Genomic DNA, 55,819 nt, shown 5'->3' with positions numbered 1-55,819 from the left:
CACAAGACAACCGACTTCACCGTGGCCGCCGCCGACAGCCCAGCGACCGACACCAGCTGCGTACCGGCCCCTTGCAAGTCCAGCGGCATGGCTTCCTTCCTGTGGCAGCTGGACTCACCCCCGACCGCCACCACACCCAACGACGTCTCGGTCAGCGGCACCGACAGCCAGGGCAACTCCACCGCCACCATCCACGTTCCGGTCGACCACTGGGGCGTGCACACGCTCTACGTCGCCGCGGTCGACAAGGCCGGCAACATCTCCACCAGCCCCTCCAGCTACACCTTCGCCGCCCCGTGGGATACCGCCACCAAGATCAAGGACGGCGACATCACCGGCGACGGAGTCCCTGACCTCCTCGCCACCACGAAAACCGGCGATCTGAACCTCATCCCAGGCGACCAGGACCCGGCCCAGGCACCCGCCCCGGTCCAGAGCGGTCCGATCACCGACCCCCAAGCCACGCCCTCGGTCACCGGTCCCGTCACGGTGTCCACCAAGGAAGAGTCACCTGGAGGTGCAGGGTGGAACAACTTCCTGATCGCTCACCGGGGCAACCTTCACGGCTCGGCCGGAGACGACCTCTTCGCCTACAACAACAGCAGCAAGAAGCTCTATATCGTCAAGAACGACCTTGACCCGGTCAATGACTCCGCCTTCCCCAGAAAGCCCTACTCCACCCTCGGTGGCTTCATCAACAATGCGACGCCCGTCGATGTGCTCAAGGAAGGCTGCCAGCCGGCCGACGTCATCGCGGACGACACCCGCTGTCGCAGTACTGACTACGACAGCAAAACCTGGAACATCGCCCAGCTCATCGCACCTGGCAACGTCAACGAAAACCCCGATGGCTACCCCGCCGTCATCACCGTCGAGAACAACGAACTGTGGCTCTACCAGTCCGACGACGGCAAACACCTGAAGAACCCGCTCCTGCTCGGTGACGGTGACTGGTCCGGATTGACCCTCATGGCCCCTGGCACCGTAGGCGGAACTCTCACCACAGGTGACGACGGAACCGGCACCGTCAAGAACGGCACCTTCACCCTCTGGGCCCGCGACGACAACTCGGGCACGGTTTACACCTTCCCGATCAGCGTCGACCAGACCACTACGCTCCCGACGCTCCTGCACGCCCCCGTGCGCAGTGCGCTGACGTCTGTACTCACCACCTCGACCGGCGGCGCTCTGTGTCTTGATGACGCGGGGGCTGACACCGCGGACGGAACCAAGATCCAGGTACACACGTGCAACGGGACTCCTGCGCAGCAATGGGCGCTTCTCAGTGACAGTTCTCTGCGTGTCCTTGGCAAATGCCTCGACATCACCGGAGGAGTCATGACCCAGGGCACCCTACTGCAGCTGCACACCTGCAACGGAACGGCCGCTGAGAAGTGGACCCGCGGACCGAACGGAAGTCTGCAGAACCCACAGTCCGGCCTGTGCCTGGACGACCCGCAGGCCAGCACCGCCAACGGCACCCAGGTCCGCCTGTACACCTGCAACAGCACCCCGGCCCAGAACTGGGCCGGCAGCACGCCCAGCAGTTGGAGCACCCACGCGGCCGACGCCCTTGCACCCGTTCTCCGCAAGAGTGAATACCCCAGAGTGGCATCCCCCGGCGACGTCAACTCCGACGCCGGAAACCCGGACGGGAACCCCGACCTGTATGCCATCGACACATCGGGCCAGCTGACCGAATTTCCCGGAACCACACCGACCGGCACCACAGCCACCTTCACCGCTCCTGTAGTGCTGGGCACCGCCGTCAACACCGCAGCCCATACGTGGAAACTCGGCGAAGGAACCGGCACGACAGCGGCCGACTGCGCGATGCCGACCCCCGACGACTGCAGCGCCGGCCTCTCCGCCTCGCTCAGCGGCGCCTACGCCTGGAGCAGCGACTCGACTCGAAGCAAGTACATGAACCTCAACGGCACGACCGGCCATGCCAATACGGTCGGGCCCGCCGTCGACACCTCGCAGGGCTTCACCGTCTCCGCCTGGATCAAGCTCAATTCGCCATCCGCCAACTCGACATTCGTCTCGCAGGACGGCGCCGTCAACAACGGCTTCCAGCTGTACTACTCCTCCGGCGCCCAGGCGTGGGCCTTCGGCAGACACAGCACCGACGCCAGCGGAGCCGTCTGGCACGCCACCTACGGCAGCAAACCCGTCATCGGCCAATGGACACACCTGGTAGGCGTCTATGACGCCTCCAACCAGGAGATCCGCCTCTACGTCAACGGCAAGCTCACCGCCACCAACGACTGGACCTACACCCCCTGGCCCGCGACCGGGCCCCTCCAGATCGGCCGCAAACTCTCCTCCGGCACCTACGGCGAATACGCCAACGCGGGCATCAGCGACGTCCGCCTCTACCCCACCGCCCTCTCGACCGCCGCCGCAGCGGCTGTCGGCGACATCCCCGAGGTCACACAGCTCAACTGACCAACACCGCAGAGGGGCGTCCCCGGAATCTCCGGCGACGCCCCCTGCCATGAGAAATCAGCTGGTCGAATCTGACTCCGAACAGCAGAGCCAGACAGGCCCCCTGGGTATCCGCCCTCGAAAGAACCCTCTACGCAGGGTGACCCTGTAGCCATCCAGCCAGCACGGGTACGGCGCCGCTCCCTCCCGGAACCAGGACCTCCTCCGGAGAGAATCTCCTGTTCGCCCCGACTCTCGTCGGCACGATCTACGGCATGAACTTCCGGGAGATGCCGGAGTTGCACTGGGTGTGGGGATACCCCTTCGCTATCGTCCTGATGGCGATCGTATGCACCAGTCTGTACTTCATCTTCAAGCGGAAAGACTGGCTCTGAGTAACTGACGACCCAGGGCCCGCGCCAGGGCGTCACCGGGGCACGTCACCGGGGCGTACCCGAACGCCAGAAGCCTCTTGCAGACCCGCTGGAGAGAATGCGGGGAGAACGGCGCGCGCATCGCTTCGGTCGGCCCTCCCCGGACTCGGAGTCACTACGAGGTCGGAGTGCCGGGGCGTCCCGATCTGGAGTGGCGCCACCGCGGAGCCGAACACACTGGGCGCGTCGCTCGCTGGAATGCCAGGACCGCGGGTTCGGCGTCCCCCTGACGGGAACCTCACGGCCGCACCCTGCTCTCGAACAAACCCGGCCCCATGAGGGGGACGGCTACGAGTCCGTGTCCGTGAACCCCCACGCCACAGCCGCCCGAGGCCACCGCCCGATCGACGACGAGCGAGGGGCGGGGCCGGGCGGGGCCGGGCGGTGACAACCTCGGCCGGCGGCTCGTTGCGGTCAGCCTCAAGGCCGAGAGCGCGATCTTTGTGGAGCACGGGCCGCCGGGCGGGCTGCAGTTCGTGACCGGAGCGTCAGGAAGTGATGCAGACGGTCTGTCGAGATGTCACACGGTCAGCAGTGCGGGTTTCGCGGCGCGGTCCATCTGAAGAAACGCGTCCGGGACTGGATACTGGCCCAGCACGAAGCGCAGGATGGCGGCGTGCATCGCCTCGACCGGGGCGATGCTCGCGGCGGTGGTGATTCCCGCGTGGCTGCTGACGTGGCCGGCTGCGAAGAGGTAGGTCTGTGCGGCCTGGTCCTCCAGCGAGAGAGCGAGACGTGCGACCTCGCCGACGTTCCTGGCCCGGCCGAGCGCCTTGAGCGTGGCGGGCTGGTTGGACAGCGGCACTCCTTGCACCGCGGGGCGCCCCGCGCCGGTCAGCGCCGCGTTCCACGCCCTGGCGTGCGCGGCGTGCTGTTTCATCGCGACCGTCGCGAACGTTGCCACTGCGGGTGGCACCGCGCCGAGCCTGCCCGCCCGGGCCGCTTTCAGGGCCGAGTCGTAGGCTCCGACCGCCTGGTGCTCCAAGGCCACCGCGAGAGCGACGACGCGCAGGTCTCCGCTGTAGGGGCTGCTCTTCGCGGCCGGCGTGTACGACCCCTCGGCCGCGGCGGCGGACCCCGCCCCGGCGCCCGCCGCGACCGCAACCGAGGCTACGGCGACGGCTGCTCCGGCTCCCGCGAGGAAACGGCGGCGGTCGACGTCACTGGCCCGCACCTCCTCGGTGAGCGCCTCGACGCCTGCGCGCATCGCGGGCATGGACTCCTGGTGTGCCTCCTCCATTTCACGGGTGAGGCGCCCGAGTTGCTCCTCGCTGATTCCCAGCTCCCAGCCCTGCTCGGTGATGTTCACCTGACGGCTCCCTCGGTGATCGGAGAAGCGTTCTTGACGGAGTAGAAGGCACTCGGGAACCCGACGGAGCCCGCCGCCGCGGGCAGCGCGGAGACGCGGGTCGGCACGGCGACCAACTGCGGCTTCCCGGCTTTGAGAAGCGCTTGTACTGCCAGCAGGACTGCACGGTGCTGGGCTTCGACCGGCGCGATGGAAGCGAACAGCGTCCGCAGCCGGGCGTCGTGCACCTGCCCGGTGTTCTTGGTGTACGTCTGCGCGGCGACGTCCTCGAGGGTGATCGCCAGCGCGACCACATCGGCCGGCCCCTTGATCTTGGGCAATGCCTGCTTGACGACGGCGGCGTACCTGGGGTCGGGCGAGTGCTGTGCCTGCCCGCCCGCGCGGGTGACCGCCGAGTTGAACGCGCGTGCGTGCGCGGAGTGCTGGCTGATGGTGGTGCCGATGAACGCGGCCACGGTCTTGTTGCCGTGCCGGATGAAAGGCAGGCCCGCTGCCTTCCGGTATACGTCGACGGCCAGATTCTCCAGTGATGCCGCCGTCTGCAGCGCCATGATGTCGTTGCGGGAGGTCCGCCCGTCCAGCTGGCCGAACTCCGTTCCGGCCCATCGCACAGCACTGCTGTTGAGGTCTTGCGACTCCTCGGTCAGCTGCCTCAACAGCCGGTCGTCGATTCGGTTTACGCCCATCACGCCCCATTCCTCATTTTCACGGCGTCCGCGCTCGATCGCGGTCGCCTTCCAGGAGGGGATCCGGAGCCGACTACGGGGCAGATTGGCCGTTTCGGCATGCTTCACCCTGATGGGTGAGTAAATGTCTCCCGCCTGGGCGGGGGCGTATGCGCGACCGATCCGCAGGGGCGGGCGGTTTCGGATCGGGGGTGAGCCGGCCGGGAAGGGCGACATTCACCCCGGAGGCTGCATCGCGTGATCACCTTGGTGCTGACCGGTTTGCCGGGCGGGCTGATCACGGCCGTGTCGCCATGCCGCCTCAGACCGCTTCAGGCCCCTGGGACGGTTCCGTGCCCCGACTCAAGGGGAGAGCCCGGACCATGCCTGCCAGGCGGTGCGGAGTTCGGTGTGCCAGTGCAGACGTGGGTCGTCGGCCGTGCGGGAGGCCAGCGACTCCGAGGCCAGAACATGGATCGTGCGGGGGCCGTCCGGCCAAGGTGCGGGCCGCGGAATCCCGGCTGAGGTGCAGGTGAGTTGGCGCAGGTCGAGGGCGACCACCGTCGCGCCCGCGCACCGGTCGGTCAGTTCGGCGCGCAGGGCGTGCGTGGTGCCCGCGGTCAGCGGACCGGCGACCGCGCACCACAGGCGCGTGCCACTGACGGCGAGGGCGCGGACACGGAAGAGCGCCGACATGTGCTGTGCTCCGTCATCTCTTTTCACCCGCCTGGCGGGGCCGGTTCGGGTACAGCGGTGAGGGGCGGGGCGCATGCCCCGCCCCTCACTCTTCTCCCCGTCACAGGAGCCTGGGGCCGGGTGGTGTGACAGTGCGCACCCGGCTGTGCTGATGATGCGTCAGCTGGACGGCATCAGGACGGTGTCGATGATGTAGACGTTGGCGTTGGCGGTCTTGACGTTGCCGCAGACCACCTTGGCGGAATCGTTGACGGTGTAGGACTCGCCGGAGCCGGACGTGGTCAGCTTGTCCTTCTCCAGCGTGTCGAAGGAACCCTTGTCCAGGTCCTTGGGCGCCAGCTGCCGGCCCACGACGTGGTAGGTCAGGATCTTGGTCAGCTGGGCCTTGTCGGCCAGGACCTTGTCCAGGGTCGCCTTCGGGATCTTGGCGAAGGCGTCGTTGGTCGGCGCGAACACCGTGATGCCCTGCGCGTTGTTGAGAGTGTCGACCAGACCGGCCTTCTTCACCGCGGTCACCAGGGTGGACAGCGCCGGGTTGTTGGAAGCGGCCGTGGCGACCGGGTCCTTGGACATGCCGTCGAAGGAACCGGCACCGGTCTTCGGCACACCGGAACAGGCCGGACCGAACGGCTCGTCAGCCGTGGTCGCACCGCCGCCGCTCATGCTGCCGTCGGAGGCCGACGCCTTGTCCGACGCGCTGGACTTCGCCGAGTCACCGCTGCTGTCGGAGCAGGCACTCAGGGCCAGCGGCAGCACGGCGGCGGCGGCAAGGACGACCGCGGTACGACGGATACGAGTCTTCATGATAATTCTCCAGTTGTTCGCACGGCACGTGCCGTCTGCAGACGGGGAAAGAAAAGTCGTTCGAAGTTATCCGGGTCGGCTGGGAGTTCGCGCGCATCGCCTGAATTCCGGACTGCGGAATCCGTTGTCTTCGACGGCGTCGTCGAACTCTTCGTCGGCCACGTGGGTAATCCGGATCCGCGGACTCCCCGGATTGGCCGTCCGCCCGATCTGATGAATTTTTTTCTCGGACCCATCCGCAGCCGGACCTGCTACGGATATGTACCCGCGGGAATCAACCACGACCGGCGGGAATCCCGCCGCGCCGGCTACCGCATCGCTGCGGCAGCCACGGATCATCACCGCGAGAAGTCGCTGGACACGGATTTCCGGGAGACGGGCGCCCTGCACATGCCGGGCACGGCGGTCGGCGGGGTGCCGCCGCCGGCGCACCCGGATCCCGGGAGGCGCCGGCGGCCGGCGGGGTCAGCCGGTCACATGCCCCGGCCGAGGTTGGCGCAGGTGTTCCCGAAAGCCGGGTTGAGCAGAGCGATCACGTTGACCGAGTTGCCGCAGGCGTTGACGGGGATGTGCACCGGGATCTGGATCACGTTGCCGGACAGCACGCCCGGAGATCCCACAGCGACCCCCTGGGCGCCCGCGTCGGCGGACGCCACGGCGGCGCCGCCCAGCACCACGGCGCTGGACGCGACCAGCAGGGCAGCACCGCGCATCACACGAGACATCATGTTCTTCTCCTTCACAGAGCCGGCATCGGCGGATTCGACCGCCGTCCGACGCGCTGTTCGCCTCGGACGGCGGTAATCCGAGCCCGCGTCGCCCAGAGACTGGTCTCCCGGCTCGCTTTCACCCGAACGGCGCAGCAGGCGATCCGCGCGCGGGGTGGTCGGGCACGGCCGTGGTGAACGCAGGCCGCGTCCGTGTCCGCACGCCCGTCCGTCGCTCCCGGAAGGCGGGCCGGTGCGGGACTCACTAACGTCGTGCGCGGCCGTTGCGGCCATGAGAGGAATTCACGACCACGGGGAGCGTGTGTGTGACCACCGCCGGATCACCGGAGGCCGACTTCCCGGACCCCTGGGCAGGCCCCGACTACGGAAAGGCGGTCAATGCGAGAGCGGGCGACCTGTCGCTGCGGGACAGGGAGGGCTGGAGTCTGCCTCTCGACGTCAGGCGGTGGACAGGGCGGGCGGATGCCGGGGACCGGTCGGTCGTACAACGGTGTGTGGGCCGGGTGCTGGACATCGGCTGCGGTGGCGGCCGGCTCGTCGAGGCGCTGGCCTCGTGCGGGAGAGAGGTGCTCGGGATCGATGTGTCGCCCTCAGCGGTGGCCTCGACGCTGCTGCGGGGCGGCGCGGCACGCAGCGGGTCGGTGTTCGATCCCCTGCCGAGGGAAGGCTCGTGGGACACGGCGCTGCTGATCGACGGGAACATCGGGATCGGCGGCGCGCCCCGCATGCTTCTGCGCCGGATCAGAGGCCTCGTCCATGGTCACGGACTGCTGATCGTGGAGTGCGTCGAGGGTGACGTGGACGAGTGCCGCCGTGTCCGCCTACACGCCGGGCAGCGGCCCGTCGGGGCCTTCTTCCCGTGGGCGACCGTCGGCTCTCCCGCCCTGATCCGCTACGCCCTGACGACGGGCTGGTCCGTCGCCGAGCAGTGGACCACCCCGTCGGCGGAACGTCACTTCGTCGCTCTGCGCGCCCGACCGTGAACCCGCCCCGCCTTGCGCCGGGGATGCGGGCCCGAGGCTGAGCACACGGCAGCGGTGATCAGCAGCCACCGAGCCGGGAGCGCCAGGCCGCACCGCGCTGTTCATGGCGCTGCGTGCCGCTCGCGCCCACGACGCCCGGCTGGTGGTCACGCACGGCGACGAGCGGGCCCGCTCGGGCCCGGAGCGGGTCCGGCTGCCCGCGTGCTGACGATCCGGCCGGGTGGTGATCCTGACCGGCGCGTTCAGGCCGTTCCGGCGGGGCGGTCCTCCGTGTTCCGATCGCGGCGGGCCCGGGGCTCGCCGCCCATCTCCAGGGTGAAAGGCACCGGATCGCTGTCGGATCCCCGGACCATCTCGCGCATCTCCCACTCCCCCGAGCCGTCTCTGACGAACTCGGCCACGGTCGTGGCCGTGGAGTCGGCGACGCCCGAGAAGTCGTCGGCGAGCAGTTCGGTGTAACGCTGGACGACCAGTACCCCGGCGTTGTGGATGTCGCGGAAGGTCCGGCGTCCGCCGTCCTGGTGGATGACCACCCCCACCACGACCCGTCCGTAGGCCGGCGCTAGGCGGTCCGGCTCCAGCACCATCACCTCGACGTAGCCGAATCCCTGGCCTGTCTGGCTGTGCCGGGTCATGTTGATCGTGCCGTCAGGTGACCGGCTGTCGTAGTGGACGACGTAGACAGGCCGTCCGTAGGGGTCGTCCACGGAGTACGTCGCCGCGACGATGTCGAGGTGTCGGGCCGCTTCCCCCAGGGGACTCGGATCCCATTTCAGCCGTACCTCGACCTTTCCCAGCCCCTCGCCGACACTGCCCACCGAATGTCCCCTCCCACACCGAACCACGGAGGACCCCACGGTCCCCACCGGTGAAGTATGGCCCGTGACCAGCGAATTGATGCTTCCTTGACGCCCTCGCCTTCTCCCGGCCCGACAGCCGGCACGGGCCCAAGGTCACCACCGTGACGGACACCACCCGCTACGGCAAGGCCGAGGCGAGGGCACAGGACCGGACGCACCCGCGCCTCACGCACCGCCGCCCCTGCCTCGACCTGGCCGAAGATCGTCCCCCGTGCCGGGAAACGCGGTCGGCGTCGACTGCCGGCCGCCCGGGGCGCGCTGCCTGCTCCTGATGACCCAGCCTCGCGATCATGCACGGGCCGCCCTCGCCGAGCGCCTTCGGTGATCCGTCAATCGTTTGCTCAGGCGGTGAGTTCGGTGATGCCGAGGGCGAAGTCCAGGTTGCCCACCCCGTGGTTGGCGAGGCCCACCGTGACCACGCCCGCTCCTTCCAGCCAGTGCGCCATCCTCAGGCCGCCGACGTCCAGCGGGCGCATCCCGAGGGTCTTGACGAACGCCTCCACACGGGCCTTGGCCTGCGCGTCGTCGCCCGCGATGAAGACGTCGGGCCGGCCCTTCTCCAGGACATGACGGAAGACGGTGTTGAACGCCTTCACCACGGTGGCGCCGGCCGGGGCCGCCTTGGCGATCTCCTGCGCGATCGAGGTCTCCTCGCGGTGGGCCAGCCCGTCGAACGTGCTGTTGAAGGGATTGCTGATGTCGACGATGACCTTGCCCGCGAGAGCGTCTCCGTACTGGGCGACGACCGGTACGACACCGTCGTACAACAGGGCCACGATGACGATGTCCCCGGCCGGGGCGGTGCCCCATTCTCCCGTCGTGGCGCCGCCGCCGAGAGCCTTGGCCACATGCGCGGCCTTGGACTGATCGCGGCCCATGACCTCGACGGTGTTGCCGCCCGCTATCGCCCGCGCGCCGATGGTGCGGGCCATGTTCCCGGTGCCGATGATGCTGATGCCGCTCATGAGATGTCCTGTCCTGTGCTGGTGGTGGGTTGTTCGGTTCAGATGGCGGTGGTGCCGCCGTCGGCGACCAGTTCCATGCCGTTGACGTAGCTGGAGTCGTCGGACGCGAGGAAGAGGGCGGCGCTGGCGATTTCGTCGGGACTGCCCATCTGGCCGCGGGGGATGAGGGACTCGAACTGGCGCTTGGTGGCCTCGTCGAAGAGTTCCGCCTGCTTGGCGGTGGCGACCTGGCCGGGGGTAAGGACGTTGACACGGATCCGGCGGTCCTTGAGCTCGTTGAGCCAGACGCGGGCCCATGCCTGCTGGACGGCCTTGCTGCCGGCGTAGACGCTCCAGCCGGGGAAGGCGCCGAGCGAGGCGTTGGAGCCGGTCATGAGGATGGAGCCGCCGTCATTGAAGAGCGGGAGGGCCTTTTGGACGGTGAAGAGGGTGCCCCGGGCGTTGAGCCCGAACCAGGTGTCGAACTGGGCCTCGGTGATCTCGCCGAGCGGGGCGGGCTCGCCCCCGCCGGCGCTGGCCCACAGCACGTCGAGGCTGCCCTTCTCCCGCTTGACGGTGTCGTAGAGGCGGTCCAGGTCGTCCAGGTCGGCGGCGTCGCCCTGGACGCCGGTGACGTTGCGGCCGATCTGCCTCACGGCCTCGTCCAGGGCGTCCTGGCGGCGGCCGGTGATGAAGACGTGCGCTCCCTCTTCGACGAAGAGCTTCGCGCCGGCCAGCGCCATGCCGGTGGTGCCGCCGGTGATGACCGCGACCTTGCCGTCGAGCTTTCCCATGGTCGTTCCCTTGGATCGGTGGTGCCGTGTGTACGGGGGGAGACGGCGTTATGTACACCGCCCTGTGTGGTTAAGGTACGGGGCGGGCGGCCGGAGCGCAAACTATGTACACCGGTCGTTACCCAGCTCGGGTACCATGGACCCATGACGGAGTTGGAGAAGGGCCCCACGGGCCGCCGCCGTGGCCGGGGCGCCCGCGAGCGCATCCTGGGCGCGTCCCAGAAGCTGTTCCGCGAGCAGGGCATCAACCGCACCGGCATGGACCAGCTCTGCGCGGCGGCCGAGGTGTCCAAGCGCACGGCCTACCAGCACTTCGGCGGCAAGGACGAACTCGTCGCCGAGTACCTGCGCCGGTTCGACCCCGACGTTCTGTCCAACGTGTTCGACCGCACCGACCTCACACCCCGTGAACGGCTCCTCGCCGCCTTCGACATCCCAGCCACCACGCCCCTGTGCCCCTACATCGGTGCTGCCGTCGAACTCCACGACCCCCAGCACCCCGCGTCCCGGTACGCGCGCGATTACAAGAAAGCCGTCGCCGTCCGGCTCGCCGATACCGCCCGCGAAGCCGGCGCCGCCGACCCCGAACAGCTCGGCGAACAGCTCGCGCTGCTCCTCGACGGCGCCGCAGCCCGCACCCGGGTCCTCAATACCGACGCCTTCCCCACCGCCGCCGCCATCGCCGCCGTCCTCATCGACAACGCCATCGCCGGCACAGCCGCCGACGACCGGCGACCGGAGGAATTGCCAAGCTGACTCGGTACTCCGCGGCCGCGCTGAACGCGCTGACCGTCGGAGTCCGGGACGGTCGGTGTGCGGCGCTCGGCCAGGCTCTCGAAACCGTGTCCGCGGCGCGTCGACCCCCTGAACGCCGGTCCGGGCCGATGGCGCTGTCCGATCTGATGCGGTGGCAACCGCGGTAGGAGAAGAGGCGATCGGCCCGACCCGAGCCTCATCGTCGCGGATACCCGGAGCATCCGCGTGGCCGTCGGCGTCCCGTCCGCTACCACCGGCGAGGACGCGGCGAATCGGGTGCCGGGGCGCAAGAGATGCGTGGTCGCGGGTATCGGGTCTCGTCGTAGAGACCCTCGTCCTGCCGGCGTCCGCGCATGACGACGCCGCCGGTATCGCCCTGCTGGACGGGGTGGCCGCCCGGACGGCAGTCCGACCCGTCGGCCAGGACCCCTCGCCCTACCCCGACCGTCAAACCGACACCAGGCCGCGTACCGCACTCTCACGCGAGCGCCGCACGGCGATCAGTGGTCGGGTCCCTGCCCGGGCGCCCCCGCGACGCGGTGCGTCAGCTCGGACCGAGTCCGGCGGTTTCGAGTTTGCCCCATATGCGGATGAGGGCGGCGATGTCCTCGTTGTCGAGAGGATCGACGAAGTACTTCTTGACCGTTCCCTCGAAGGTTCGCTTGATCGTCTCGGCGAAGTGCCGTCCGCTCTCCGTGAAGCTGATGAGCGATACCCGTCCGTCTCCCTGATCGGCGCCGCGCTGCAGGTGCCCGGCGTCGATGAGGTCCTGGACCAGCCGTGACGCTCTGGTGGGGCTGACGCTGACGAGCCGGCCGGACAGGGCTCGGACCGACTGGGGCTCGGTCTCCAGGAGCCAGCACAGGATCTCGACGGTACTGAAGGAGATCTTGTGCCGTTCCATCAGCACCGCATGGATCCGCCCGGTGACCGTGGCATGGGTGAGCAGGAGGGCAAACCATCCCCTGACCTGGTCCGGGGAGATGAGTTGCGGGTTCGATGCGGGAGCCTTCACAGCCGTCAGCATACCACCAACAGAGTACTCACAACTAAGTGCAGACACAATTGCGTGCGCGCGCACCTACATGTTAGCGTCGCTTTATGGCTTGAAGAGTTCCCCTAGGGGAGTTCGAGCCCACGGAGGAGTGCGCTTCCGGCCACTGGCGTTGTCCCGCCGGCCGCGCATGCCCCCCGGAGTCCCGCTTCAGCGGCTCCTGGCTTCGGGCTGAAGTGTCCTCACGGCCGGAGCCCGCGTCCCCGATCGACCCCGGGTCGACAGAAAGGCAAGTTCACCATGTCCAAGTTGGATGGCAAGATCGCAGTAATCACCGGAGCCACGTCCGGGATGGCGCTGGCAACGGCCCAGCTGTTCGTGGCCGAAGGCGCGCACGTGTTCATCACCGGGCGGAACAAGGACCGACTGGACGAGGCGGTCGCCGCCATCGGCCACGACGTGACGGGTGTGCAGGCGGACTCAGGAAATCTGGACGACCTCGCCCGCCTGGCCCAGACCGTGCGAGAGCAGCACGGACGCGTCGACGTCCTGTTCGCCAGTGCCGGCCTCGGCTCGGTGTCCGACCCACTGGGCAGCATCACCCCGGAGTCGTTCGACGCGATCGTGGGCGTCAACTTCCGGGGCACCGTGTTCACCGTTCAGTCCTTGCTGCCGCTGATGAGCGACGGTGCGTCGATCATCCTGAACGGCTCGACCAGCGCGACCAAGGGCGTCCCCGGCGCCGGCGTGTACTCGGCCAGCAAAGCGGCCGTGCGCTCACTCGCGCGCACCTGGGCCGCGGAGCTGAAGGACCGGGGCATACGGGTGAACGTCGTCAGTCCCGGCTCGATCGACACCGCGCTCTTCAGCACCGTCACTCCCGAATTCCGAGAGCAGATCACCTCCCTCATCCCTCTGGGGCGGCTGGGAACCAGCGAGGAGATCGCGGCTGCCGCGCTGTACTTCGCCTCCCCGGACGCCGGCTTCATCACCGGCGCGAACCTGGTCGTCGACGGCGGGTTCAGCCAGATCTGACGCCCAGCGGCTGAACGATCGGCCCCGGCCCGCCCCGACAACGGATAACCGAACCCAGAAGCACCGAAAGAGGATTCGTCCATGAGCAACGTCAGCTTGATCGGACTCGGAAGCATGGCCCGCGCCATCGCCGCCCGCGCGGTTGAGGGCGGCAACGCCGTCGAGGTCATCGGCCGCGACGCGGCCAAGGCCAAGGAACTGGCCGCCACGCTCGGCGGCGGCGCAACGGCCGGGACATTCGCAGCGGCCCCGGCCGGCGACCTCGTCATCCTCGCCGTGCCCTACGCCGGCGCCGTGCAAGTCGTCACCCAGTACGGGCAGTCGCTGGCCGGTAAAGTCGTCATCGACATCTCGAACACCTTCAACGCCGACGCCACCGCGCTGGTCACCCCGGACGGCACATCCGGTGCGCAGGAGATCGCCAAGGCCGCCCCGGCAGACGCGCACGTCGTGAAGGCGTTCAACACCGTCTTCGGCCACGTCCTGGCAAAGGGCGGACCGCTGGACGTACTCATCGCCGGCGACGACCCGCACGCCAAGGCGAGCGTGTCGGCATTCATCGAAAGCCTCGGACTGCGCCCGCTGGACACCGGCGGCCTCGCGATGGCGCACTGGCTGGAGGCCGCAGGTCCACTCCTGATGGGAGTGGCCGGCCATGGCGCGGGATTCGACATCAGCCTCAGCATCAAGGCCTCGGGCTGAAGGCACACCGGCCTGCGGGGCAAGCCCCGCGCACCGGCAACCGGCGACCCTCTCGGGCAGGCGCGGGTTCGGCCTGCCCGAGACGCCGGGCAGCCCCCGCGCCGTCCGACATGCAGGCAGGCAGGCAGGCAATCGGCCCTGAACCGCTGCGGCCCGCGCGCCGCGCTGAAGACGGTGGCCGAGAAGCTGACATGGGTTCGGCCTGGACGCGGCTCAGGAGGGTGCGGAGAGTCAGGCACGTTCCGTCGAGGTCGCCCGGCTCAGGGTCCACACCCCGAGGCCGCTCAGCACGGCCGGCAGGACCAGGGCACGGCTCACACTCACCGGCAGCCGGCGGCGCGTGGCCCGGTGCGCCGTGGTGCCCGGCCGCACCACCGGCTCCGGATGTGCCTGACCTGCGGTCATCTCGTGTGCCCCTCACTCGGATGTCCGCCTGGTGTGCGCGCTGTGTGCACACTTTAGCCTGACGACAACGATTGTTGTCACGCGCTCGGAACAGGCCCTAAGGTGTGCCCATGCCAGGCATCCACTTCTCCTTGCGGATGACCGACGCCGAGATCGGCGACCTCGCAGCCATCGAGATCGACGAACTCGTCACGCGGCTTGTCCCGGAGGTATTCGCACTCGTACAGGGCTCCGCCGACCACACCTCCGAACAGGCGAGGGCCCTGGCACAGCTGCATCTGCTCACCTATCTCCGCCAGGCCGTGGACACGCTGGAGGTAAGGGCCGCTCACGCCGCCGCCGACGCCGGCGCCGGCTACCCCCAGATCGGCCGGGCCTCCAACATGACCCGGCAGGGCGCCCGGCGCCGCTGGCCCGGCCTCCTCCACCAGTCGACCGACGCACCACTTCGCCCCACCAGCCCCAAACCCGGGAGTCCGTGATGATGACCGCCCCTGCCCGCCCCTTCGACGTCCTGCTCGTCGAGGACGACGAGGCCGACGCACTGCTCATCCAGGACGCCCTCCAGGCGCGTGGAGCCCGTCGTCTCACCCAGGTCCAGGACGGCGTCGCCGGCCTCGAATACCTCCGCGACCGGGCGAACCCCCGCCCCGACCTGATCGTCCTGGACCTCAACATGCCGCGTATGAACGGCCGTGAGCTCCTCGCCGTCATCAAGGAGGACGACGACCTGCGCACCATCCCGGTCGTCGTCCTCACCACCTCCGCGGCCCCCGAGGACGTCAGCGGCGCCTACCGCAAGCACGCCAACGCGTACGTCACCAAGCCGGTCAACCTCGACGACTTCGAGCGCGCCGTCCAGAGCATCGACACGTTCTACCTGGAGACCGTCACCCCGCTGCCGCGCTCCTGAGACGACGTCCCCCGATACGCGGCATCGCGAGTGTGAGGAGGCTGCCATGAGCGGTCCGACGAAACCCAGGGTCGACGTCCCGGAGGGCGACGCTCCCACCGAGCTGACCGTGCGGGATCTGGTCGTCGGGGACGGGGCCGAGGCGAAGCCGGGCATGGTGGTCAGGGTCCACTACGTCGGGGTGACCTTCGCGACCGGGAAGGAGTTCGACGCCTCCTGGGACCGGGGCGAGCCGTTCAAGTTCGCCCTGGGCGGCGGCAAGGTCATCAAGGGGTGGGACCGCGGGGTGCGGGGGATGCGGGTCGGCGGCCGGCGCGAGATCGTCGTTCCGCCGCGTCTCGGCTACGGCAGGGAGTCGCCCTCGCCGTCGATCCCGGCGGGCTCGACCCTGGTCTTCGTGGTCGACCTGCTGGACTCGTACTCCGGGCCGACCGGGTGGAGCAACTCCTAAACGCCCGGCGGCCTTCCCCGAGGCGTGGTCACGCGCTCGGCGGGCCGGCCGGTCCTGCCGGGTCGGTTCGAGCCGCCAGACGGAACAGCAGGACCAGGGACGGCAGGATCAGCAGGCCCGCGACGCAGGCGACGCCGACGAGCACCGCGAGGGTGGCGTCCGGGGCCGCCGCGTCCGCGAGCGTGACATGGGTGCCCAGAAGATACGGGAACTGGGCCACACCCCATCCGAGGACGATCAGCGCGACCGCTGCCGCCGCCGTGGCGCGCAGTGCGCGCGTCCTGCGGGTGTACAGGAGCAGGAGTCCGGCCAGGCCTCCGAGCGCGGCCAGGAGGACCAGGGGAAGCGCCCGGTGGCTGAGGTCGTGGAACAGCCGGGGGACGTCCGCGCGCAGCACGAAGATGCCGACGACGCTGGCGGCGCCGGTGGCAGCGCCCGCCACGATGCCGCGGTGCCGGAAGTACCGGGACAGGTGCGGGTCCTCGCGCTGGTGGGCGGCCGCGGTGAGGTAGACGGCCGCGAGGTAGGCGCAGGCCAGCACGGCGAGCACACCGCCGAGGACGCTGGTGGGGTTGAGCCAGCTGGTGACCGCGTCTCCGTCGCCCTCCGCCGGGACGCGGCCCGACGCGAGGGCTCCGGCGATGGCGCCGAAGCAGAACGGCGTCAGCACCGAGGAGAGGGCGAACACGGCACCGTACAGGCGCTGTTCGGGAGTGCGGATGGACGCCTTGCGGAAGGCGAAGCCGGCCCCGCGCAGGACGATCCCGAGCACGGCGAGCCCGAGCGGGACGTACAGGGTGGTGGTCATGGCGGCGAAGGCCGTCGGGAACCCGCTCCAGAGGAACACCAGGCAGTAGATGAGCCAGGTGTGGTTCGCCTCCCACACGGGTGCCAGCGAGGAGTCGATCAGGGCGCGCGGTGCCCGGCCGCGCGCTGCTCCGCCCGCGAGGAGGTCCCACAGTCCGGCTCCGAAGTCGGCGCCGCCGAGCACGGCGTAGGCGATGACGCCGATGAACAGGAACACCGCTACCAGGTCGACCATTCAGGACACCGCTCCCCCGACGCCCTGGGGGTGCGGGCCGGCCGGGTGTTCCGGGCCGTAGGGGACGGACACGGCCTCGTCGCCCTGCCGTCGCCAGCGGTTCTTCATGGACCGCAGGACCCACACCGCGGCGGTGCCGACGGCGAGGTAGATCGCCAGCACGCCGGCGAAGAACGGCCACAGGTCGCCGTGCGTGGCCACGGCGTCGCGCGTCAGCAGGTGCCCCACCACGATCCAGGGCTGCCGGCCCACCTCGGTGACCACCCAGCCGCTCTCCAGGCAGACGATCGCGGTGAGCGCGCACAGGGAGGCCGCGCCGAGGAACCAGCGGCTGGTGGCGAGCCGTTCGCGGCGGCGCCACCACAGCCACGCGAACCAGAGCGCCACGGCGAACATGAAGGAGGCGGTCCCGACCATGATGTCGAAGGCCCAGTGGACGATGTTGGTCTGCGCGACGGTCGGCCGCACCTCCACCGGCACGGCGTCCAGGCCCTGGATGGTGGTGGAGGGCCGGAAGCCCGCGAGCACGGACGCGAGGTCCGGGATCCTGAGGCCGCCGACGACCTTGCCGTCGATCAGCAGGCCGCCCAGGGTCTCGGGCACGTGGGCGCCGGTCCGCGGCAGCATCTCGATGACCGCGAACTTCGCGGGCTCCTTGTCGAAGACGTACCGGGCGATCGTGTCACCGACCACCATCTGCGCCGGCAGGGCGCAGGCGGCGACGGCGAAGCCGGTGAGGAAGCCCAGCCGGTGGTAGCGGTCCCCGCGTCCGCGGAGCATGCCCACCGCGTAGACGGCCGCCACGGCGAAGCCGGCGACGATGTACGCGGCCAGGAACATGTGCAGGAACTCCCACCAGAACGCGTCGTTGAAGAACACCTCGGCGGGCCGTACGGCGCTCACCTGGCCGTTGGTGAGCGTGAATCCGCCGGGCTTGTTCATCCAGCTGTTGGCCGCGACGACGGCGGCGGTGCCGCCGAGGCTGGCGAGCGGCACGGGGACGCCGGACCAGAAGTGGGCCCAGGGCGGCATCCGGTCCCATCCGTAGATGTACACGGCCACGAAGATGGCCTCAAGGAAGAAGAACAGGCCCTCGATCGCGAAGGGGAACCCGAAGGCGGCTCCGTAGTTCTTCATCAGGTCGGGCCACAGGATGCCGAGTTCGAAGGAGAGCACGGTGCCGGTGATCGCCCCGACGGCGAACAGGACGGCGGCGACCTTCGACCATCTGCGCGCGAGGAGAAGGGCTTCGGCGTCGTTCTTGCGCAGGCCCCGTAGATGCACGATCAGCATGAATGTGGTCAGGGCGACGCCGAAGGGCACCAGAATGATGTGGAAGCCCAGCGTGAACGCCATCTGCTCGCGCGCCGGGAGCAATTGCCCGGGTTCCGCGAGCGCGAGCGCGGGAGACATGTGGAGCGGGCCGGGTGTGGTCATGAGAACAGGTCCCGCCTGGGGATCGAGGCTCGACTCGACGCTTTCGGGAAACGTCGTTTCGTCGAACGGGTCGTGAAAAGGACCGGCTCGGGAAATTGCGGCGCTTTCCCGGCGTCGCGCCCGCCGTGGTCGCGGGCGCGTCCGCCGGGTGGGGGCCGTGGACCTCGTGTCAGGCCATGCCGGCCATGCCGGACGCCCAGTCGTCCACGATCTTCGACGGGTCGAGGACGATGGGCAGTTCGGTCAGGCCGCGGAAGGCGGGGAAGGGCACCTGGAGCCACTTGGCCTCGTCCGCCGGCATCGCGAGGGAGAGGTCGGGGAAGCGGCGGAAGAGCGTGGCGAGGGCGATCTGCATCTCCATGCGCGCCAGCGGTGCGCCGAGGCAGAAGTGCGGGCCGGTGCCGAAGGAGAGGTGTTTGCTCTGCACGCCCGGCCGGGCGATGTCGAAGGTGTCGGGGTCCTCGAAGGCGGCGGCGTCCCGGTTGGCTGAGGTGACCGCGATCTGCACCAGCGACCCCTTGGGGATGAGGGTCCCCGCGATGGTGATGTCCTCCAGGGCGTGCCGGAAGGTCGCGTTCTCGACCGAGCCCTCGAAGCGGATGATCTCCTCGATCGCGTTCGGGAGCAGGTCGGGCGCCTCGATCACCCGCTTGAGCTGCTCGGGGTGGGTGAGCAGCGTGTAGACGGCGTTGCCGATGAGGTAGGCGGTCGTCTTGTGGCCCGCGAACAGCAGCACCCACAGCGTGGACAGCAGTTCGCCGTCCGTCAGCGACTCCTGCTCGTCGCTCGTCTGGATGAGGACGCTGAGCAGGTCGTCCTCGGGGGCCTTGCGCTTACGGGCGATCAGGACCTCGAAGTACTCGCGGAGCGTGTTCTCCGCCTCGGCCAGACGGTCCTTGTCCTTCTTGCTGAAGCCGGTCCGCGCGACGACGCTGCACCACTGCTGGACCTCCTGCCGCTCCTCCTCGGGGACGCCGATGAGCTCGCAGATCACCTGCAGCGGCAGCGGGAAGGCGAACGCCGACAGCAGGTCGAAGGGCTGCCGGGTGGAGCAGTTGTCGAGCAGCGTGTCGGTCAGCTCCTGGACCCGCGGGCGCAGCGCCTCGATGCGGCGGGGCACGAAGGCACGGCTGACGATCCGGCGCAGCCGCGTGTGCTTCGGCGGGTCGGCGAACAGCATGTTGTCGTCCAGGGCGATCGAGGAGTCGCCGAAGATGGACCGGTAGGCGTCGATGGCCGCGTACATGTCCTTGCTGATCCGCGGGTCGGCGAGGGCGGTCTTCGCGTCCTCGAACCGGGTGATCAGGTACGAGTGCACCCCGTGCGGCGGGGTGATGCGGACGACCGGCGCGTTCTCCCGCAGGTGCCGGTAGAGGGGGTGCGGGTCGGCACGGTACGCCGGGCAGCCGCGTGATGCCGCGTCCACCGCGCGGGCTGTCTCGTCCGCGGTCTCCTGCTCCTGCGTCTGGGTCATCGACGGCCCTCTCCTCTTCCCACGGTTTCCCACGGTGGCACCGGTCGGCTGCACGCCTGCCATTCATAGACGCCACGCGGAAAGGGAAAACGCGATTCACCCTGACGCGGGCCCGAACCACAAGTGCGGTACGGCTGCGGAGAAACGGAGTGTGCCGTCCGGGGGAATGCTCGATTGCCGACCCCGTGGGCCTGTGCGAGGTTCGGACCGAGGGCCGCCATGAATGCGCATCGCTGCCCGAACTACCGCTGGGTCGCTGGAGGAGGACGGGCCGTGGAAACGCGCGAAAAGGAAATGGTGCCGGTACTGATCGTGGGCGGTTCGCTGGTCGGACTGTCCGCGTCGGTGTTCCTGGGCAGGCTGGGCGTCGGCCATGTGGTCGCCGAGCGCCGGGCCGCCACGTCCGAACATCCCCGAGGCCGGGGCAACAACATGCGGACGATGGAACTGTTCCGCACCGCGGGGCTGGAGCCGGACATCAGGGAGGCCGCGGCCGTCCTGTCCGGCAATCACGGCATCATGCAGACGGACAGGCTCGCGGGCGGCAACAGCCGCTGGCTCTCGGCCCGTCTCACCGGCCGGTCCCAGCCGCCCGAGACGAACGTCTGCTCCACCCGGCGGTGTGCGTGCAGCCAGAACGACCTGGAGCCGGTCCTGCTCTCGCACGCCCGCGCGCTGGGCGGGGACGTGCGCTTCGGTACGGAGCTGATCTCCTTCGCCGAGGACGGCGACGGCGTGACGTGCGAACTGCGGGAGCGGGAGAGCGGCCGGACGTACTCGGTCCGCACGGCCTACCTGCTGGCGGCCGACGGGCCGCGCAGCCCCGTCCGCGAGCGGCTGGGCATCGGGCAGAGCGGCGGCGGCGACCTGTTCCACAACGTGAGCGTCACCTTCCGCAGCAAGCTCCTGCGCCAGGTGGTGGAGGACCAGCGGTTCCTCGTGTGCTACCTGAACGGCGCCGAGGGCGAAGGGGTGCTGCTGCCCGTCGACAACGAGGAGAAGTGGGTCTTCCACGTCCCGTGGTTCCCCGAGCGCGGCCAGACGCTGGAGTCCTTCACCGACACGCGGATCGCCGACCACATCAGGGCCGCGGCCGGCGTACGGGACCTGGACGTCGAGGTCACGGGGCGCGCCCCGTGGCACGCGGCGGACCGGGTCGCCGACAGCTACCGGCAGGGGCGTGTCTTCCTCATGGGCGACTCGGCCCACGAGATGCCTCCCACCGGGGCCTTCGGATCCAACACGGGCATCCAGGACGCGCACAACCTCGCGTGGAAGATCACGGCCGTACTGAACGGCTGGGCGGGCGAGGGCCTGCTGGACACCTACGAGAACGAGCGGCGCCCGGTCGCCCTGGCCACCAGTGCCCGCGCCATCGAGCAGGCCGCACGCGAGCAGCACCCCGGATACGCGGCCGCCCAGGGCGGGGGCCAGAGCACGGACCTGATGACCGTGTCGCTCGGCTACCGCTACGTCTCCACGGCCGTGTCCGGCGCCGACACCGACGCGCCGATCATCCCGCAGACGCTCCGCCTGCAGGCTGACCCCGGCACCCGGGCCCCGCACATGGCCGTCGTGCACGACGGTGCCGACAGGTCGACCGTCGACCTGTACGAGCGGGACTTCGTCCTCCTGTGCGGCCTCACGGACGGACCGTGGCCGTCGGCGGCCCGGGCCGCGGCGGCCCGGCTCGACGTCCCGCTGGTGTCCTACCGCGCGGGCGCGGGACCGGACTTCGACCTCGACACCTCGCCGGCGGTGGCCGCCGGCGAGGACTGGGCCGCCGCGCACGGCGTCACCCCGCAGGGCGCGGTGCTGGTACGCCCCGACGGCATGGTCGCGTGGCGCTCCGCCGGCCTGCCCGCGAACCCCGAGGACGAACTGACGCGCGTGCTGCAGGGCCTCCTCAGCCGCTGACCCGCTCTCCGAGCCCCCGAACCGTCCCACCACAGGGAGCACCTTCATGTCTCAAGCCGCCGAGACCACCGACACACAGGCCCCGGGCGACATAGGCCTGCGCGCCGCGCCGGGCGACGACGACGCCCGGCACGAGCGCATAGACGTCCACCATCACTACACCGCGCCCGAATGGGTGAACTGGGCCGAGAGGAACGGGATCGCGGACCGCGACAACCTGCCGCCGTGGACGCGGTGGGACGAGACCGCGGCCCTGGACCTGATGGACAGGACCGGCACCCGCACCAGCGTCCTCACCGTCGCCATGCTGGGGCGCTTCCAGGACGCGGCGACACGCAAGGAGAGCACGCGTGTCGCCCTGGAGGCCGCGGGCGATCTGACGGTCCGGCACGCGGGCCGCTTCGCCTTCTTCACCCCGGTCTTCCTCGACGACGCCGAACTCTCCCGCTGGTCCGTCGCCCACGGCATGGACCGGCTGGGCGCGGTGGGCGTCAGCGCGCGCACCAGTACGGGCGGTACGTACCTGGGCGACCCGAAGCTCGACCCGATCATGGCGGAACTCGACGAGCGTTCCGCCGTGATCAGCACGCACCCCATGCAGGTGAACTCCTGCGGCGGCCCCGAGGGCGTACCGCCGTTCGTGTGCGACTTCCTGATGGACACGACCGCGGCCGCTCTGAGCCTGATCATGAACGGCACGCTGGACCGTTTCCCGCGGCTCACGTTCGTCCTGCCGCACGGCGGCGGGTACCTCCCCTACATCGCGGGCCGGATCGAGGTCTTCGGACGCCAGCTCGTCCCCGCCGTCGACCCCGGTCGCGTCCGCGACTACCTGCACCGCTTCTACTACGACACGGCCGCCCCCATGTCCCCGTCGGCCACCCCCACCCTGCTGGCCGCCGCGGGCTCCTCCCGCATCCTGTACGGAAGCGACTGGCCGCCCACCCCCACCCGGGTGGTCACCGACGTGACGACTCCCGCGCTGGACGCGGATCCCGCCCTCGGCGAGCGGGAGCGCCGGCACATCAACCGCGGGAACGCCCTGCGTCTGCTGCCCGCCCTGGCGCGCGCCTGACCACACCCCGCCCGACCCCGGCCGTGCGGCTCGACCCCCGAGCCGCACGGCCGACGCGTGTGCGGGGGTGCACGGAGTAGCAGCGGTGGCAGCCCGAACCGGCCGTACCTAGGCTCGCTAGCGAGAACGAGCCCGCGGGAAGGACAGAGGATGCCTCAGGCAGACGAGGAAGAGATCCGCGTCAGCGCGACCGGTGCGGCGGAGCGGCCCGGCGGGCTGCGGAGTGCGCTGCGGTCCGCGGTCAGGGAGACCATGCTGCTGCCGGTGTTCCTGGTCCTCACCGTCATGATGGTCGCGCTGTGGCTCATGGGAATGCCCTTCACGCAGGCCCTGACCATCTCGACGGCGGTGAAGATCTCCATGGTCCTCTTCGAGCGGCGCCGACGGCCGCACGCGTCCAAGACCTGACACCTGCGCGGGGACGGTACGACGCCCGTGCGCCGAGGGTGAGATGCCCGCTGTCGCGCGTCCCGGGCACGGCGCCCGCGCGTGGACGTCGAAACGCCCGCGTCCCGGAGGCCGGATGCTCGCGCACCGGCCGCGTGACGCGGGCTTCGTTCTGCCGTCTCCGGCCGCTGTCAGGCCCCGCGTCCGGCCATCTCGCCGGCGCCGTTCTCGTCGTGGCCGCGCGGTGCCGCCGCGAGGTCGTCGCGTCCGGGACGGACCCGGCGCTCCCGCAGGTCGGCCACCGCCAGGACGAGTGCGACGAGGATGATCCCCACGGCGGTGAGCAGCCCCAGCTGAAGGGCCGTCGTGGGACGATCGTGGTTGGCGACGTGCGCGAAGTAGACGGAGCCGACGACGGCGATGCCGACGGCCGAGCCGATGCGCTGGCCGGTCTGCAGTACGCCGCCCGCCGCACCGGCACGCCGTACCGGCACCAGCGTGAGCGTGAGGGTCGTGTTGGGCGAGACCGTGAGCCCCGACCCGATGCCGGCGACGACCAGCGGCAGCGCCATCGCCCACCCCACGCCGTCCCCCGGCACCAGCTGGACGGCGGCGACGACACCGAGCAGCCCGACGGCCACCCCGCTCAGGCCGATGACGACCAGGCTGCGACCGTGGCGCATCACCAGCCGGCCTCCCACCGCCGCGCCGACCGCGGAGGCGGCCGCGAACGGCAGGATCGTCACGCCCGTGGCGAGCGCGCTGTATCCCACGGTGTTCTGCAGGAACAGGGACAGCACGAAGAAGATGGTGGTCAGCCCGGCGAAGAACATGAGGCTGATGAGCGCGCCGAGCGTGAAGGAGCGCAGCGAGAAAAGCCCGAGGTCGACCAGCGGCGCCCGCCCGAGGCGGGCCTGCGTCCTCTCCCAGGTCCAGAAGGCGCCGAGCAGCAGCGCGGCCAGGGGGATGAGCAGCCACTTGGCCCGGCCCTGCCACTGCTGCTCCTGCACCAGGGGCAGCAGCAGGGCGAGTACGCCCGCGCCGAGCAGCAGTACGCCGATCGGGTCGAACTTCTCCCGCCGGTCGTTCGGCACCGGCAGACGCGGCAGCACGCGGTGTCCCGCGACGAGGGCGGCGACACCGATCGGCACGTTGACGAAGAACACCCAGCGCCAGCCGTCGGCCGTGCCGAACGCCTGGATCAGCACTCCGCCGACCAGCGGGCCCACCGCGGTGGACACGGCGACGACGCTGCCGTGGAAGCCGAACGCCCGGGCCCGTTCGGCGCCCTGGAACATCTGCTGGATCAGCCCGGAGGTCTGCGGGGCGACCACGCCGGCGGCCGCGCCCTGGATCAGCCGGCACACCACCAGCCAGGTCGGGCCGGTGGCGAACCCGCACGCCACCGACGCGGCCGTGAACACGGCGAGGCCGAACAGCAGCGCCTGGCGTCGGCCGCGCAGGTCACCGAGTCGTCCCGCCGGTGCCAGCGCGAGCCCGAAGGCCAGGGCGTAGCCGGACACCACCCAGGACTGGGTGGCGTCGGAGGCACCGAGGCCGCGTTCCATGGAAGGCAGCGCCACGTTCACGATCGAGACGTCGAGCAGTGAGATGAACCCCGCGGTCAGGCAGACCCCGAGCGCTTTCCACCGCCGGTCGTCGAGAGCGGGCCGGGCCGTTTCTGTGGTCATGTGATCACGCTATGCAGCCGCGACCGGTCCCACCAGCCGGGCGGCGGCCGCCCGGCGGCCCTCGGTTTCCCGGACGGGGCCGCGCCGCGTCCGCGCGTCGGACGCGCGCTCCTGCCGTCCGCTCCCCCGCGCGCCGGTGCCCCCTCTCCCCTTTCCTATCCGTAGCCGAAGGGTCCGCGGATGGGCGCGGACCCTACATTCATCCGATCAGGTGAGCGACCCATCCGCGCCGTCCGCGGCACCGGATTCCCCCCGTGACCGACGACGACAGGACATCGCACGGGCCCGGCGGCCGGCTCCGCCTCGTGGCCGCCGCCTTCGCGGGAGCCGTGGCCGGGTTCGCCGCGCTCGCCGTCGCCGAACTCGCGTCGGCGGCGGTCCGGCCGGAGGCGGGACCCGTGATCGCCGTGGGCGGCGCGGCGATCGACCGGACGCCGACGGCCGTGAAGGACTGGGCGGTACGGCGCTTCGGCACCGACGACAAGCTGGTGCTGGAACTCGGGATCCTGGCGGTGCTGGCCGTCTTCGCCGTCGCCCTCGGCATGGCGGCGCTGCGCTTCCGGCGTGCGGGAGCCGCCGGGGTGGTGCTGTTCGGTGTGGTCGGCGCGGTCGCGGCGACCGGCCGGCCCGACTCGCGGGGGCTCGCCGACGCGGTGCCGTCGCTGGTGGGGGCGGGCGCCGGAGCGGTCCTGCTGTACGTCCTTGCGGGCCGGCTGGCGCGGCGGGACCCTGCGGCGGGCGCGCCGGACGGACCGGACGGACCGAACGCCGGAGCCGGTACGGGCCGGCCCGCGGCCGGGGACGGGGACTGGGACCGGCGCGGGTTCGTGGTGACGGCGTCCGCCGCCGCGGTGGCGTCCGCGGGGGCCGGGGTGCTGGGCCGGGCCCTGAACGGCGCGAGCGGGCGCGGCGCGGTCGCCTCCCGGGACCGGGTGGTGCTGCCCGCGCCGGGCTCGCCCGCCGCCGCGGTGCCACGGGGCGCCGGTCCGCGGATCGCCGGGATCAGCCCGTTCATCACCCCGAACGACGCCTTCTACCGGGTCGACACCGCGCTGGTGGTGCCCAAGGTGGACGCCACGGCCTGGCGGCTGCGGATCCACGGCCGGGGCGTCGTCCGTCCGGTCACGCTCTCCTTCGCGGACCTGCTGGGACGCGAGCTGGTCGAACGCGACATCACGCTCACCTGCGTCTCCAACGAGGTCGGCGGCCCGTACGTGGGCAACGCCCGCTGGATCGGCGTACGTCTGGCCGCCCTGCTGGCCGAGTGCGGGGTGCGGGCGCCCTCGCGGGGCGGACCGGCCGATCAGCTGGTGGCGCGCTCGGTGGACGGCATGACCATCGGCAGCCCGGTCGAGGAGATCATGGACGGCCGGGACGCCCTGCTCGCCGTCGGGATGAACGGCCGGCCGCTCCCCTTCGAGCACGGCTTTCCCGTCCGTATGGTCGTGCCAGGCCTGTACGGGTTCGTCTCGGCCTGCAAGTGGATCGAGGACATCGAGCTCACCACGTTCGACGCCTACGACCCCTACTGGGTCAAGCGCGGCTGGGCCCGGAGGGCGCCGGTGAAGACGCAGTCGCGGATCGACACCCCGAAGCCCTTCGCCCGCCCGAAGGCCGGCACCGTCATGGTCGCCGGGGTCGCCTGGGCCCAGCACCGCGGCATCGACCGCGTCGAGGTCCGCGTCGACGACGGCCCCTGGCAGCAGGCCACGCTGGCCGCCGAGGACAGCCGTGACACCTGGCGCCAGTGGTCCTTCCCCTGGCAGGCCACCCGCGGCGGGCACACGCTCACCGTGCGGGCCACCGACCGCACCGGCCGGGTCCAGACCGAGGAGCGCACCCGCACGGTCCCCGACGGCGCCAGCGGCTGGCACTCGGTCGTGGTCACCGTCGAGTGACCCCGCGAGCCGCCTGCCGCTCGCGGATCTGTACGGCGGCGGCGACCGGGACCGGGAGACACGTCATGGCCGTGGCTCCCGGGCGGCGGCCCGGTCGATCGCCGTCTCCACCGCCGTGAGCCGGTCGGCGAGCAGGCCGAGGGCCGCGACCGCCCGGCCGAGCGGGTCGTCCGCCGGGCCGTCCAGGGTGCGGGTCCGGACGTACCCGGCCTTCACCTCCTCCCAGCGGTGGGCCTGTTCGGGCGTCAGCGTGCCGCGCAGTTCGGCGAGTTTCAGCAGGTTGGCCTCGGCGCCGGTGGTGAGGGTCTGGGCCTCGGCCGTGTAGTGGTCGTGGACGAGGGCGGCGAGTTCGGCGTCGTCCATGACCGGCTGGATGCGCTGGGCGATCCGGTTCATGCTGCGGTAGGAGCCCTGGAGCCGGAACGGGGGTTCGGTGCGGGTGGCGTCGGACCGGGCGGCGGAGGCGATGTAGGCGGCGTTGACCGCGAGGACCGTCTTCCGGGCGGTCAGCAGGTGCCGCAGTACCGCGAGGATCCGGTCCCGTTCGGCGGGCGGACACGGGTGGACGAGGCGGTCCGCGCGGGCCGTGCCGTCGCCCTCCGCCATGCGGACCAGCAGCCGGAGGTCGGCGCGGTCACGGCCCGCGAGCGGGGCGAGGACGGCGTTCGCGGTCAGGGCGTTCTCGACGAAACTGAGCGCGAACGCCTCCTCCTTGCCGGTCAGGACGTCGCCGAGGTTCCACACGTCGGCCCGGTTGGCGAGCATGTCGGGGATCCGGAAGCGGGCGCCGGTGGCGGTGTAGGGGTTTCCCGCCATGCACACGGCGAACCGCTTGCCCCGGAGGTCGTAGGTGCGCGGTTCGCCGTCGTGGACGCCCTCGATGCGCCGGGTGGCGTCGCACAGCGGGATGAACCGCTGGAGCAGTTCGGGCGAGGTGTGCTGGATGTCGTCCAGGTACAGGAGGGTGTTGGAGCCGGCCGCCAGCGCGAAGTTGATCTTCTCGACCTCCCGGCGGGCCGCGGCGTCCGGGGCCTCGGCCGGATCCAGCGAGGTGACGGCATCGCCGAGCGCCGGGCCGTCGGCCTTGACCAGGAGCAGGCCGAGGCGTTCGGCGACGTACTCCACGAGGGTCGTCTTGCCGTAGCCGGGCGGTGAGACGAGCAGGAGGAGGCCGCCGGTCCCGGTGCGGTCCGCGCCGCCGGCGGTGCCGAGCTGTCCGGCCAGGCCGTCCCCGATCAACGGCAGGTAGACCTCGTCGACGAGCCGGTTGCGGACGAATGCCGGTGTCACCCGGGGCCGGTGCTCGTCGAGCCGGATCCGGGCCCGTTCGGCGGCCACCAGTGCCGTGCGGCGTCGCTGGTGGGCGCGGTGCGCGGGGACCTCGTGGGCCCGGAACCGGGCAGTGCGGGCGAGGAGTTCGTCGATGCGGACGGTGAGCGTGCGGCGGCGGATGCGCGGGTGGGTGCCGAGCAGCCCTTCGACGGTCTCGGTCAGCGGCGCGTCGGACGCGTGGCGCGGCAGCTGAGGGCAGAGCTCGGCGGCCACCGCCTCCGCGAGGTCGCCCGCGGTGAGTTCGGCGCCGGTCGCCGTGGCGTACGACGTCAGCCACGCCTCGGCGAGCTGCCGGCGGGCGGCGGGGTCGGGCAGGGCGGCCAGGTCGTCGTCGTAGGCCGGTGTGCCGACCGTGCGGCGGAATTTGTCGAGCAGGGTGCGGGTGCCGGAGCCGATGACGAAGCCGTCGGGTCCGGTGGTGAGTTCCTCGAAGAGGTAGCCGGCCGCGGCGGCCGCCTCCGGACCGCCGATGGCGGTCGCCAGTTCCCGCTCCAGGTCGGCGACGGCCGGGACGCGGCCGAAGGCCGAGCGGGCGCGGGCCAGGGACCGGGCCCTGCGGGTCCAGGCGGCGCGCTCCTCGGCGGTGGTGGCGTGCGCCCAGAACAGCTGGGCCTCGGCGCGGGCGGCCGGTTCGTGGCGGAGCGGTCCGGCGCCGTCGTACAGGCGGAGCAGGGCGGTGAGGATGAGGACGGCGTCGTGGTCGTGGACGCCGCGCTCGTAGCCCTCGTCGTAGGCGGCCTCGGCGGCCTGCCGGACCAGGTCGGGCAGGTCGGCCGCCGCCAGGGCCGCGGGGCCGTGCGCGTCGAGCAGCCGGGCCGCCAGGTGTTCGGCGCGGTAGACCTGCGGGGACTCCGAGGGCAGCGGACGGTCCAGGAGGGCGCGGTCGGCGGTGAACTCCGGGTCGGTGACCGGGGCGCGGTAGTCGGTGCCGGTGACGGCGAAGGCGAGGCCGTCGCCGTGCGGGACCAGGGTCAGGTCCAGGGGCTGGGTGTTGACGGCGAAGCGGTGGGCGCCGAGGCGGAGGGTGCGGCCGTCGTCGGTGTACAGCTCGCCGCGGTCGCGCAGGGCGCGCAGGGCCTCCAGCCGGGTGGCCGCGAGCCGCCCCTCCAGTTCCTCGGCCCGGCTACGGTCGCCGAGTTCACGCAGGTCGGCAATGGTGCGGCGGAGTCCTGCGGGCAGCGGATCGGAGGTGAAGAAGGTGGCGACGGCGTCCGCGTCGGCGAGGGCGGTGGCGCGCCGGGCCAGGGTGGCGAGAAGGCGGGCGGCGGAGTCCGCGAGGCGTTCGGCGCGGCGGGCGCGGGCGTCGGCGAGGGTCTGCTTGCGGGCGGCGAACGCCTCGTGCACCTCGTCGCGCCGGTCGGCGAGGGCGCCGAGGAAGGTGTCGTGGTCGGCGAACCGGGACTCCAGGTCCTCGATCCGGACGAGCACCCTGACCAGGTGGTCGTCGCAGGCCTCGGGGCTGTCGGCGGCGGCGAGCGCTCCGGTGACGGTCTGCCCCAGCAGCGTGGACTCGGCGGCGAACGCAGCGCGTTGCTCGCGGTCGAGGAGGTCGCGGCGGCGGCCGTCGAGGGTGGCGCGGGCGCGGTTGAGGGCGCCGAGGACCTCGGCGATCCGTTCCAGGACGGCGGTGCGGACCGTGGCGTCGCCGACGTCGAGGCCGCCGACGACCTCGGCGACCGTGCGCAGCCCGGCGGCGAGTTCGTCCAGGCGTGCGGAGACCGGACCGGCCTCGGTGGCCGTGCGGATCGCCGCGGCGTCGGCGGCGAGGGATTCGGCGTCGGCCAGGTGTCCGGCGAAGGCGTCCTCGCGGGCGAGGTGGGCGACGGCGCGTTGCGCGAACGCGGCAAGGTCGGCGCCGGCGGCCGCGGCCAGTGCGTCGACGCGGCCGGTGTCCGCGTACCGCAGGTCCTTGAGGGTGAGCAGGTGGCCCTGGGCGCGGCGCAGTTCGGTCAGGCCGTCGACCCAGGCGGCGGCCTGACGCGGGGCCTCGCCGCGCAGCCGCCGGACGACCGCGGCGATCCGGGTCTCCGCGTCGGCGAGCGCGTCGGCGGCCTGCCGGGTGAGGTCCCGTACGGTCCTGAACTCGGCCAGCACCTGTTCGGCCGTCGTCCGGACCTGGGCCAACGGCGCCGCGAGGTCGCCGAGTTCGGGCTCGCCCAGCCAGTGGTGGGCGTCGGCCGCGCGGACGCAGGCGGCGGCCAGCGCCTCGTACACCTCGGCGGTCGGCGTCGGCAGCGACTCGTCGACGGCGCGGGCGACGGAGAGGCAGTCGGAGACGCCGCGGACCAGGGCGGCGTTGCCGACGCGGGCGAGCGGTCCGGTGCCGAGCGGCCGGGCCGCCGCGTGGGTGTCGGAGACGTACGGGGAGGTCCACCACTGGAGCGGGTGGACCCGGCGGGGTTCGTCGTCGTCCGGGTGCAGGACCGCCAGGGTGCCGTCGTCGAACAGGGTCCAGCCGTGGCAGGGCAGCGGCGCGGCGACCTCCTTGCGGATCATGTTGTAGGGCAGCAGCAGGCCGCGGCCCGCCGCGCGGGCGTGGAAGGCGTACAGCACGTCCTCGCCGTTCGGGGAGCGCACCTCGCGCTCGAACTCCAGGTCCGCGATGTCGAGGTCGTACGTCTTGTGGCTGCCGGTGGCCAGGCAGTAGCCGCCGGGGAAGACCACGCCCTGGTCCTCGGGCAGCCGGCGGCAGGCCCGGCCGATGCCGTCGAGACGGACGACGGTCCTGGTCAGGGTGTTGAAGACCAGGTGGCGGTCGGAGTCCTCCTGGTAGGGGCGGATCCGGAGCAGGAGCAGCGCGCCGACCCGGGCGTAGGCGACGTCCGCGTCGGCGAGGGACTGCAGCGGTTCGTCGACCGGCTCGGAGTGGATGCCAAGGCCCGTCCCGGTGTCGTTCTCGGTCTTGACGGTCAGCGTGCCGCCGACCGTCGCGACGAAGACCTCGCCCTGGACGCTGATGTGCGGGTGCCGGCCCAGGACGTGGTCCTCCCGGCTCGTCGCCGTCCACTGGACGTCGTGGGCGGGCGGCAGGACGTGGTCGCGGTCGCCGCGCGCGTCCAGGAACCCGGCACGGCCGTCGTCGGTGAGCGTCCAGCGCAGGACGCGGGTGTCGTCGGCCTTCTCACCGGTCTGGAAGACGGCCAGCAGCCTGCCGTCCGCCCGGTGCAGCCGCAGCAGGCGCGCCTGGCGGTAGTAGCGGTACAGGCCGGCGATCTCGCGGACGAACGCGGGGTCGTCGAGCAGGCCGGGGACGGCGCTGTCGGGCAGCCGGTTCAGCTCGCGGTCGTAGAGCGCGAGGACGTCGCCGGCCGGGCCCGCGGGTCCGGGGTTGTGGCCGAGGAGGAGGACGTCGCCGACGGCGACGACGTCGCGGGGGACGCCGGCGTGCTCGGTGCGCAGCCGGCCGGTGCCGGCCGCTTCGAGGCGCGTCGAGCCGAACTCCTCGACGCGCAGGGCGTTCAGCGCCTCGGCCCGGCGGGCGAGTTCGGCGGCCTGCGCGGTGAGCCGGTCGCGCAGCACCTCGTAGGCGCCGGTTCCCGCGGTGTCGGTGTGCGGTGCCGCGGGCGGGCCGGCGTCCGGTACGCCGGCCGCCGCCGTGTCGTGGGTGCCGGTGTCCTGGCCGGTGCTCATGGGTCCCTCTCAGCGGGTCGAAGGAGGTGGGGTCCGGAGCCGCCGTCCCCTGCGCGGCGGCTCCGGACCACGGCCGGGTCAGCCTCTGGCGCTGCCGTTGAGAGCGGCGAGGGAGGTGTCGGCGAGTCCCAGCTCGCCCGCCCTGTCCAGCAGTTGCTGCAGCTGCCCGGGGTTCGCGGCGCCCGATGTCATGAGCTTGGTCAGCAGCGCGGAGACGGTCAGGTCCCGGATGCCGGACGCGGAGACGGCGCCGAGGGCGCGGCCGAGGTCGCCGGGGAGGCTCGCGGTGCCGTCCAGCCAGGGACCGGCGAGCGCCCGGGCGGTGTCGGAGTTCTGGACGAAGCCGTCGACGCTCTTGCCGAACGAGACCGCGGAGACGAGCCGGTCGAAGAAGACGGACTCGCCGCCGACGATGTCGATGTCGGCGTTCTCCAGCCCGGTGGCGAGCACGGTGGCCTGCGCCTCGGCGATCTGCCGCTGTGCGTCCAGCCCGGCGAGCCGGATGTCCTTCTCCGCCGCCAGGCGCAGCCGGTACTCCTCGTGGCCGCGGGAGGCGTCGTCGAGGGCGGCCATCGCCGCGGCCTTCTCGGTGAGGCCGGCCGCCTCCGCCTTGAGCTTCTCCCCGATCCCCTCGGCCTCGGCGAGCACCTTGGCGCGGGCGCCCTCGGCCTCGGCGAGCGCCTTGGCACGGGTGCCCTCCGCGTCGGCGCGCAGCCGTGCCTCGGACGCGGCGGCCTCCGCCCGGCCGGTCTTCTCCACGACCTCGGCCTCCTTGTCACGGACCTGGACGGCGGCCAGCCCCTGGGCGGCGGCCTCGGCCCGGACGCCCTCGGCCAGCCGCAGCTTCGTCTGGGCGTCCAGGTCGGCGGTCTTCAACCGGGCCTCGGCGAGGGTGAGTTCCTGTGCGGCGCGGTGCACGGCGGCCTGTTCGGCGGCCTCGGCGGCCTTGATGTCCTTGACCAGTTTCTCCTGCGCCTCGGCCTCGGCGGCGATGACGACGGCCTGCCGCTCGCGCTCGGCCTCCTCCACGGCCCGCAGCTTCTTGATGGCCTCCTCCTGCTCGGCGACCGTGCGGTCCACCGCGACCCGTTCGCGGACGACCTCGGCGATCTCCCGCTTCTCCGCCTCGACCTCCTTGTCGGCGGCGATCCGGGTCAGTTGGGTCTCCCGCTCGCGGGCGATGACCTCCAGCAGGCGGTCCTTCTCGATGCGCTCGTTCTCGACGGCGATGACCCGTTCGCGGTTCTTCGCGGCGACCGCGACCTCGCGGGCCTGGTTCTCGCGCTGGATGCCGAGCAGTTCCTCGGTCTTCAGGAAGGCTCCCTGCGACCGCAGCCGCTCCTCCTCCACGACCCGGGCCGTCTCGGCCTCCTCGCGAGCCCGTACGGTGTCGATCTCCCGCCGCTGCTTGATCTCGGCGTCCGTCTGCCGGCGCTCCAGTTCCAGGATGGCCTCGCGCGCGTCGACGTTCTGCCGGGTGATCTCCATCTCCTCGGTGCGCTGGGCCTCGTTGGTGCGCACGTGCTCGACGGCCGTCAGCTCGGTGATCTTCCGGATGCCCTGCGCGTCGAGGACGTTGGCCGGGTCGAGCTGGGACAGCGGCGTCTGCTCCAGGTAGTCGATCGCCGCGTCCTCCAGGTGGTAGCCGCTCAGGTCGACACCGATCAACTCGATGATCTTGTAGCGGAGTTCCTCGCGCTTGGTGTAGAGGTCGGTGAAGTCCAGCTGCTTGCCGACGGTCTTCAGCGCCTCGGAGAACTTCGCGTGGAACAGCTCCTGGAGCGTCTTCTGGTCGCTGGCTCTCGCGGTGCCGACGGCCTGGGCGACCTTGACGACGTCCTGCGCGGTCTTGTTGACCTTCACGAAGAACGAGATCCGGATGTCCGCGCGGATGTTGTCCCGGCAGATCAGCCCGTCCCGGCCGGCCCGGGTGATCTCGATGGCCTTCACCGAGATGTCCATCACCTCGGCCTTGTGCAGCACCGGCAGCACGACCTGCCCGGTGAAGGTGACGTCGACCCTGCGCAGCTTGGAGACGATCAGCGCCTTGCCCTGTTCCACCTTGCGGAACAGCAGGGAGACGGCGGCGACGGCGAACAGGCAGACGGCGGCGAGCACGCCGATGCCCACGGTCATGGGAGTCATGGCATACGTCCTTGAGGCGTAAGGGAGTTCGGGAGTGCGGGGCGCGAGAACGCCGCCGGGAAGGCCGGGAAAGGGAGTCCCGGTGCGCGGGTGGCTCAGGCGGCGCGGGCCCGTGACGGGGCCTGGGCCACCCCGGGTTCGTCCGGCTCGTCCGGTTCGTCCGGGAGCGCGAGGGACCTGGCCGGCGGCCCGGCGGCACGGCCCGGCGGTCCGGCCGGGACACGCGGTCCGGCTGCCGGGGCAGCGGGGGTCCGGCCGGGCGGCGCGGGGCGCGCGAGGGCGGCCGTCACGGGCGTCCCGTCCGCGCGCCGCGCCGGTGGCGCCGCGTCCGCGTCGAGGCGGCCGGCACCGGCCGGAAGCTCAAGCGCCGTGCGGTCGGCGGACGGCAGGGCGGTGGCCACCAGAGACGTCCGCATCCCCTGCCCCCTCCCGGCCCGTGCCGCTGCTGTCCGTGGGGGCGCGGGACGGCTCCGGTTCCGGCGCGGGCACCTGCCGGTGTCCGGCACCGGAACCGTCCGTCGTGCTCCCCTTCGGCCATGCTCCACGATCATCACCGGCCCGCGCATTGCCGCTGTCCGGCAATGTTCACTAGGGTCAGCGTGCCGGTGACCGTCAAGAAACCGTCAGCGGCGCGTCAGGACGGCGGGGGGACGACGTGACGGACAGGCCCGCACCCGAGCGGTATCTCGACGGCTACGACCGCATACTGGCCGAGGTGTCGGCCACCGGCCGGCGCCTGACCCGAAAGGAGCTCGCCTCCCGGCGCGCCCTCGGCGAACAGGCGGCCACGGCGGGGCACGGGCTGCGCACCCTGGTCAGCGCGCACCTCACGGCGGCCCGCACGGCCTGGCCGGCCGGCACCGGATCCGCCGACGAGGCGCTCGTCGCCGTCCAGCAGGTCGTGGACGCCTTCACCGAGGGCTTCGAGCGTGCCCAGCTGCTCGCCGTGCGCCAGGAGGAGGCGGCCCGGCGGGAGTTCATCGACGACCTGTTGTACGGCCGCAGCAACCTGGGCCGCCTCGCCGAACGCGCCGAGCGGTTCGGCCTGCGCCTCTCCCGCGCCCACGCGGTGGCGGTCGCGGAGGGTACCGACGCCTACGGTGAGGGCGACCCCGTGCCCCGGCAGGTGGAGCGGGCCGTCATCGGGCGGTTCGGCGACCGCAGCGTCCTGCTCACCACCAAGGGCGGCCGGCTGGTGTGCGTCGCGCCCGGCCACCAGGCCGACGTGCTCGCCCACTTCGCCAAGCAGGCGCACGCCGCCACCGGGGGCGGCCGGGTCGCGATCGGCCGCCCGCAGCCCGGCCCCGGAGGAGTCGTCCAGTCGTACGAGGAGGCGCTCAACGCCCTCGAACTCGCCGCGCGGCTCGGCCTCGACGACCCCGTCCTGCGCGCCGCCGACCTGCTCGTCTACCCCGTCCTCACCCGTGACCGGCAGGCCATGGCGGACCTCGTCCTGGACGTCCTGGGCCCGCTGACCACGGCGCGCGGCGGCGCCCAGCCCCTTCTGGACACCCTCACCGCCTACTTCGACTGCGGCTGCGTGGCGACCGAGGCGGCCCGCAGGCTGTCCCTGAGCGTGCGTGCCCTGACGTACCGCCTGGACCGCATCCACCAGCTCACCGGCGCCGACCCGGCCGATCCGGCCCACCGCTACGCGCTCCAGACCGCGGTGATCGGCGCGCGTCTGCTGGACTGGCCCGCCACCGCCCTGTGACGCCCGCCGCGCACAGGAACGCTCCCGCGGGCATCCGGCCCACGGGAGCGTTCCCTTGTACCGCCTGCCGCGCGAAGGGTGAGAAGACGATCACGAGGCAGGACGTCGCGATGGCTCAGGGAGCCAGCAGCAGCACATCCGCGCGGGACGTGGCGGCCTCGTAACGGCGGGCCACGTCCTGCCAGTTGACGACGGCCCACATGGCGTCGATGAAGTCGACCTTCTGGTTCTTGTACTGAAGGTAGAAGGCGTGCTCCCAGGCGTCGAAGACCAGCACCGGCACCGAGCCCTGGCCGACGTTGCCCTGGTGGTCGTAGACCTGCTCGACGACCAGCCGTCCGCTCAGCGGCTCGTAGGCGAGGACACCCCAGCCGGAGCCCTGGGTGGTCGCCGCCGCCTTGGTCAACTGGGCCTTGAAGCCGGCGAAGGAACCGAAGGACTCGGTGATCGCGTCGGCCAGGTCGCCCACGCCGTCGGCGGCCAGCGGCTCGCCGCCGCCGTCCTTCGGGCCGGTCATGTTCTGCCAGTAGATGCTGTGCAGGATGTGGCCGGACAGGTGGAAGGCCAGGTTCTTCTCCAGGCCGTTGATCGAGCCCCAGGTCTCCTTGTCCCGCGCCTGGGCCAACTGCTCCAGGGTGTCGTTGGCGCCCTTGACGTACGCGGCGTGGTGCTTGTCGTGGTGCAGCTCGATGATCTCGGGGCTGATGACCGGGGCGAGCGCCGCGTAGTCGTACGGAAGCTCCGGGAGCGTGTACACCGGCATGTCCAACGTCCTCCGACTTAATTGCGAATGATGTGCAGCTGCACGCTATCAGCAATAAGAGTCCCTGCCGAGGAGGCGTCCCGGACGCGGGTGACGTGGACGGCGGATTCCGCTCCGGTCCCGCGACCGGGACCGGAGCGGCGGTGCTGACGGCCTGGACGGCGGTTCAGCCGGCGGCCGTGAGCGCTTCGAGGGCGCCGGCCTGGGTCCGCCAGTCGGTCTGGTTGGGAGCGGTGCCGGCCCAGCGCTCGCCGAGCGCGTTCAGGGAGGTGCGGTCCCGCGCCCAGAGGGTGTCCGCCTGCTTCTGGAGGTAACCGCGGTACGCGGCCGCCCCGGTGGCGGAGGCCAGGTCGGCGAGGTGGCGCACGAAGATGCCCTTGAACTGCTTCTGGTTGTCGTCGCAGGACGCCGAGCCGACGTCGCAGGACTCGGTGAGCACACCGCCGACGGTCAGCGGCGAGCCTGCGATCGCGGCGTCGGCGAGGGTCCGCGCGGTGGCCAGCAGGGAGCCGTCACCGGTCGACCGCCACAGTTCGGTGAACCCGCCGATGGCCAGGCCCTGGTTGTAACTCCACACCGTGGAACCGTTGTTGGCGCACGACGAGGTGAGTCCGTCGTTGACCAGCCCCGACGACCCGATCATCCCGCTGGCCTTGTACCAGGCCGCCGACGTCTTCGCCCGCTGGAGCCAGACGGTGTCGCCCGGCAGCCGCTGGTGCAGTGCGGTGGTCAGCCACAGGTACTGGCCGTTCGTCACCGCGTTCTTGTAGGTCCGCTCCCGGTCCCACCACACGCCACCGCCGCAGGTGCCGGTGTCCCAGTACTGCTGGACGTAGTCGGCGATGGTGACCGCCTCGTCGAGATAGCGGGCGTCGTGGGTGTAGTCGTACGCGTCGATCCAGGCGATCGCCCACCAGGCCGAGTCGTCCACGGCGCGGCTGATGAAGTCGCCCTCGATCGCGTCCGAGCTGCGCGCGCCCGCGGCGAAGACCCCCCTGTTGCGGTCGAAGGTGCGCGCGATGACCCAGTCGTAGTCGTGCGTGCCGGACGCCCGCGCGAAGTCGACGAGGGAGGTGAGGGTGGCGGCCGAGTTCCACCAACTGCTGGGCCACCAGCCGTTGTAGGGGTCGTAGGACGCCATCAGCGTGTCGGCCGCCGCGCGCGCCCTGGTCGGTGCGGGCCTGACCCACGCGGTGCAGCTGCCCTCGTTGTGGCTCGCCTCCCGGCCGCAGGCCCGGACCGCGCCGCCGTAGAGGAGGCCGCGCGGGTCGCGGGTGGCGTACATCGCGGTGCGGGTGCCACCGGCTCCGGAGGGGGTCGCGGTACGGCCGAGGGAGGAGCCGTCGGGCCAGGTCGAGCCGCCGTCCCAGGAGCGGTCCAGCCAGATCTCGTCACCGGCGCCGCCGCCCTCGACGCTCGCCCAGGCCGCGGAGTTCTTCTGGTCGACGTGGAGCCGGATCGTGCGGCCGTACAGGGTGGTGGACGGGACCGGCTGGTCGTCGCCGGCCGCGCGGTCCGCGCCGGTGCCGTCGCAGAGGGTGTCGCAGACGGTGGGGTAGACCCAGTTCGTGCAGCCGACGCCCGCCGCGTCACCGCAGGCCCGGACCAGGCCCCGGCGGTGGCCGCGGGGATCGGTGATGTTGTACATCAGCGTCCGGGTGCCGGTCCAGGTTCCCGGGATGCTCGCCTTGCCGAGCAGTCCCTCCCAGGTGGCGCCGCCGTCCCAGGAACGGTCCAGCCACACCGAGTCCCCGGTCACGCCGCCGTCGATGCTGGCCCAGGCCATGTCGTCGGCGTCCGAGACGTGGAGTCTGAGGCGGCGGCCGCTCAGGTCCATGTCCGGCACGGGGAAGGTCTCCTGCCGGGCCTGCGAGGGGTCCAGGGTGTCGCAGGCCAGGACGCAGACCTGGGTGGCGGCGGCCGCGGGCGGCGCGGCCGGGACCAGGACGGCGAACGCGAGTGCGACCGCCGCGAGGAGACTCGGCAGGCGTAGGGTGACAACGATGTCTGAGCTGCGTGAGGACACCGGGACTCGCCTCGATTCACGGTGAGGGACGACGGTCGGCGCGTGTGACGGGGCGGGGCTCCCGCGGAGCCGGGCCGGGTTCGAGCACTGGTCCATACCTGTCTGCGAGGCAGTGAACCGACTTGGCGAGTCCCTGTCAATAGCGTGGGAGGGTCCGGTCGTCCGCGAGCCGGGAGGCCCGCGCGGGGCGCGCGGGGTCCGCCGGGTCACTCGGGGTGGGCCACCGCCTCCCGCTGGAGTTGCACCGCCGCGAGCAGACTGAGCGTCGGCTCCGCCTGCCGCAGCGCCTTCACGGCGGCGACGGACGTGATGTCCCCGGTGAATCCGGTGGCGGCCAGCCGGGCGCGGACCCAGCGAGCGCGTAGCAGGGACTCGGTGTCCGAGGCGGTGGACCGCACGAGCGCGGCGGCGCGTTCCAGGCCCGGGCGCTCCTCGGGCGAGGCGTCCGCCAGCGCCTCGCGCAGGGCGGCCGCGACCACGTCCGCGTCGCGGATGGTCAGCACGAAGGTGTTCTTCTTGCTCAGTCCCGTGATTCCTGTCATGAGGACCAGCCTGACGGCCGTCCCCCGGCCCACCAAGCGACTTGAGGAGCCTCAGAGGTGCGGGCTCCGCCGCCGGACGGCGTCCTGGCGTGCGCCGGGGTCCGGCCGGTGCCGGGGCCCACCGCAAGACGGCATCACGGCGCGAGCCGGGATCCCGCCCGCGCCGGAGCCCACCGCAAGACGGCATCACGGCGCGAGCCGGGATCCCGCCCGCGCCGGAGCCCACCGCGAGAGGGGATCCTGGCGCGAGCCGGGGTCCCGCCGGTGCCGGGCCCCGGCCGGCGCCGAGGCCCGGCCGGTGCCGAGGCCCGCCCGGCAGTGCCGGCCGCCCGGCACTGCGCCCACCCGGTGCCCCCGCGGGCGGTCTCTTTCGGCCAAAGACTTTGCGCGGGTGGTCGTTCCGGTGCTGGGGTGGCGGGATGACCGAGCACGATGAGGCGGCGGGTGTCCGGCCGCGGACCCTGGCCTGGGTGAACCGGCAGCTGGAGGACGGTGAGCGGATCGTCGGGACCGAGACGCTGCACGGCGGCATCACCGCCGAGATGCGGCGGCTGACCGTCGGCAGCCGGGGCGGCGGCACCCGCGACCTGGTCCTGCGGACCTTCACCGACCCGGCGTTCGCCGCGCACGCGCAGGACATGCTCCGCCGGGAGGCCCGCGCCCTCGACGTCCTCGCCGCGACCGGCGTACCGGCTCCGGGCGGGGTCGCGGCCGACCCGGCCGGCGCGCACTGCGAGTTCCCTGCTGATGACGCACCTGCCGGGCCGGACCGTCATGGACGACCGGGGACTCGAGGAGCGCCTGCCGCTGCTGGCCCGTCAGCTCGTCGCCGTCCACGCGGTGCGGCCCGCCGAACGCCCGCCGGTGTTCGAGCCGTGGACGACCGCCGACGCCGTGGTCCCTCCCGACGGCGCCGACGCGGCGGCCTGGGCCGCGGCCACCGATGTGATCCGCCGGCCCGCGCCGCCCTACGAAGGGCGGTTCCTGCACCGGGACTTCCACCCCGGCAACGTGCTGTTCGACGTGCCGCCCCAGGGGCCGCACGCTCCGCGGATCTCCGGGGTCGTCGACTGGGTGGAGACCTCCTGGGGGCCCGCGGACCTCGACGTGGCGCACTGCTCCACCAACCTCGCGCTGCTGCACGGCCCGGCCTGGGGGCTGCGGTTCGCGGAGCTGTACGAGGAGGCCGGCGGGGTGCAGGCCGCGACCGCGTGGGAACGGCTCTACTGGCGGCTGCAGGACGCGCTCGCGTTCGCGCCGGCCGCGCGGTGGGCGGCCCGGCCGTGGCGGCGCGCGGGACGGACGGAACTGACGACACGGGCCGTGGAGCGGCGCCTGGACGCCTACGTGACCGCCCTGCTGGACACGCCCGCCTGAGCCGCCGGTCCGGAGCCGCCAGTGATCATTGTCTCGTGCGCCGGTCCTGACGCCCGCGCCACTCCCCCTGCGGCACCCGGACCCGCCGGTCTCCGGTCCGGGGCGAGGTCACCGAAAACCCCTGCCCCGTCCTGTCGTTGAGATCTCGGGTCCGGGTACCGGCCGGCAGGCGGCCGGTACTCGCCCGCCCCCTGTGTGCCGTGCGCGACACATGCGGGGACACAAGGGACTGCCGTTCCGGGGGAGGTACTGTGTTCGAGGCTCGAACGGTCCTCCGCGAGAAGCGCGGTGGCCACCGCGATGGGCAAGTCACCCGTCTGAGCCGCCTGCACGCGACCTCTGAAGATGGAGCCGATGAACGTGTCGACCGGCGGCAGACGGCTGCGCAGCCGTGCCGCCATAGCAGCCTTCGTCTGTGCGATCGCCTTGTTACCGGGACCGAGCTTCGCGGCCCCGGCCACACCCGATCCACGGAACGACCAGTCGATCGAGGACATCCACAACGAGCTGAACGGCCTCTACCGCGAGGCCGAGGTGGCCACCGAGGCGTACAACACCGCCGACGTGAAGGCGACCGCGCAGGAGAAGCGGCTGGCGTCGCTCCACAAGGAGCTGGCGCGCACCGAGAGCCGGCTGGACGATCTGCACACCCTGGTGGGGGTGGCCGCCCGCACGCAGTACCGCGGCGGCAACCTCGACGCGACGGGGATCCAGCTGCTGCTCGGCGACCATCCCGACCAGGCACTCGACCAGGCCGCCCAGGCCCGCCAGGCCATGCGCAACCTCGTCAACGTCTCCGAGACGCAGAAGAGCGTCCGCGCGGCACTGGACCGGCAGACCGACGCCGCCGCGGAGAAGCTTCGGGAACTGAAGGACAGCCGCGCGGACAAGGCCGAGGCGAAGGGGAAGATCGAGAAGAAGATCGCCGAGGCCGAGCGGATCGAGGCCGGACTCAAGAAGGAACAGACCCGCAAGCTGGCCCAGTTGGAGAAGGAGGAGGCGCGGGAGGCCACGGCCAAGTGGACGGGCCCCGATTCCGGCACCACCTCCGGTACCGGCTCGGGCGGCGGCGGGACGAAGGCGAGCGGCGCCGCCGCGCGGGCCGTGGACTTCGCGATGGCCCAGATCGGCAAACCGTACGTGTGGGGCGCCGTGGGCCCCTCGTCGTACGACTGCTCGGGACTCACCTCCACGGCCTGGGCGGCGGCCGGGCACCCCATACCCCGTACCTCGCAGGCGCAGTGGCAGGGGCTGACCCGGGTCAGCCTGGCCTCCGTGCAGCCCGGGGACCTGATCATCTACTACGACGCCACACACGTGGGCATGTACATAGGAGGCGGACGGGTCGTGCACGCCCCGCGACCCGGACGCACGGTCACCATCGCGCCGGCCGCCTCCATGCCCATCGTCGGTGTCGTCCGACCCGGAGTCTGAACGGATGACCTACTCGCTGACCCCCCGCAACGAGGGAAACCTGCCCGCGCTCAGCGCACCGCCGCTGATCCGGCTCGACGCCTATGTGGCCGAGGACGGGTCGACGGTGGTCAACGGCCATCTCCTGGAGATGGGCGGCACGCGGCCTCCCAACGAGGCGATACTCGACGCCATCGCCATGTTCGCCCGCACCCTGCGGGCCCCGGTGGCGGCCACCGTCATCGACCGGACCGTGCAACAGGTGGCGCGGCTGCGGGTGTACCCCGACGGCTCCAGCCGGACCATCGCCGACGAGGAGGACCTGCCGCCGGGGCGTGAGCGCACGGCCGCGGAGGAGGAGTCGTTCCCGCCGCTCGCCCGCGTCGAACGGATCATCCAGCACGCGCAGCGCCAGGAGCTGCACGCAGCGTTCGTGCTGGCCAGCGCGTTGCGCGAGCACCTCACGCTGCGCCGGGGCGCGGAGGACGAACTCTCCCTGGAGGCGCGGGCGATCGAGGCGTACCTGGCCTACCAGCGCGGCGACTACATGCTCTCCACGGTGCTCGCGCTGACCGTCGCCCGCATCCGCTGCCGTACCGATCTGAACCGGGCCGCGCCCGAGGTGGCCCGTGCCACGGCGGCCTGGCAGCGGCTGGACGACGAGGGCCAGGTCGCCACCCGCGGACAGGAGTTGCTGCACATGTGGGAACACCTGTCCACGGGCGGTGTGCTGCTGGAGCCGTCCCACCAGGCGATGGCGAAGGCCGTCCGGAGCCGGCTCGGCCGGGGCGGCCGGTCCGTGCCCGCCGCTCCGGCCGCGGCACCGGCCCTGACCACCGGGCAGGATCCGGTCGCTCCCGAGGACAAGCCCCTCAAGCCGACCCGGCGGGGGCTCAGCCGCTTCACCCGGTGGCCGGGCCGGTCCACCGAGTCGTCCTAGACCGGGGCGGCCGGGCGGGGCCAGGAGCCGATGAACCGCGACTTCGACGCGCTCGCCGCCGACGGGCACCGCTGACGGGCGAGCGGTGCGGCCGAGGTCTCGGTCCCCGCGTGCCTGGGCGCCGTGTCCCTGGGCCTGGGCCCGCGGTAGCCGCGCGCCCCCGGCGCGGGGCCGGGTCAGAGGGTGAGCAGTTCCTCGTGGAAGCCGCCGAACTCCCGCTCGCGGTCGACGAGGTGGATCTCCAGGATCCAGTGGCAGATACGGCCCGCCTTGTCGGTGCGGCGCAGCGGGGTGTCGTTGGCGGGCGCGATGTACGACTCGGTGTCCGCGCCGTCGATCTTCTCGTGCGGGAACTCGCCGACCAGGTGGCCGGCGTGCCAGCCGCCCAGCTGCCAGCCGGCCTCCGCGGCCAGCCGCTCCACCTCGGCGTGGAGCTGCTTCCCGGTGATCCGCGGGTCGGCCTCGAAGAACCGCCGGCCGGCGGCGAAGACCTCCGGCAGGTCGTCCCGCAGCTTTCGTTTGACCGGGTCGTCGCCGAGTACGAAGGTCCGCCCGAAGTCGGCCTCGTACTCCTCGAAGATCGGCCCGAAGTCGGCGAACACGATGTCGTCCGTGCCGATCACGCGGTCGGGCGGGTTCTCCCGGTACGGCTTGAGGGTGTTCGGGCCCGAGCGCACGATCCGCTTGTGCCAGTGCCGGGTCGTACCGAAGAGTTCGTTCGCCAGGTCGCGGACGCGGTCGCTGACCGCCCGCTCCCCCTGGCCCGGCTCCACCAGGTGCCGCCGCTCGATCTCGGCGAAGAGCCGCTCGGCCTTCGCCTGGGCTTCCAGCAGCCGGGCGGCCCGGGTGGATTCGTCATCAGCCATGACAGGGAACGTAGGTTCGGCCGCACCGGTGAGTCAAACACATTGGGCCCCGGCCCGCCGCGCCGCCCGTCCCTGATCTGCCAGGGCCGGGCGCGGAGACGGAGGGCGGAGGCGAGCAGGGCGCGCCGGAGGTCACGGAAGCGGCTAGTTTGTGGTCCGGCGGTCCCGCACATCGTGACAATTCACCCCTGTCCCTCTTCTCCCCGTCTGTGAGGCGCCTCGTCATGAGCCTGAGCATCCGCAACCAGATCCCCGGCACCGTCACCTCCGTGACCCAGGGGGAGGTGATGGCGACCGTGAGGCTGCGGCTGGACGGCGGCCAGGACCTCACCGCCGCGATCACCGTGGAGGCGGTCGAGGACCTGGGGCTGGCCGAGGGGTCGGCCGTCCGGGCGATGATGAAGGCGACCGAGGTGGCCCTGGCCACCGGCCCGGTGACGGGCCTGTCCATCCGCAACCGGCTGCCCGGCACGGTCAGCGACGTGGCCGTGGGCGGGGCGATGGCGACGGTCAAGGTGGCCGTCGACGGAGGTGAGCTGACCTCGGCCGTCACCAAGGACGCGGTGACCGACCTCGGCCTGGCACCCGGCTCGCCGGTCGTGGCCCTGATCAAGTCGACCGAGGTCTCCCTCGCGTCCGTGTGACCTCGCGGGCGGTGCGGACCGGCCCGGAGCACGACGGGAGGGCCCGGCCGCGGGCGCGCACCGCGCCCCGGTCCGGCCCTCCGCCGTGTGAGCGCCTACGCCCACGGGGAACGGCTGCGCGGCATCGAGTACATGACCGCCGACCGGCGCGGATTCTGGGAGGAACGCCGCTACCACACCGTCGCCGACGCCTGGCGGCAGCAGCGCTGGTCCTACCAGGAGGCGGAGACCGACGGGCCGGCTCCCGCCGCACCGTAGCCGCCCGGCCGGGACGGGCCGGGCTCAGGCGGTGCGGCCGACCGCCAGGCGCAGCGCCTCGGCGACCGCGTACGAAAGGTCGCCGGCCGGGAACAGCACGCCGCGGACCGGCCGTTCGGCGTCGACGACCAGGATCAGGCGCTTGTGGCGCAGTCGTCCCGCGCCACGGAAGGCGGGCAGCCGCAGGGCCGCCGCCAGCCCGTGGTCCGCGTCCGAGAGCCACGGGTGGGGAATCCCTCCCGCACGGGCGAACTCAGACTGTTCGTAAGGGATTTGAGTGCTGATTCCACGCAGTGCCACGCCCGCCGCGCGAACGTCGGGCCAGGCGTCGCGGACGGGAGGCCCTGGGGCCGCGTCGCCGACCCGACGCGGAGGAGGGCGCGGGCGCGGCGGGGTCAGGGGCGCGGGAATCCCGGCATCAGGGACAGGGACTGCGGGGTGATCTCACCCTCGCAGTGCCCGCACCCGGACTCCATCCGCAGCGGGTGGCCGCACTCGTGCCGGAAGGCGACGGCCGGGGTGTCCACCGCCCACCGGTCGCCCCATTGCAGCAGGCCGATCAGCACGGGGAACAACTCCTGTCCCGCCTGCGTCAGGTGGTACTCGTGGCGGGGCGGGTGCTCGCTGTACTGGCGCCGCTCGATCACGCCCGCCGCTTCGAGCTTGCGCAGCCGGTCGGCGAGGATGTCGCGCGGGGCTCCGGTGAAGCCGGCGATCTTCGCGAACCGGTGCACGCCGTACGCCATCTCGCGCAGCGCGAGCAGCGACCAGCGCTCGCCGACGATCTGCAGCGCGGCGGCGATCGAGCAGGGCCGCACCCCCACCGGCGCGCCCGCCATCACCGAGGGCAGCGGCTTGACGGCCGTCCCGGCGCTGCCCGTGTCCGACTCCCCGGCCTGCTGTGGCTGTACGTCCATGGGCCCACGTTACCTCCGGTCAGTTGTGTTTCACGACCCACTCGGGATAGCGTCACGATCAGTAGGTAGGAAAATCCAACTCACTGAGGGGATGACATGGCCGTACCCGAGGGGGCCGCCACCTCCGCACCCGCCGGACCGCCGACGGCCACGGAGCCGGTCCAGGACGCGGCCGCCCGCCGGCACGCGCTCCGGGTGCTGGTGCTCAGCAGCCTCGGCGCGTTCGTGGTGTTCCTGGACACCACCATCGTCAACGTCGCCTTCGAGACCATCGGGCGCAGCTTCCACGCCTCGGCGGGCCACCTGGCGTGGGTGCTCAACGCCTACAGCCTGGTCTTCGCCGCCGTCCTCATCCCGGCCGGCCGGCTCGCCGACCGCTACGGGCGCAAGCGGGTCTTCCTCATCGGGATCACCGGCTTCGCGGCGACGAGCGCCCTGTGCGGCCTGGCGCCGGACACCGGCATGCTCATCGCGGGACGGGCCCTGCAGGCGGCGTTCGCCGCCCTGGTCACCCCGACCTCGCTGTCCCTGATCCTCCCGGAGTTCCCGCCGTCCCGGCGGCCGGTGGCGATCGGCACCTGGGGCTCCATGGCCGCCGCGGCCGCCGCGCTCGGCCCGACCCTGGGCGCGCTGCTGACCCAGTACGCCTCCTGGCGCTGGATCTTCCTGGTCAACGTGCCGATCTGCGCGGTGATCGCCTTCTTCGGCGTGCGGCTGCTGCGCGAGGCCCGCGACCCGCACGCCCACGGCCTGCCCGACCCGCTCGGCGTGCTGCTGATCGCCGCGACGCCGGCCGCCCTGAGCCTCGGCATCATCGAGGGCCCGCAGTGGGGCTGGTCCGACCCGCGGGTGATCGGCGCGTTCGCGCTGGCGGCGCTGCTGATCCCGGCCTTCGTCCTGCGCGATCGCGCCGCCGCGCGGCCCGTGATGGACTTCGCGCTCTTCCGGGTGAGGCAGTTCCGGCTGGTCAACGCGGCGACCCTGCTGTTCGCCGCCGCCTTCTTCGGCATGCTGCTGAGCAACATCGTCTTCCTGCAGACGGTGTGGCACTACTCGGTGCTGCGCGCCGCCCTCGCCACCGCGCCGAGCCCGCTGGTGGTCACCGCCGTGGCCCGCACGGCCAGCCGCCTCTCGCACACCTACGGGGCACGCCGGGTGCTGACCTGCGGCGCGCTCTTCTGGACGGCCGGTCTCGCGCTCACCGCGGTCTTCGCCGGCGCCACCCCGCACTGGGCGATCCACTGGCTGCCCGCGGCGCTGCTCACCGGACTAGGTGTCGGCCTCACGCTGCCCGTCCAGTCCGGGGCCGCCGTGCAGGCGCTGCCGCCGGGCCGGTTCGCGCTGGGCTCGGCGATCAACGCGAGCCTGCGCCAGCTCGGCGCGGTCCTCGGCATCAGCCTCTTCGTCGCCGTTCTCGGCACGCCCACCGCGGCCACCGCCGTCGACTCCTTCCACCGGGTCTGGTGGGTGCTGGCCGCGCTCGGCCTGGCATCGGGCGCGCTGCTGTGGGCTCCGGGCCGCCGCGGCGCACCCGAGGAGGCGCCCGGCCGCTGAGACCGGCCGGCGACGTGGTGCCCCGGAGGCGGCCCGCTCCGGGGCACACCCGTGCCCGGCCCCGCCGGTCCACGGCGGGGCCGGGGCCGCTCCCGGGCGGCTCAGCGCGCGGGCGGCACCGGGAAGAGCATGCAGCTGCTGGTGGCGTGGGCGAGCAGCCGGTCCGTCGCGTCGACCAACTGCGCCTGCGCGAGGGCGGTCTGACGGCCCTTGTTGACCACCGTACCGATGGCGCGCACCGTGCCGGTCTCCACGGTGATGCGGCGCAGGAACTTCACGGTCAGGTCGAGCGAGGTGTACGCCATGCCCTGCGGGAGCGTGGACTGCACGGCACATCCGGCGGCCGAGTCCAGCAGGACGGCGAAGATGCCTCCGTGCACACTGCCGATCGGGTTGTAGTGCTCCTCGCCCGGCGTCAGCGAGAAGACCGCCCGCCCCGGCTCCACCTCGTCCAGGGCGAAGTCGACGGTGTGGTTGACCGGCGGCCTGGGCAGCCCGCCCGCCTGCAGCTCGCGCAAGAAGTCGATGCCGGCCATGCGTCCGGCGGCGTCCGCCAGGACCGCGGGATCGTCCCACTGATACGTACGCGTCCGTCCCACGGCACCTGCCCTCTCAGCTGACTTCTTCGAACGAAGCTAGCTTCCCGCGCAGCTGACTGTCAACGACGAAGCCAGGCCCCTACCATGGCGCCATGGAGTGGCTAGAGGCGAGCACGGAGAACTGTCCCGTCCAGCGCACGCTCGACGTGGTCGGAGAGAAATGGACGCTGCTGATCCTGCGGGACGCCGCGAACGGGGTCCGCCGCTTCGACGACTTCCACCGCCACATCGGCCTGTCGGAGGCGGTGCTCAGCGACCGGCTCCGGAAGCTGGTCGCGGCCGGCGTCCTGCGGACCGTGCCCTACCGGGAGCCCGGCAGCCGCGCCCGCAACGAGTACCGGCTGACCCGCAAGGGCTGGGACCTGTGGCCCGTCCTGGTCGCGCTCGGCCAGTGGGGCGAGACCTACACGCTCGGCCCCGGGGAGAGCCCGCCGCTGGACATCCGGCACACCGGCTGCCAGGCGCCGGTCCGCGCCGTCGTCCAGTGTTCCGCGGAGCACACCGCCCTCACCCCGTACGAGGTCACCGCCCGTCCGGGCCCGGGCGCCCGCCCACGGTCGTAGCGCACCGGCCAGCGCACACCGACCGGCCGCGCGGGGCCGCGGCGAGGCACGGCACCGGGGCGTGTCACCATCGGCGGGCCCGTGTGTGACCGTTCGCCCTGGAGATGCGCCATGCCCGCCCGCCCGAGCCTGCTGTACGTGACCGACCTCGCCTATCCGGCACGCGGGCGCCGGTACGGCGACGAGGACGTGTTCCTGACCGCCGAGCTCCGCGCGGACTTCGACCTCGCGCTGTGCCATCCACGGGACGCCCTGGCCCTGATGGACCGCTTCGACGCCGTCGTGGTCCGCAACAGCGGCCCGGTGCTCCACTACCAGGAGACCTACGAGGCCTTCCGCGACCGGGCCGCCGCGTGCGGCACCCGCGTCTACAACCCGCTGCACGGCCGGGCCGACATGGCGGGCAAGGGCTACCTGCTGGACCTGACCGAGGCCGGGCACCCGGTCATCCCGACCGTCGACCGGGCCGACCGGCTGGACCGCCTGCCCGAGAGCGAGCAGTACGCGGTCAAGCCCCGGACCGGGGCGGACTCCATAGGCCTGACCTTCGTCACCCGCGACCGGCTGGCCGGCCTCGCCTACGGCGACATCCTGGTCCAGCCGCGCATCGACTTCCGCTACGAGGTGTCCTTCTACTACGTCGACGACACCTTCCAGTACGCGCTGTACGCGCCGGACCCCGGCCACCGCTGGATCCTGGAGCCCTACGAACCCTCCGCGGCCGACCTCGACTTCGCCCGGCGGTTCATCGACTGGAACACCCTCGACCACGGCATCCAGCGGGTGGACGCCTGCCGGACCCGGCAAGGCGACCTGCTCCTGGTCGAGTTGGAGGACCTCAACCCCTACCTCTCCCTCGACCTGGTCGGCGACCGCACCCGCGAGGCGTTCGTCGGCCGCATGACCGACTCCCTCCACGCCTTCCTGGCGGCCTGACCCAAAGGGCCTAGAGGGCGTACAGGCCGGGCAGGTTGACCACGATCGCCTCCTGGGTGCTGCGCGCGATGACGACCACCGCCTCGTCGTCGGGGTCCGGGTTCTCCTCGCGGTGCGGCACGAACGGCGGGACGAAGACGTAGTCGCCGGGCGAGGTGCGCAGCCGTACCTCCTGCGGCTCCGGTCCCGAGTCGTCCAGGAAGACGAACTCCGGATGTCCGCTGACCACGTAGATCGCGGTCTCGGACTCGCCGTGGTGGTGGTCGGAGGACGCGGTGGCGGCCGCCACGTGGGTCTGGCCCATCCACAGCTTCTCGGAACCGACCGTCTTCCCGCTGACGGCGGCGAACCTGCGCATGCCGCCGGACTGCGCGGTGTCGCCGTCCAGGGAGTCGGCGCGGACGTGGTGCAGGCGGCTGCTCAGCGGCGCCGCCGGGTGGTCCGGGGTCTCGTGGAGATGCGGATGGAAGCCTTCACCGGGGGTCGTCAGCGGCTCGCTCATGCCGTGGACGCTAGGACGCCCGCGAAAAGGGTGTCAAGAGGTGTCCATTGCGCTTCACCTGCGGCAATGTTCCCGCAACAGTCCGAGCGGACGGCCCTGAGCGGCCCGCCGGACGGGCTCCTCGGGCATGATGTGCGCATGCATATCTCCGCGAAGGCGGACTACGGCATACGGGCACTGCTGGAGCTAGCCCGTGAGCCCGCTCGTCCGCTGACCTGCGAGGCGATCGCCTCCTCGCAGGAGATTCCGTTCCGGTTCCTGAAGTCCGTGGTGGGTGAGCTGCGCCGAGCGGGCCTGGTGCGCAGCCAGCGCGGCTGCGAGGGCGGTTACTGGCTGGGCAGACCCGCCGACGAGATCACCCTGCTGGACGTCACGCGGGCCGTCGACGGCGAGCTGATCACCCTGCGCGGCGAGCCGCTGTCCGGGCTCGACTACCCCGGTCCGGCCGCCGGACTGCCCGGGGTGTGGCGTGCGGTCGAGGCGGGGGCGGCGGCCGTGCTCGGCGGGGTGACCCTGCGGTCGCTGCTGGCCGACGGGACGGCCGGAGCGGCCGGAGGGCCGGTGCGGACGGGCGCCGCGTGAGCGGTGCGGCGGCCGGCGGGCCGCCGTCCGTCGAGGTGGTGGAGTACACCGACCCGCTCTGCCCCTGGGCCTGGGGCTCGGAACCGGTCTTCCGCAGGCTGCGGTCGGCGCTGACCGGCCGGGTCCGCTGGCGGCGGGCGTACGCGATCCTCTTCGACCACGACGACGACCCGCCGCCGGACCCGGCCGCCGAGACCGCCTGGTACGCGCGCTACGTCGAGGGGGTCTGCGCGCACACCGGGGCTCCGCGGGCGGTACGGCTGAGCCGGATGCCGGCCAGTTCCTGGCCCGCCTCGCTGGTCGCCAAGGCCGCCGAACTCCAGGGCGACGAGGTCGCGGGGCGGGCGTTGCGGCGGCTGCGGGAGAGCGTCTTCGTGCTCGGCGAACCGGCGGACACCCCGGCGCTGGCGCTGGCCGCCGTCCGCGGCACACCGGGTCTGGACCTGGCGCGGCTGACCGCCGACGCCGGGTCCGGCGCGGTGCTGGAGCGGGTGCGCGCGGACCGCGCCGAGGCACGCCGGCCGGTCCCCGAGGTGCGCGCGGTGTCCGGCGGCTCGCCGCATCCGGGCGCGGCCAAGGAGACCGCCGGCGGCGGACACCGGTACGCGCTGCCGACCCTGCTGGTGCGGGCGCCGTCGGGACACCGGGCGGTGCCCGGCTGGCGGCCCTTCGAGGAGTACGCGGCCGCCGTCGACGATCTGTGCCCCGGCCTGCTCGGGCCGGCGGCGCCGCTGCCCGCGGCGCAGGCCCTGGAACGTTTCGGGAGCATGACGGAACCGGAGCGGCTGCTGCTGGCCGGGGGCGCGTGGCCGCCGCCGCACGCCGTACGGGTGGAGACCGGAAACGGCCCCGTATGGCTGCATCCTGACGAGGCGTCAGCGAGACCGGCCGTCGCCGGCTGACCGAGCGGACCCCGCCGGGAGCGGCCGTGCGGGCCGTCCCGCCGAATGAGACACCAATTGGTGTCCATTGACAGCCGCTCGCGGCTGCCTCCAGGATGTGCAGCATGCTCACGACGCACCCCGGTGTGGTGTGCCGCTACGTGGACCTGCGGCGCACCTGCAGCGCACTCTGTCGCTGACCCTCCGCCGTCCCCGGCCTCCGGCCGTCCGCCACCTCCGGCCCGCGGCCGCCTGACCTCCGCACCCGCCCGGTGCGGCCCCGGCCGCCTGCCGTCCGGCCCGATCGCGTCCCGCCCTTCCGCACGGCCGCGTCCCCCGTCACCCTCCGGCCCGTCCCCGCGCGGCCGCCCACTCCCCCTGCCCTGAGTGCCGCACGCCCCAGCGCGTGCCGGCGCTCTCCCCGGCATGCCCGTCCGGTCCCGGTCGACGGTCCGCACGGCTGCCCGGCCTACCGTCCACCCCGCTTTCCCCGCCCGGCCCAGACCGGGCCGCCCACAGGAAGAACGAGATGCCCGCACACCACACCGCCCCCCGTCGCGGCCCCGGCCGGTCCGGCCCGCGCACCGCTGCCGTCGCCGGCGCCCTCGTCGCCCTGCTCGCCCCCGCGCTGACCGCCTGCGGCTCCGGGACCGCCTCCGCCGGCAGCGGCGCCACGCTCAGGTGGACCTCCTCCTACTTCCCCGCCCACTGGGACCCGGTGGTCAGTGGCAGCGGCGCCCAGTTCCGCGAACTCGCCCTCACCTACGCGTCGTTGACCCGCACCGACGAGACCGGAAAGGCCGTGCCCGATCTCGCCAGGAGCTGGGAGTACAACAAGAAGGGCGACCGGATCACCTTTCACCTGCGGCCCGGTCTGAAGTTCAGCGACGGCGAGCCGGTGGACGGCGCGGCGGTCAAGGCGGCCGTCGAACGGGCGCAGAAGCAGAAGAACTCGGCGCTCTTCGGCGATCTGACCTCGATCCGATCGGTCACCGCCAAGGGGCTGGACGCGGTCCTGCACCTCACTCAGGTCGACTACCAGATACCGCAGTTGCTCGGGGAGCGGGTGCTGCAGATCGCCAGCCCCAAGGCCGCGGCGAACCCGGCCGAGCTGGACCGCGCCCCGGTCGGCGCGGGGCCCTTCGTCGTCACCCAGCTGGTGCCGGGCACCAAGGCGGTCCTGCGGAAGAACCCCGACTACTGGGACGCGAAGAACATCCACATCGACACCGTCGAACTGACCTCGGCGCCCGACGCCTCCACGGTCGTCTCCGGCCTGCGCACCGGCGTCTACAACTTCGCCGACCTCGCCCCGAGCCAGGCGGCCGCCGCCAGGAAGGCCGGTCTGGACGTCTTCTCCCAACCGGGCTTCAACGCCAACAACATCAGTCTCAACGTCAACAAGGCGCCGTTCGACGACGACCGGGTGGTGGACGCCGTCCGGTACGCGATCAACCGTCAGGAGTTCGTGGACAAGCTGACGTTCGGCTACGGCTCGGTGACCGACCAGCCGTTCCCGAAGGGCTACGTCGCCTACGACCCGAAGTCGGCGAACCTGTACCCCTACGACCCGGCGAAGTCCAGGAAGCTGCTCGCCGAGGCGGGCCACAAGCCCGGCACGGTCCGGCTCGACCTGGTCATCCCCGCCGAGGACCCCCAGGCGGAGCTGGTCCAGTCGCAGCTGGCCGCGGTCGGGATCACCGTCCGCATCAAGATCGACAAGAACTGGGCGACCCCGTTCTTCGCGAAGGACCTGACGTTCTCGCTGTACGGCACCACCGGCCGGGACTCCGCGCTGCAGACCCTCACCGCGCACTTCGGCCCGCACGGCCCGCTGAACCTGAGCTCGCCCTACGAGCCGGCCGGCTTCGAGGCCGCCGTCGCGAAGGTCCGCAGGACGCCGCTGGACTCGCCCGACTACACCAAGGTGCTGCAGGCGGCCACCCGTGCCGGGCTGCGGAGCAAGGCACTGGTCTTCACCTACTCCGCGCCCAACCTCATCGCCAAGAGCAAGGCGATCTCCGGCCTGCCGAGGAACCCGGCCCACATCGACTGGACCGGCGTGACCATATCCGGCACCCGCTGACCTCCGTCCGCCCGTCCCACCAGCAGAGAGGGGGCAACCCTCATGACGTCGACCCAGGTGTCCGCCGGGCCGGCCCGCCGTCGCGGGGCCGCCGCGGCCAGGGCACGGCACACGCTGGGCCGGGTCCTGGCCGTCCTCGCCCGGTCGGTCGCGATCATCGTGCCCGTCTTCGTGGTCGCGACCTTCGTGACCTTCGCGCTCCGGTCGCTGAGCGGACTCAGCCCGGCGCGGATCCAGCTCGGCGAGGAGGCGACTCCCGAGGCCGTGCACCGGGTGGAGTCCCAGTGGGGACTGGACCGGCCCTTCCTCGTCCAGTACTGGGACTGGTTCACCGGCGTCCTGCACGGACAGCTCGGCACCAGCTGGACCAACGGGGCCGACATCTCCACCCTGATCGGCCTCGGTCTGACCGTCAGCCTCTCCATCGCGACGCTCGCCCTGGTCATCGGCGTCCTCCTCGGTTTCGTCCTCGGCACCACGGCGGCGCTGCGGCGCACCACCTGGGTGGACCGGGCGATCACCGGGTTCGTCACGGTGATCTCGGTGATGCCGGCGTTCGTGGTCGGCATCGTGCTCGTCGCGGTGTTCGCGGTCGGACTCCATGTCCTGCCCGCCGCCGGATACGTCCCGGCGGCGCAGGGGGCCGGGCCGTGGCTCGCGCACATCACGCTGCCCGCCGTCGCGCTGAGCCTCGACGTGGTCGCCGACGTCGCCCGCCAGCTCCGCGGCCAACTCGTCGCCGCCTACCGGGAGAACTACGTGACCGGCGCCGTGGTGCGGGGGCTCGGCCCACGGCGGATCTTCCTCACGCACGTCCTGCGCAACGGCATCGGTCCGGCCCTCGCCACCCTGGGACTGAAGTTCCCGGCCCTGGTCGGCGCGTCCGTCGTGACCGAGTGGATCTTCGGGCTGCAGGGCTTCGGCCGCTTCGCCAACGACTCCGCGCAGGCCGGTGACGTACCGGCCGTGCAGGGCGTGCTGGTGGTCTCGATCGTCCTGGTCGTCCTCTTCAACCTGATCGTCAACCTGGTGCTGGCGCGTGTGACGCCCGCATCGCAGCGGGGGGTCTGACCATGGTGCGCCGCGTCCTCTCCCTCACCTCGGGCCGGATCGCCCTCGGCATCCTGGCCGTGGTCGCCCTCCTGGCGGTCCTCGGCCCGGTGCTCGCCCCGTACGACCCGCTGGCCACCAGCGCCGACACGCTCGCGCCGGCCTCGGGAGCGCACTGGCTCGGCACCGACTACCTGGGCCGTGACGTGTTCAGCAGGCTGCTCGACGGCTCCCGCGTCAGCGTGCTCGGCGCCCTCGAAGTCGCGCTGGTGGCCCTGGTCGTCGGCGCCGTGCCCGGCATCCTGTCGGTGTACCTCGGGCGGGCCTTCGAGTGGCTGACCCTGCGGCTGGCCGACACGCTGGTCGCGCTCCCCTTCCTGCTCTTCGCCGTCGCGGTGATCGCGCTGCTCGGCAACGGGATCGGCCAGGCGATGCTCGTCACCGGGGTGCTGGTCTCCCCGCTCTTCTACCGGGTCGGCCGGGCCGCAACGCTGTCCGTGGCCCGCTCCCCGTACGTGGAGGCGGCGATCGTCTCCGGTGCCTCCACCGGCTGGATCGTCCGGCGGCACGTCCGGGCCAAGGTGCTGCCGCCGGTCGCGGTCGCGCTCGCCCAGACCGTCGGCACCGGCTTCGTCATCGTGTCGAGCCTGACCTTCCTCGGCATCGGCGTACAGCCGCCCGCGCCCACCTGGGGCGGGCTGCTCGCCTCCGACCTCGGCTATCTCGACTACCAGCCGTGGGCGCCGGTCGTCCCGGCCCTGCTGATCATGGTCACGGTCTGGGCCGGGAACCAGCTCGCCGACGCGATCCGCGACGTCTCCGGCGAAGCAGGCCGGGCCTTCGTCGCCGCCCGCACGGCCCGCTCCGGCCGCCCCGCCGGGCGGCGCGGGAGCGGCCGGTCCGACTCCGTCACCGCCGGAGGTACCTCATGACCGCCCTGTCCCCGAGCCCCGCCACCGCGCCGGCCCGCGCCGCCGCCACCGCGGCCCCCGTGCTCGCCGTCCGGGACGTCCGGATCAGCGACCTGACCGCCGACCGGGAGATCGTGCACGGCGTGAGCTTCGCGCTCACCCCGGGCCGGACCGTCGGCATCGTCGGCGAGTCCGGCAGCGGCAAGACCCTCACCTGCCGGGCGGTGCTGGGCATCCTGCCCCCGCACTTCGAGGTCAGCGGCGGCTCCGTCGAGATCAACGGCACGGACATCGCCACACTGACGCCCCGCCGGTGGACGGAGCTGCGGGGCACGACGATCAGCGCCGTGTTCCAGGACCCCGCCTCGTACCTCAACCCGTCGATCCGGGTGGGCAAGCAGATCGCCGAGGTGGTCCGGCTCAAGAAGGGCCTGAAGCGGCGCGCGGCCCGGGACCGCGCGATCGAGCTGCTGCACGCGGTACGGCTGCGCGACCCCGAACTGGTCTACGGCCAGTACCCGTTCGAGCTGTCCGGCGGCATGCTCCAGCGGGTCCTGATCGCGGCCGCCGTCGCCGCCGACCCGGACATCCTCATCGCCGACGAGGCCACGACCGCGCTCGACGTCACCGTCCAGGCGGAGATCCTCGACCTGCTCGCCGAGTTGCGCGAGCGCACCGGACTGGCCCTGGTGGTCGTCTCCCACGACCTGGCCGTCGTCGCCCAGCTCTGCGACGAGGTCCTCGTGATGCGCGACGGCGAGGTG

General features: G+C 72.1%; 50 protein-coding genes and 3 pseudogenes (2 of these 53 cut by a window edge). 28 read left to right on the top strand and 25 right to left on the bottom strand.

The genetic code is table 11. From position 1 onward, the window contains the following. Together ACIRQ9_RS31370 and ACIRQ9_RS31365 are read left to right on the top strand one after the other, a co-directional pair. Positions 1-2,451, top strand: partial view of a LamG-like jellyroll fold domain-containing protein gene (locus tag ACIRQ9_RS31370; RefSeq protein ID WP_404180993.1) — the 3' portion only. 1,887 nt of this gene lie to the left of the window's left edge; the window shows 2,451 of its 4,338 coding nt (coding positions 1,888-4,338); its start codon lies off the left edge, out of view; its stop codon occupies positions 2,449-2,451. A 209-nt stretch (positions 2,452-2,660) separates the two neighbouring features. Next, a pseudogene (locus ACIRQ9_RS31365) lies at positions 2,661-2,825 on the top strand (CorA family divalent cation transporter); the annotation flags it as partial. A 559-nt stretch (positions 2,826-3,384) separates the two neighbouring features. Here the strand turns inward: ACIRQ9_RS31365 and ACIRQ9_RS31360 are convergent. The 5 genes from ACIRQ9_RS31360 to ACIRQ9_RS31340 form a co-directional block, all read right to left on the bottom strand. After that, positions 3,385-4,173, bottom strand: coding sequence for a ferritin-like domain-containing protein (locus tag ACIRQ9_RS31360; RefSeq protein ID WP_404180990.1), 789 nt, complete (start codon positions 4,171-4,173; stop codon positions 3,385-3,387). Beyond that, on the bottom strand, positions 4,170-4,967 hold the full coding sequence (locus ACIRQ9_RS31355) for a ferritin-like domain-containing protein (RefSeq protein ID WP_404180987.1): 798 nt from the start codon (positions 4,965-4,967) through the stop codon (positions 4,170-4,172). The genes ACIRQ9_RS31360 and ACIRQ9_RS31355 overlap by 4 nt, the downstream gene beginning before the upstream one ends. 234 nt (positions 4,968-5,201) lie before the next feature. Beyond that, the gene (locus tag ACIRQ9_RS31350) at positions 5,202-5,534 is read right to left on the bottom strand and encodes a hypothetical protein (protein WP_404180984.1); all 333 of its coding nucleotides are present in this window, start codon (positions 5,532-5,534) and stop codon (positions 5,202-5,204) included. A gap of 159 nt (positions 5,535-5,693) precedes the next feature. After that, positions 5,694-6,338, bottom strand: coding sequence for a fasciclin domain-containing protein (locus tag ACIRQ9_RS31345; RefSeq protein ID WP_404180981.1), 645 nt, complete (start codon positions 6,336-6,338; stop codon positions 5,694-5,696). Positions 6,339-6,811: 473 nt separating this feature from the next. Further along, complete coding sequence (locus ACIRQ9_RS31340; protein ID WP_404181011.1) at positions 6,812-7,063, bottom strand: chaplin; 252 nt, start codon at positions 7,061-7,063, stop codon at positions 6,812-6,814. 308 nt (positions 7,064-7,371) lie between these two features. Here ACIRQ9_RS31340 and ACIRQ9_RS31335 point away from each other — a divergent pair, with 308 nt between their 5' ends. Beyond that, the gene (locus tag ACIRQ9_RS31335; RefSeq protein ID WP_404180978.1) at positions 7,372-8,049 is read left to right on the top strand and encodes a class I SAM-dependent methyltransferase; all 678 of its coding nucleotides are present in this window, start codon (positions 7,372-7,374) and stop codon (positions 8,047-8,049) included. Positions 8,050-8,291: 242 nt separating this feature from the next. Here the strand turns inward: ACIRQ9_RS31335 and ACIRQ9_RS31330 are convergent, their stop codons facing one another. From ACIRQ9_RS31330 to ACIRQ9_RS31320, 3 genes are all read right to left on the bottom strand, one after another. Beyond that, entirely contained in the window at positions 8,292-8,867 is a 576-nt protein-coding gene (locus ACIRQ9_RS31330; protein WP_404180975.1) for a TerD family protein, read from the bottom strand. 383 nt (positions 8,868-9,250) lie between these two features. Further along, positions 9,251-9,874, bottom strand: coding sequence for an NADPH-dependent F420 reductase (locus ACIRQ9_RS31325; protein WP_404180972.1), 624 nt, complete (start codon positions 9,872-9,874; stop codon positions 9,251-9,253). A gap of 38 nt (positions 9,875-9,912) precedes the next feature. Next, positions 9,913-10,647, bottom strand: a complete 735-nt coding sequence (locus ACIRQ9_RS31320; protein ID WP_404180969.1) for an SDR family NAD(P)-dependent oxidoreductase — start codon at positions 10,645-10,647, stop codon at positions 9,913-9,915. Positions 10,648-10,791: 144 nt separating this feature from the next. Between ACIRQ9_RS31320 and ACIRQ9_RS31315 the strand changes: the two genes are divergently transcribed. Beyond that, entirely contained in the window at positions 10,792-11,403 is a 612-nt protein-coding gene (locus ACIRQ9_RS31315; RefSeq protein WP_404180966.1) for a TetR/AcrR family transcriptional regulator, read from the top strand. A 544-nt stretch (positions 11,404-11,947) separates the two neighbouring features. Here the strand turns inward: ACIRQ9_RS31315 and ACIRQ9_RS31310 are convergent. Further along, entirely contained in the window at positions 11,948-12,418 is a 471-nt protein-coding gene (locus ACIRQ9_RS31310; protein WP_404180963.1) for a MarR family winged helix-turn-helix transcriptional regulator, read from the bottom strand. 279 nt (positions 12,419-12,697) lie between these two features. Between ACIRQ9_RS31310 and ACIRQ9_RS31305 the strand changes: the two genes are divergently transcribed. Both ACIRQ9_RS31305 and ACIRQ9_RS31300 read left to right on the top strand, forming a co-directional pair. Next, positions 12,698-13,432, top strand: coding sequence for an SDR family oxidoreductase (locus ACIRQ9_RS31305; RefSeq protein WP_404180960.1), 735 nt, complete (start codon positions 12,698-12,700; stop codon positions 13,430-13,432). Positions 13,433-13,513: 81 nt separating this feature from the next. Further along, the gene (locus ACIRQ9_RS31300) at positions 13,514-14,134 is read left to right on the top strand and encodes an NADPH-dependent F420 reductase (protein ID WP_404180957.1); all 621 of its coding nucleotides are present in this window, start codon (positions 13,514-13,516) and stop codon (positions 14,132-14,134) included. Positions 14,135-14,365: 231 nt separating this feature from the next. On the opposite strand, the gene ACIRQ9_RS31295 is transcribed toward ACIRQ9_RS31300, so the two are convergent. Further along, on the bottom strand, positions 14,366-14,539 hold the full coding sequence (locus ACIRQ9_RS31295; RefSeq protein WP_404180954.1) for a hypothetical protein: 174 nt from the start codon (positions 14,537-14,539) through the stop codon (positions 14,366-14,368). Between the two features lie 110 nt (positions 14,540-14,649). On the opposite strand from ACIRQ9_RS31295, the gene ACIRQ9_RS31290 reads away from it, so the two are divergent. Genes ACIRQ9_RS31290 through ACIRQ9_RS31280 form a run of 3 tightly spaced genes read left to right on the top strand, consistent with a single transcriptional unit; the run spans position 14,650 to position 15,903 of the window. Continuing rightward, on the top strand, positions 14,650-15,021 hold the full coding sequence (locus tag ACIRQ9_RS31290; protein ID WP_404180951.1) for a hypothetical protein: 372 nt from the start codon (positions 14,650-14,652) through the stop codon (positions 15,019-15,021). After that, complete coding sequence (locus ACIRQ9_RS31285; RefSeq protein WP_404180948.1) at positions 15,021-15,452, top strand: response regulator; 432 nt, start codon at positions 15,021-15,023, stop codon at positions 15,450-15,452. The genes ACIRQ9_RS31290 and ACIRQ9_RS31285 overlap by 1 nt, the downstream gene beginning before the upstream one ends. 46 nt (positions 15,453-15,498) lie before the next feature. Further along, entirely contained in the window at positions 15,499-15,903 is a 405-nt protein-coding gene (locus ACIRQ9_RS31280; protein WP_404180945.1) for an FKBP-type peptidyl-prolyl cis-trans isomerase, read from the top strand. Between the two features lie 28 nt (positions 15,904-15,931). Here the strand turns inward: ACIRQ9_RS31280 and ACIRQ9_RS31275 are convergent, their stop codons facing one another. From ACIRQ9_RS31275 to ACIRQ9_RS31265, 3 genes are all read right to left on the bottom strand, one after another. Continuing rightward, positions 15,932-16,945 (bottom strand): cytochrome d ubiquinol oxidase subunit II, encoded by a 1,014-nt coding sequence (locus ACIRQ9_RS31275; RefSeq protein ID WP_404180942.1) that lies wholly within the window; start codon positions 16,943-16,945, stop codon positions 15,932-15,934. Continuing rightward, positions 16,946-18,382: a cytochrome ubiquinol oxidase subunit I gene (locus ACIRQ9_RS31270; protein ID WP_404180939.1), complete on the bottom strand. Its 1,437-nt coding sequence runs from the start codon at positions 18,380-18,382 to the stop codon at positions 16,946-16,948. It lies immediately after the preceding gene. A gap of 169 nt (positions 18,383-18,551) precedes the next feature. Then, positions 18,552-19,856, bottom strand: coding sequence for a cytochrome P450 (locus tag ACIRQ9_RS31265; RefSeq protein ID WP_404180936.1), 1,305 nt, complete (start codon positions 19,854-19,856; stop codon positions 18,552-18,554). A gap of 294 nt (positions 19,857-20,150) precedes the next feature. Between ACIRQ9_RS31265 and ACIRQ9_RS31260 the strand changes: the two genes are divergently transcribed. From ACIRQ9_RS31260 to ACIRQ9_RS31250, 3 genes are all read left to right on the top strand, one after another. Continuing rightward, a complete protein-coding gene (locus ACIRQ9_RS31260) occupies positions 20,151-21,773 on the top strand; it encodes an FAD-dependent oxidoreductase (protein ID WP_404181008.1) in 1,623 nt (540 codons plus the stop codon). Between the two features lie 46 nt (positions 21,774-21,819). Further along, positions 21,820-22,848: an amidohydrolase family protein gene (locus ACIRQ9_RS31255; RefSeq protein ID WP_404180933.1), complete on the top strand. Its 1,029-nt coding sequence runs from the start codon at positions 21,820-21,822 to the stop codon at positions 22,846-22,848. Positions 22,849-22,998: 150 nt separating this feature from the next. Further along, complete coding sequence (locus tag ACIRQ9_RS31250) at positions 22,999-23,256, top strand: hypothetical protein (RefSeq protein ID WP_404180930.1); 258 nt, start codon at positions 22,999-23,001, stop codon at positions 23,254-23,256. 170 nt (positions 23,257-23,426) lie between these two features. On the opposite strand, the gene ACIRQ9_RS31245 is transcribed toward ACIRQ9_RS31250, so the two are convergent. Next, entirely contained in the window at positions 23,427-24,926 is a 1,500-nt protein-coding gene (locus ACIRQ9_RS31245) for an MFS transporter (RefSeq protein ID WP_404180927.1), read from the bottom strand. A gap of 254 nt (positions 24,927-25,180) precedes the next feature. Here ACIRQ9_RS31245 and ACIRQ9_RS31240 point away from each other — a divergent pair, with 254 nt between their 5' ends. Continuing rightward, complete coding sequence (locus tag ACIRQ9_RS31240) at positions 25,181-26,824, top strand: molybdopterin-dependent oxidoreductase (RefSeq protein WP_404180924.1); 1,644 nt, start codon at positions 25,181-25,183, stop codon at positions 26,822-26,824. Between the two features lie 63 nt (positions 26,825-26,887). Here the strand turns inward: ACIRQ9_RS31240 and ACIRQ9_RS31235 are convergent, their stop codons facing one another. The 3 genes from ACIRQ9_RS31235 to ACIRQ9_RS31225 form a co-directional block, all read right to left on the bottom strand. After that, complete coding sequence (locus ACIRQ9_RS31235) at positions 26,888-31,786, bottom strand: DNA repair ATPase (RefSeq protein ID WP_404180921.1); 4,899 nt, start codon at positions 31,784-31,786, stop codon at positions 26,888-26,890. Between the two features lie 78 nt (positions 31,787-31,864). After that, positions 31,865-33,931, bottom strand: a complete 2,067-nt coding sequence (locus ACIRQ9_RS31230; protein ID WP_404180918.1) for an SPFH domain-containing protein — start codon at positions 33,929-33,931, stop codon at positions 31,865-31,867. A gap of 95 nt (positions 33,932-34,026) precedes the next feature. Continuing rightward, on the bottom strand, positions 34,027-34,347 hold the full coding sequence (locus ACIRQ9_RS31225; RefSeq protein ID WP_404180915.1) for a hypothetical protein: 321 nt from the start codon (positions 34,345-34,347) through the stop codon (positions 34,027-34,029). Between the two features lie 239 nt (positions 34,348-34,586). Here ACIRQ9_RS31225 and ACIRQ9_RS31220 point away from each other — a divergent pair, with 239 nt between their 5' ends. Beyond that, a complete protein-coding gene (locus ACIRQ9_RS31220) occupies positions 34,587-35,645 on the top strand; it encodes a PucR family transcriptional regulator (RefSeq protein ID WP_404180912.1) in 1,059 nt (352 codons plus the stop codon). 115 nt (positions 35,646-35,760) lie between these two features. Here the strand turns inward: ACIRQ9_RS31220 and ACIRQ9_RS31215 are convergent, their stop codons facing one another. From ACIRQ9_RS31215 to ACIRQ9_RS31205, 3 genes are all read right to left on the bottom strand, one after another. Further along, positions 35,761-36,408 (bottom strand): superoxide dismutase, encoded by a 648-nt coding sequence (locus ACIRQ9_RS31215; protein ID WP_404180910.1) that lies wholly within the window; start codon positions 36,406-36,408, stop codon positions 35,761-35,763. Between the two features lie 166 nt (positions 36,409-36,574). Then, positions 36,575-38,245, bottom strand: a complete 1,671-nt coding sequence (locus ACIRQ9_RS31210) for a glycoside hydrolase family 76 protein (RefSeq protein ID WP_404181005.1) — start codon at positions 38,243-38,245, stop codon at positions 36,575-36,577. 395 nt (positions 38,246-38,640) lie between these two features. After that, positions 38,641-38,976 (bottom strand): hypothetical protein, encoded by a 336-nt coding sequence (locus ACIRQ9_RS31205; protein WP_404180907.1) that lies wholly within the window; start codon positions 38,974-38,976, stop codon positions 38,641-38,643. A gap of 419 nt (positions 38,977-39,395) precedes the next feature. Here ACIRQ9_RS31205 and ACIRQ9_RS31200 point away from each other — a divergent pair. The 3 genes and pseudogenes from ACIRQ9_RS31200 to ACIRQ9_RS31190 all read left to right on the top strand — a co-directional run bounded on the left by ACIRQ9_RS31200 (position 39,396) and on the right by ACIRQ9_RS31190 (position 42,706). After that, positions 39,396-40,353: pseudogene (locus tag ACIRQ9_RS31200) on the top strand (phosphotransferase family protein). Between the two features lie 354 nt (positions 40,354-40,707). After that, positions 40,708-41,787, top strand: a complete 1,080-nt coding sequence (locus ACIRQ9_RS31195; RefSeq protein ID WP_404180904.1) for an NlpC/P60 family protein — start codon at positions 40,708-40,710, stop codon at positions 41,785-41,787. Positions 41,788-41,791: 4 nt separating this feature from the next. Then, on the top strand, positions 41,792-42,706 hold the full coding sequence (locus ACIRQ9_RS31190; RefSeq protein WP_404180901.1) for a hypothetical protein: 915 nt from the start codon (positions 41,792-41,794) through the stop codon (positions 42,704-42,706). 176 nt (positions 42,707-42,882) lie between these two features. Here the strand turns inward: ACIRQ9_RS31190 and ACIRQ9_RS31185 are convergent, their stop codons facing one another. After that, positions 42,883-43,572, bottom strand: coding sequence for a M24 family metallopeptidase (locus ACIRQ9_RS31185; protein ID WP_404180898.1), 690 nt, complete (start codon positions 43,570-43,572; stop codon positions 42,883-42,885). 224 nt (positions 43,573-43,796) lie between these two features. On the opposite strand from ACIRQ9_RS31185, the gene ACIRQ9_RS31180 reads away from it, so the two are divergent. Continuing rightward, positions 43,797-44,216 (top strand): molybdopterin-binding protein, encoded by a 420-nt coding sequence (locus ACIRQ9_RS31180; RefSeq protein ID WP_404180895.1) that lies wholly within the window; start codon positions 43,797-43,799, stop codon positions 44,214-44,216. Positions 44,217-44,330: 114 nt separating this feature from the next. Then, a pseudogene (locus ACIRQ9_RS31175) lies at positions 44,331-44,474 on the top strand (sulfite oxidase-like oxidoreductase); the annotation flags it as partial. Between the two features lie 24 nt (positions 44,475-44,498). On the opposite strand, the gene ACIRQ9_RS31170 reads toward ACIRQ9_RS31175, so the two are convergent. Together ACIRQ9_RS31170 and ACIRQ9_RS31165 are read right to left on the bottom strand one after the other, a co-directional pair. Next, positions 44,499-44,774: a hypothetical protein gene (locus ACIRQ9_RS31170; protein ID WP_404180892.1), complete on the bottom strand. Its 276-nt coding sequence runs from the start codon at positions 44,772-44,774 to the stop codon at positions 44,499-44,501. A gap of 95 nt (positions 44,775-44,869) precedes the next feature. Next, positions 44,870-45,391: a winged helix-turn-helix transcriptional regulator gene (locus tag ACIRQ9_RS31165; RefSeq protein WP_404180889.1), complete on the bottom strand. Its 522-nt coding sequence runs from the start codon at positions 45,389-45,391 to the stop codon at positions 44,870-44,872. A 96-nt stretch (positions 45,392-45,487) separates the two neighbouring features. Between ACIRQ9_RS31165 and ACIRQ9_RS31160 the strand changes: the two genes are divergently transcribed. Continuing rightward, positions 45,488-46,945: an MFS transporter gene (locus ACIRQ9_RS31160; RefSeq protein ID WP_404180886.1), complete on the top strand. Its 1,458-nt coding sequence runs from the start codon at positions 45,488-45,490 to the stop codon at positions 46,943-46,945. A gap of 101 nt (positions 46,946-47,046) precedes the next feature. Here ACIRQ9_RS31160 and ACIRQ9_RS31155 read toward each other — a convergent pair whose 3' ends face one another. Next, positions 47,047-47,544, bottom strand: a complete 498-nt coding sequence (locus ACIRQ9_RS31155) for a PaaI family thioesterase (protein WP_404180883.1) — start codon at positions 47,542-47,544, stop codon at positions 47,047-47,049. Positions 47,545-47,636: 92 nt separating this feature from the next. Between ACIRQ9_RS31155 and ACIRQ9_RS31150 the strand changes: the two genes are divergently transcribed. After that, positions 47,637-48,107 (top strand): winged helix-turn-helix transcriptional regulator, encoded by a 471-nt coding sequence (locus ACIRQ9_RS31150; RefSeq protein ID WP_404180880.1) that lies wholly within the window; start codon positions 47,637-47,639, stop codon positions 48,105-48,107. Between the two features lie 111 nt (positions 48,108-48,218). Beyond that, the gene (locus tag ACIRQ9_RS31145) at positions 48,219-49,043 is read left to right on the top strand and encodes a hypothetical protein (RefSeq protein WP_404180877.1); all 825 of its coding nucleotides are present in this window, start codon (positions 48,219-48,221) and stop codon (positions 49,041-49,043) included. A 10-nt stretch (positions 49,044-49,053) separates the two neighbouring features. On the opposite strand, the gene ACIRQ9_RS31140 is transcribed toward ACIRQ9_RS31145, so the two are convergent. Further along, positions 49,054-49,545, bottom strand: a complete 492-nt coding sequence (locus ACIRQ9_RS31140; RefSeq protein WP_404180874.1) for a cupin domain-containing protein — start codon at positions 49,543-49,545, stop codon at positions 49,054-49,056. Between the two features lie 138 nt (positions 49,546-49,683). Between ACIRQ9_RS31140 and ACIRQ9_RS31135 the strand changes: the two genes are divergently transcribed. The 6 genes from ACIRQ9_RS31135 to ACIRQ9_RS31110 form a co-directional block, all read left to right on the top strand. Next, positions 49,684-50,127 (top strand): RrF2 family transcriptional regulator, encoded by a 444-nt coding sequence (locus ACIRQ9_RS31135; RefSeq protein ID WP_404180871.1) that lies wholly within the window; start codon positions 49,684-49,686, stop codon positions 50,125-50,127. Next, positions 50,124-51,029, top strand: coding sequence for a DsbA family protein (locus ACIRQ9_RS31130; protein WP_404180868.1), 906 nt, complete (start codon positions 50,124-50,126; stop codon positions 51,027-51,029). Before ACIRQ9_RS31135 ends, ACIRQ9_RS31130 begins: the two co-directional genes overlap by 4 nt. Positions 51,030-51,537: 508 nt before the next feature. Then, positions 51,538-53,094 carry an ABC transporter substrate-binding protein gene (locus ACIRQ9_RS31125; RefSeq protein WP_404180865.1) on the top strand — a complete coding sequence of 519 codons (1,557 nt, stop codon included), beginning with the start codon at positions 51,538-51,540 and terminating at the stop codon, positions 53,092-53,094. Between the two features lie 42 nt (positions 53,095-53,136). Then, positions 53,137-54,165, top strand: a complete 1,029-nt coding sequence (locus ACIRQ9_RS31120) for an ABC transporter permease (RefSeq protein WP_404180862.1) — start codon at positions 53,137-53,139, stop codon at positions 54,163-54,165. A 2-nt stretch (positions 54,166-54,167) separates the two neighbouring features. Beyond that, positions 54,168-55,076, top strand: a complete 909-nt coding sequence (locus ACIRQ9_RS31115; protein ID WP_404180859.1) for an ABC transporter permease — start codon at positions 54,168-54,170, stop codon at positions 55,074-55,076. Then, on the top strand, positions 55,073-55,819 hold the 5' portion of the coding sequence (locus ACIRQ9_RS31110) for an ABC transporter ATP-binding protein (protein ID WP_404180856.1). Its footprint extends 123 nt past the window's final position; 747 of the gene's 870 nt are visible here — the first part of the coding sequence; it begins with the start codon at positions 55,073-55,075; the stop codon falls past the right edge of the window. The genes ACIRQ9_RS31115 and ACIRQ9_RS31110 overlap by 4 nt, the downstream gene beginning before the upstream one ends.

This window comes from Streptomyces sp. NPDC101237 (assembly GCF_044767465.1).
GTDB lineage: Bacteria > Actinomycetota > Actinomycetes > Streptomycetales > Streptomycetaceae > Streptomyces > Streptomyces gramineus.
This window is presented reverse-complemented; position numbering and strand designations above follow the sequence as displayed.

Coding starts and splice junctions, on each gene's coding strand:
- ACIRQ9_RS31145 (WP_404180877.1), top strand. CDS start 48,219: ATGCCCGCCCGCCCGAGCCTGCTGTACGTGACCGACCTCGCCTATCCG.
- ACIRQ9_RS31215 (WP_404180910.1), bottom strand. CDS start 36,408: ATGCCGGTGTACACGCTCCCGGAGCTTCCGTACGACTACGCGGCGCTC.
- ACIRQ9_RS31160 (WP_404180886.1), top strand. CDS start 45,488: ATGGCCGTACCCGAGGGGGCCGCCACCTCCGCACCCGCCGGACCGCCG.
- ACIRQ9_RS31210 (WP_404181005.1), bottom strand. CDS start 38,245: ATGGACCTGAGCGGCCGCCGCCTCAGACTCCACGTCTCGGACGCCGAC.
- ACIRQ9_RS31115 (WP_404180859.1), top strand. CDS start 54,168: ATGGTGCGCCGCGTCCTCTCCCTCACCTCGGGCCGGATCGCCCTCGGC.
- ACIRQ9_RS31230 (WP_404180918.1), bottom strand. CDS start 33,931: ATGACTCCCATGACCGTGGGCATCGGCGTGCTCGCCGCCGTCTGCCTG.
- ACIRQ9_RS31350 (WP_404180984.1), bottom strand. CDS start 5,534: ATGTCGGCGCTCTTCCGTGTCCGCGCCCTCGCCGTCAGTGGCACGCGC.
- ACIRQ9_RS31120 (WP_404180862.1), top strand. CDS start 53,137: ATGACGTCGACCCAGGTGTCCGCCGGGCCGGCCCGCCGTCGCGGGGCC.
- ACIRQ9_RS31305 (WP_404180960.1), top strand. CDS start 12,698: ATGTCCAAGTTGGATGGCAAGATCGCAGTAATCACCGGAGCCACGTCC.
- ACIRQ9_RS31275 (WP_404180942.1), bottom strand. CDS start 16,945: ATGGTCGACCTGGTAGCGGTGTTCCTGTTCATCGGCGTCATCGCCTAC.
- ACIRQ9_RS31320 (WP_404180969.1), bottom strand. CDS start 10,647: ATGGGAAAGCTCGACGGCAAGGTCGCGGTCATCACCGGCGGCACCACC.
- ACIRQ9_RS31345 (WP_404180981.1), bottom strand. CDS start 6,338: ATGAAGACTCGTATCCGTCGTACCGCGGTCGTCCTTGCCGCCGCCGCC.
- ACIRQ9_RS31195 (WP_404180904.1), top strand. CDS start 40,708: ATGAACGTGTCGACCGGCGGCAGACGGCTGCGCAGCCGTGCCGCCATA.
- ACIRQ9_RS31150 (WP_404180880.1), top strand. CDS start 47,637: ATGGAGTGGCTAGAGGCGAGCACGGAGAACTGTCCCGTCCAGCGCACG.
- ACIRQ9_RS31250 (WP_404180930.1), top strand. CDS start 22,999: ATGCCTCAGGCAGACGAGGAAGAGATCCGCGTCAGCGCGACCGGTGCG.
- ACIRQ9_RS31140 (WP_404180874.1), bottom strand. CDS start 49,545: ATGAGCGAGCCGCTGACGACCCCCGGTGAAGGCTTCCATCCGCATCTC.
- ACIRQ9_RS31260 (WP_404181008.1), top strand. CDS start 20,151: ATGGTGCCGGTACTGATCGTGGGCGGTTCGCTGGTCGGACTGTCCGCG.
- ACIRQ9_RS31245 (WP_404180927.1), bottom strand. CDS start 24,926: ATGACCACAGAAACGGCCCGGCCCGCTCTCGACGACCGGCGGTGGAAA.
- ACIRQ9_RS31315 (WP_404180966.1), top strand. CDS start 10,792: ATGACGGAGTTGGAGAAGGGCCCCACGGGCCGCCGCCGTGGCCGGGGC.
- ACIRQ9_RS31125 (WP_404180865.1), top strand. CDS start 51,538: ATGCCCGCACACCACACCGCCCCCCGTCGCGGCCCCGGCCGGTCCGGC.
- ACIRQ9_RS31185 (WP_404180898.1), bottom strand. CDS start 43,572: ATGGCTGATGACGAATCCACCCGGGCCGCCCGGCTGCTGGAAGCCCAG.
- ACIRQ9_RS31285 (WP_404180948.1), top strand. CDS start 15,021: ATGATGACCGCCCCTGCCCGCCCCTTCGACGTCCTGCTCGTCGAGGAC.
- ACIRQ9_RS31280 (WP_404180945.1), top strand. CDS start 15,499: ATGAGCGGTCCGACGAAACCCAGGGTCGACGTCCCGGAGGGCGACGCT.
- ACIRQ9_RS31190 (WP_404180901.1), top strand. CDS start 41,792: ATGACCTACTCGCTGACCCCCCGCAACGAGGGAAACCTGCCCGCGCTC.
- ACIRQ9_RS31205 (WP_404180907.1), bottom strand. CDS start 38,976: ATGACAGGAATCACGGGACTGAGCAAGAAGAACACCTTCGTGCTGACC.
- ACIRQ9_RS31180 (WP_404180895.1), top strand. CDS start 43,797: ATGAGCCTGAGCATCCGCAACCAGATCCCCGGCACCGTCACCTCCGTG.
- ACIRQ9_RS31290 (WP_404180951.1), top strand. CDS start 14,650: ATGCCAGGCATCCACTTCTCCTTGCGGATGACCGACGCCGAGATCGGC.
- ACIRQ9_RS31325 (WP_404180972.1), bottom strand. CDS start 9,874: ATGAGCGGCATCAGCATCATCGGCACCGGGAACATGGCCCGCACCATC.
- ACIRQ9_RS31300 (WP_404180957.1), top strand. CDS start 13,514: ATGAGCAACGTCAGCTTGATCGGACTCGGAAGCATGGCCCGCGCCATC.
- ACIRQ9_RS31225 (WP_404180915.1), bottom strand. CDS start 34,347: ATGCGGACGTCTCTGGTGGCCACCGCCCTGCCGTCCGCCGACCGCACG.
- ACIRQ9_RS31165 (WP_404180889.1), bottom strand. CDS start 45,391: ATGGACGTACAGCCACAGCAGGCCGGGGAGTCGGACACGGGCAGCGCC.
- ACIRQ9_RS31270 (WP_404180939.1), bottom strand. CDS start 18,382: ATGACCACACCCGGCCCGCTCCACATGTCTCCCGCGCTCGCGCTCGCG.
- ACIRQ9_RS31295 (WP_404180954.1), bottom strand. CDS start 14,539: ATGACCGCAGGTCAGGCACATCCGGAGCCGGTGGTGCGGCCGGGCACC.
- ACIRQ9_RS31340 (WP_404181011.1), bottom strand. CDS start 7,063: ATGTCTCGTGTGATGCGCGGTGCTGCCCTGCTGGTCGCGTCCAGCGCC.
- ACIRQ9_RS31235 (WP_404180921.1), bottom strand. CDS start 31,786: ATGAGCACCGGCCAGGACACCGGCACCCACGACACGGCGGCGGCCGGC.
- ACIRQ9_RS31255 (WP_404180933.1), top strand. CDS start 21,820: ATGTCTCAAGCCGCCGAGACCACCGACACACAGGCCCCGGGCGACATA.
- ACIRQ9_RS31265 (WP_404180936.1), bottom strand. CDS start 19,856: ATGACCCAGACGCAGGAGCAGGAGACCGCGGACGAGACAGCCCGCGCG.
- ACIRQ9_RS31135 (WP_404180871.1), top strand. CDS start 49,684: ATGCATATCTCCGCGAAGGCGGACTACGGCATACGGGCACTGCTGGAG.